Genomic DNA, 57,003 nt, shown 5'->3' on the forward strand with positions numbered 1-57,003 from the left:
TCGTCACGTTCTACGGCGCCTACGGGCGGGCCTTCGAGGGCCCGGTCCCGGTGTCCGCGCTGGTCCGCCTGCTGGGCGCGGCCGGCGTGGACGCGCCGTCGGTCCGCTCTTCGGTGTCCCGGCTGAAGCGGCGCGGCTTCCTGCTGCCCGCGCGCGCCGCGGACGGTTCGGCGGGGTACGAGCTCTCCGCGGAGGCCCGGCAGCTGCTGGACGACGGCGACCGGCGGATCTACGGGGCGCGCGGTGCGCAGCCGACGGGGGAATGGCTGCTCGCGGTGTTCTCCGTACCGGAGCAGGAGCGGCACAAGCGGCACCTGCTGCGCTCGCGCCTCGCCGGCCTCGGCTTCGGCGCGGTGGCGCCCGGGGTGTGGATCGCGCCGGGCCACCTGTACGAGGAGACCGGGCACACCCTGGACCGGCTGCACCTGACGGCGTACGTGGAACTGTTCCGCGGGGGCCACCTCGGCTTCGCCCCGACCGCCGAGGCGGTGGCCCGGTGGTGGGACCTGACCTCGCTGGCCAAGCAGCACGAGGAGTTCCTGGACCTGCACGAGCCGGTGCTGCGCGCCCTGCAGTCCGGCCCGGCCCCCACCGCGGAGGAGGCCTACCGCGGCTACCTCCTGGCCCTGGACACCTGGCGGCGCCTGCCGTACGCCGATCCGGGGCTGCCGCGGGAGCTGCTGCCCGCGGACTGGCCGGGCGACCGGGCGGCGGCGGTCTTCACCGAACTGCACGACAGGCTGCGGGACATCGGGGCGGGATTCGTCGAAGCGTAGCCGCGCGCGGGTGGGGAAACCCGTGTGCGAGGGGGACCGGTCCGGCGTCATCATGAGCCATGACGTGGACGTTCACCCATGACCTGGCGGCCTTCCGGGCCGCTGCGGGCCCGGCCGTGGCCGCCGAACCGGTGACCAACACCACCCTGCTGACCGTGCTCGACGCACTGGAGCGGCGCGGCACGGACGCGTACGGCTCCGCCGAGCCCTTCTTCGGCTGGTGGACCGCCGCCGACGGGGGCGTCGCCGGCGCCCTGCTGTGCACCCCGCCGTACCCGCTGCTGATCGGGGCCCTGTCCGAGCAGGCCGTGCGCGAGCTGGGGACGGCCCTCGCCACCGAGCCGCTGCTCGCCGGGGTGGACGCGCTGAACGTCCGCCGCCGGGACGCCCGGGCGCTGGCCGCGGCCTGGGGCAGGCCGAGCGAGGTCACCGAGGAGAACCGGCTGTACCGGCTCGCCGGACTGCTCGCCCCGGATCCCGCACCGGCCGGCCGGGCCCGCACCGCCGCCGAGGCCGACCTGCCCCTGCTGCTGGACTGGGCGGGGGCCTTCACACGGGAGGCCCGGGTGCCGGGCGGCCCCTCCGAGGCCTCCCTGCGCGACCGGCTCTCGTACGGGGGCATGCTGCTCTGGGAGCGCGCCGGGACGCCGGTGTCCATGGCCGGGTTCTTCCGCCCGATCGGCTCGGCCTCGCGGGTCGGCCCGGTCTACACCCCGCCGGAGCTGCGCGGCCGCGGTTACGCGGCCGGGGTCACGCACGCGGTCAGCGAAGCGGCGCGCGCGGCCGGCGCCTCGGAGGTGCTGCTCTTCACGGATCTGGCGAACCCGACGAGCAACGGCGTCTACCAGCGCCTGGGCTACATCCCGGTGGAGGACCGCGTCGAGGTGGCGGCGCTCTGAGCACCGCCGGGTGATCGCGCCTCAGCCGCGTCCGGTCGGGGGTTTGCGGCTGCCGGCGCGGTACGGGGCGGGCCAGGGGGCGGCCGGGCCCTCGTAGGACTGGTCGGCGGCCGCGTGCAGGGTCCAGTGCGGGTCGTACAGGTGGGGGCGGCCCACGGCGCAGAGGTCGGCGCGGCCCGCCAGCAGCAGGGAGTTCACGTCGTCCCAGGAGGAGATGGCGCCGACGGCGATGACCGGGATCCCCAGTGCGTTGCGGATCCGGTCGGCGTACGGGGTCTGGTACGAGCGCCCGTACTCCGGGCTCTCCTCCGCCACCACCTGGCCGGTCGACACGTCGATGGCGTCGGCGCCGTGCGCGGCGAAGGCGGCCGCGATGTCCACCGCGTCCTGGGCGCAAGTGCCGCCCGGGGCCCAGTCGGTGGCCGAGATGCGGACGGTCATCGGCCGGTCGGCGGGCCAGACGGCGCGGACCGCGTCGAAGACCTCCAGGGGGAAGCGGAGCCGGTTCCCCAGGGTCCCTCCGTAGGCGTCCGTGCGGTGGTTGGTGAGCGGGGACAGGAAGGAGGACAGCAGGTAGCCGTGGGCGCAGTGCAGTTCCAGCAGGTCGAACCCGCAGTCGGCGGCCCGCACGGCGGCGGCCGCGAAATCGGAGCGGACCGAGGCGAGGTCCGCCGCCGTCAGCGCGCGCGGAACGGCCGAGACACCCGGCCGGTAGGGCAGTTCCGAGGCGGCCACGAGCGGCCAGTTGCCCTCCGGCAGGGGGTCGTCCATGCCCTCCCACATCAGGCGCGTCGAGCCCTTGCGCCCCGAGTGGCCGAGCTGGACGCCGAGCGCGGTGCCGGGCGCGGAGGTGTGCACGAAGTCCGCGATCCGGGTCCAGGCCGCCGCCTGCCCGGCCGTGTACAGGCCGGTGCAGCCGGGGGTGATCCGGCCCTCGGCCGAGACGCAGACCATCTCGGTCATCACCAGGCCCGCTCCGCCGAGGGCCCGCGCCCCCAGGTGGACCAGGTGGAAGTCCCCGGGCGTCCCGTCGCCGTCCTGCGCGCTGTACATGTCCATCGGGGAGACCACGACCCGGTTGCGCAGGGTCAGCCCGCGCAGCGTCAGCGGCGTGAACATCGGCGGGGTGTGCTCGTCGGGGCAGCCGAAATCGCGCTCCACGGCCCGGGTGAACCGCTCGTCGCGCAGCCGGAGGTTGTCGTGGGTGACCCGGCGGCTGCGGGTGAGCAGGTTGAAGGCGAACTGCCGGGCGGGCTGGTCCACGTACCCGGCGAGTTCCTCGAACCAGCGCATGCTGGCGGCGGCGGCCCGCTGGGTCGAGGCCACCGCGGGCCGCCGGGCGGCTTCGTACGCGGCGAGGGCGGCGGGCACGTCCGGCTCGGCGCCCGGCCCGGCGGCGGCCACGGCGTCGGCCACGGCCTCGGCCAGCGCGAGCGCGTCCTCCACCGCCAGCTTGGTGCCGGAGCCGATGGAGAAGTGCGCGGTGTGCGCCGCGTCGCCGAGCAGGACGACGTTGCCGTGCGACCACCGCTCGTTGACGACGGTACGGAACTCGGTCCACGCGGAGCGGTTGCCGTGCAGCGGGCGCCCGCGCAGGGCCTCACCGAAGGTCTTGGCGCAGCGTGCGGCGGATTCGGCCTCGTCGCACAGGTCGAAGCCGGCGGCCCGCCACACCTCCTCGTGCATCTCCACGATCACGGTGGAGGCGTCGGCCGAGTACGGGTAGGCGTGCAGCTGCATGACGCCGTGCTCGGTCTCCGCGATCTCGAAGCGGAACGCGTCGAAGGCGAAGTCGGCGGCGAGCCAGATGTACCGGCAGTGCCCGCTCGTCAGTGTCGGGCGGAAGTGCGCGGCGCCGCTCTGCCGGGTCGCGCTGTGCACCCCGTCGGCCGCGACGACCAGGTCGTACGAGGCCGCCAGGACCGCGGCGGGCGGCGCCGGGGTGCGGAAGCGGAGCCGGACCCCCAGTCCGGCGCAGCGCTCGTGGAGGATCTCCAGCAGCCTGCGCCGGCCGAGGGCGGAGAAGCCGTGGCCCCCGGAGGTCAGCAGCCGCCCCCGGTGCACGATGTCGATGTCGTCCCAGCGCACGAACTCGGCGCCGAGGGCCGTGTAGACCACGGTGTCGGCCTGTTCGATGCCGCCGAGGGTCTCGTCGGAGAGCACCACGCCGAAGCCGAAGGTGTCCTCGGGGGCATTGCGCTCCCACACCTCGACCGTGTGGCCCTGGCGGGCCAGCAGCGCGGCGGCGTACAGGCCCCCGGGCCCGCCGCCGACGACGGCGACCCGCAATGCGCTGCCTGCCGGCATGGCGCTACCTGCCCTTCCACTCCGGGGGCCGCTTCGTGGTGAAGGCGGCGTGGAACTCGGCGTAGTCCCGGCCGTGCATCAGCAGGGCCTGGGTGTTGGCGTCGAGCTCGACGGACGCGGCCAGCGGCATGTCGAGCTCGGCGGTCAGCAGTGCCTTGGTCTGCGCGTACGCGAGGGCCGGGCCCGCGGCGAGGTGCGCGGCGAGCTCTGCGGCCCGTACCCCGGCCTTGCCCTCCTCGGTGACCTCGCTGAGCAGGCCGATGCGCTCGGCCTCCGGCGCGCGTACGGGCTCTCCGAGCATCAGCAGCCGGGTGGCGTGGCCGAGGCCGACGACGCGGGGCAGCAGGTACGCGGCGCCCATGTCCCCGCCGGAGAGGCCGACGCGGGTGAAGAGGAACGCGAAGCGGGCGGTGGGGTCGGCGATGCGGAAGTCGGAGGCGAGGGCGAGGACGGCGCCGGCGCCGGCGGCGACCCCGTGCACGGCGGCGATCACCGGGAAGGGGCATTCGCGGATGGCCCGCACCACCTGGCCGGTCATCCGGTTGAAGTCGAGGAGCTGGGCCGTGTCCATGGCGAGGGTGGCGCCGATGATCTCGTCGACGTCGCCGCCGGAGCAGAAGCCGCGCCCCTCGCCTCCGAGGACGAGGGCCCGTACGGATCGCTCGCGGGAGAGCTCGGCGAGCAGGTCGCGCAGGTCGGCGTAGGCGCCGAAGGTGAGGGCGTTGAGTTTCTCGGGGCGGTCGAGGGTGACGGTGGCCACGCCGTCCTGCCGGGTCACCCGCAGGTGGCGCCACCGTTCGGTCGCTGCTGTGGAACCGATGAAGGGGCTCACACGATCGACGGTATCACTGGATCGTGACTGCCGTCACAGAAACGCGACACACGAGTGAGGGGCGCGCCTGTCGGGTGACCGGGAAGGCCGTCCGGTTCCCCTGGCGGCTCCGTCCGCATGACTATGCGGAATGGGAAACAGGCTAGGGGTGTCCGCGAAGTAGCGCCGTGCGCCCGCGGGGCAGGCGGGACTTCGCGGACACCCCCTAGGCGGCGGGCCCGGCGAGGGTGGCGACGAGCACGGCTTTGATGGTGTGCAGCCGGTTCTCGGCCTCGTCGAAGACGACGGAGTGCGCGGATTCGAACACCTCCTCCGTCACCTCCAGCGAGTCCAGCCCGTGCCGCTCGTGGATCTCCCGGCCGACCTTGGTGCCCAGGTCGTGGAAGGCCGGCAGGCAGTGCAGGAACTTCACGTCCGGGTTGCCGGTCGCGCGCAGCACGTCCATGGTGACGGCGTACGGGGCCAGGGCGGCGATCCGCTCGTCCCAGACCTCCTTCGGCTCGCCCATCGAGACCCAGACGTCGGTGGCGACGAAGTCGGCCTGGGCCACGCCCTCGGCGACCTCCTCCGTCAGCATGATCCGGGCCCCGCTGGCGGCCGCGAGCTCGCGCGCCCTGGACACCACCGACTCGGCCGGCCAGTAGGCCTTCGGCGCCACGATCCGTACGTCCATGCCGAGCAGCGCGCCGGTCACCAGGTAGGAGTTGCCCATGTTGAACCGGGCGTCGCCGAGGTAGGCGAAGACGACGCGCTCCAGCGGCTTGGCGCAGTGCTCGGTCATGGTGAGCACGTCGGCCAGCATCTGGGTGGGGTGCCAGTCGTCGGTGAGGCCGTTGAACACCGGCACGCCGGAGTGGGCGGCGAGCGCCTCGACGGCCTCCTGGCTGTCGCCCCGGTACTCGATGCCGTCGAACATCCGGCCCAGCACCCGCGCCGTGTCCTTGACCGACTCCTTGTGGCCGATCTGGGAGCTGGCCGGGTCGAGGTAGGTGGTGTGCGCGCCCTGGTCGGCGGCGGCGACCTCGAACGCGCAGCGGGTGCGCGTCGAGGTCTTCTCGAAGATCAGCGCGATGTTCCTGCCCTGGAGGCGGCGCTGCTCGGTGCCGGCCTTCTTGGCCGCCTTGAGGTCGGCCGCGAGCTCGATCAGACCGCGGAACTCGGCGGCGGAAAAGTCGAGCTCCTTGAGGAAACTGCGGCCGACGAGGTCGGTGGCCATGGGGACACTCCAAGGGTCACGCTGACAGGGGATGCTGGAAGTCTATACGATCCCCCGTATTGATATACAGGGGGTCTCAGGCCGGATCCCGCTCCACCGGGCAGCTCATGCACCGCGGCCCGCCCCGCCCCCGCCCCAGCTCGCTGCCCGGGATTTCGATGACCTCGATGCCCTCCTTGCGCAGGTGCGTGTTGGTCGTCACGTTCCGCTCGTACGCCACCACCACCCCCGGCTCGACCGCCAGCACGTTGCAGCCGTCGTCCCACTGCTCGCGCTCCGCCGCGTGCACGTCCTGCGTCGCGGTCAGCACCCGGATCGAGTCCAGCCCGAGCGCGGCCGCGATCGCCCGGTGCATGTGCTCCGGCGGGTGGTCGGTCACCTTCAGCTCCTGCAGGCCCTCGCCCGGCTCGATCGTGTAGGAGCGCAGCATGCCGAGGCCCGCGTACTGAGTGAACGTATCTCCGTCCACCATCGTCATCACCGTGTCCAGGTGCATGAAGGCCCGCCGCTTCGGCATGTCCAGCGCCACGATGGTGGTCGCCGACCCGGCCGCGAACAGGCCCCGCGCGAGCATCTCCACCGCCTGCGGCGTGGTCCGCTCGCTCATCCCGATCAGCACCGCGCCGTTGCCGATGACGAGCACGTCCCCGCCCTCGATGGTCGAGGGGTAGTCCGCCTGCCCCTGCGACCAGTAGTGGAAGGCGCCCGAGGAGGTGAAGAGCGGGTGGTGCTTGTAGATCGCCTCGAAGTGCACCGTCTCGCGCTGCCGGGCCGGCCAGCGCATGGCGTTGATGGAGACCCCGTCGTAGATCCAGGCGGAAGTGTCCCGGGTGAAGAGGTGGTTGGGCAGCGGCCCCAGCACGAAGTCGTCCAGCTCCATGGCGTGGAAGCGGACCGATACCGGCTCCGCGTGCCGCTCGAGGTACTCGCGCTTGGTCATCCCGCCGACCAGCGCCTCGGTCAGCGCGGTCACCGGCAGCTGGTCGAAGACCGCGCGCAGGTGGTCCGTGGCGAGCGGCCCGTACTCCTTCTCGTCGAACACCCGGTCCAGGACCAGGTGTCTGGCCTCCGGGATGTCCAGCGCCTCGCACAGGAGGTCGCCGAAGAGGTGCACCTCCACGCCGCGGTCGCGCAGGACGTCCGCGAAGCCGTCGTGCTCCTGGCGGGCCCGGCGCACCCACAGCACGTCATCGAAGAGCAGCGCGTCCTTGTTGCTCGGTGTGAGCCGCTTCAGCTCCAGATCGGGCCGGTGGAGGATGACGCGGCGAAGCCGCCCGGTCTCGGAGTCGACATGGAATCCCATGGCGTACACGTTCGCAGACCGGACGGCTTTTTGACCTGGCGTTCGCTCAGGAGACGCGGCACAGCCGGCATCCCCCGCGGTCCCGGCGGCGCCGGCGGGGATCAGCGCAGGCCGAGGAGGGCCGACGGGGTCCCGATCAGCTCGGGGGCGGTCAGGCCCAGCTTGGGGGCGGTCAGGTTCGGGATGCCGTAGTTGCTGCCGTCCGGCATCGTCAGCGGGGCCCCGACGACGGCGCCGGGGGTACGGGCGAGCAGATCGGTGGCCGGGGCCTCCAGCGAGCCCTCGCCGTCGGTCTTCGGGTCGCCGAGCAGGTTCGGCACCGGCGCCCCGACCAGGGTGCGGCCGAGCTCAGTGGTGATCGGCAGCGACGGGAGGATCGGGCTGGGGAGCAGATCGCCGGTGTGGTGTACGGGAACCTCCGGCGCGCCGACGACGGGCACCGGCACCGCGGTGGCCACGCGCGGGGTGTCGACGCCCAGTGTGGTCTTCACGGCGTCCAGGGGGACACCCACCGGCACCGAGTCGGCCACGGCCGGGGTGGCCGCGCCGGCCGCGGCCATACAGGTCATGAGTGCCGCAATGCTTCCGCGCGCGGTCATCTTCATAGGTGACGTTCCGTCCTTCCAGGGTCGCGGACATTCCGCTGCCCTGGATGAACGATCCCGCCGGTGGTTTTCCGGGCGTTCTCCGGGAAAGTTCCCCCATACGACCTAATTCGGGGCCGTACAGGGGCCTCGCCTTTACGGCTGCGCCGACCCGCCCCGGCTCACAACCGGGGGTCGACCGGCTCCGATTCGAGGGCGAGCACGGCGAAGACCGCCTCGTGCACCCGCCACAGCGGCTCCCCGCCCGCCAGCCGGTCCAGGGCCTCCAGCCCGAGCGCGTACTCCCGCAGGGCGAGCGAGCGCTTGTGCCCCAGGAACCGCTGGCGCAGCTTCGCGAGCTGCTCCGGACGCGTGTACTCCGGGCCGTAGATGATCCGCAGGTACTCGCGCCCGCGCACCTTGACCCCGGGCTGGACCAGGCGGCCCCTGCCGTCCCGGGCGTACGCCTGGAGCGGCTTGACGACCATGCCCTCGCCGCCCGCGGCCGTCAGCTCCAGCCACCAGTCGGTGCCCGCCCGTACGGAGTCCTCGTCGGCGGTGTCGACCAGGATCCGGCCGGTGCGGCGCAGCAGCCCGGTGCCGGCCGCCTCGTCGGCGGCGACGAGCCGGTCCAGCCAGAACAGCTGCTCGTCGTGCGGTACGGCGGCCAGCGAGCGCCCGGCCGCCGCCAGCAGCTGGAACGGCGCGAACCGCACTCCGTCCAAGCCGTCGGTGGTCCAGCAGTAGCGCCGGTAGGCGTCGGTGAACCGCTCGGCGTCGGCGGCCCGGTCCCGCTGGCGGGCGAGCAGGTCACCGGTGTCGATGCCCCGCTCGGCGGCCGCCGCCAGGGCGCCGAGGGCGTCCGGGAAGACGGCGCGGGAGGCCGCGCCGACGGCGGCGTACTGGTTGCGCAGCAGGCCGGTGGACTTCAGCGACCAGGGCAGCAGCTCCCCGTCCAGCAGCAGCCAGTCGGTGGCGAGTTCCTCCCACAGGCCCGCGTCGGTGACGGCTCCGCGGAGCCGGGCGAGGACCTCCTCGGTGACCTCGGGGTCCTGGAAGAAGGGCCGTCCGGTGCGGGTGTGGACGGATCCGCTCGGTCCGTCCACGCCGAAGCGTCCCCGGGCCGCCTCGGCGTCCTTGCAGACCAGGACCGTGGCCCGGGAGCCCATGTGCTTCTCCTCGCACACGACCTGGGCGATGCCGTCCTTGCGGTACTGGGCGAAGGCCTCGGCCGGGTGCTCCAGGTAGCCGTCCTCCTGCGAGGTGGCGGTCGGCGCCATGGTCGGCGGCAGGTACGGGACCAGCCGCGGGTCCACCGCGAAGCGGCTCATGACCTCCAGGGCCGCGGCCGCGTTCTCCTCGCGCACGGTGACGTTGCCCAGGTGCCGGGTCTCGACGATCCGGCGCCCGTGGACGTCGCCGAGGTCGAGCGGGCGGCCGTCGTGGCCGCCCGGCGCCTCGGCGGCGAGCGGCTTGACCGGCTCGTACCAGACCTTCTCGGCCGGTACGTCGACCAGTTCGCGCTCGGGCCAGCGCAGGGCGGTCATCCTCCCGCCGAAGACGGCGCCCGTGTCCAGGCAGATGGTGTTGTTGATCCAGGCCGTGTTCGGCACCGGGGTGTGGCCGTAGACCACGACCGCCTTGCCCCGGTAGTCCTCGGCCCACGGGTAGCGCACGGGCAGGCCGAACTCGTCGGTCTCGCCGGTGGTCTCCCCGTACAGGGCGTGCGAGCGGACCCGGCCGGAGGTGCGCCCGTGGTACTTCTCGGGCAGGCCCGCGTGGCAGACCACCAGCTTGCCGCCGTCGAGCACGTAGTGGCTGACGAGGCCGCGGATGAACTCGCGCACCTCCTCGACGAACTCCTGCGGCTCGTGGCCGAGCTGCTCGATCGTCTCGGCGAGCCCGTGGGTCTGCTGGACCTTGGAGCCCTTGAGGTACCGGCCGAGCTTGTTCTCGTGGTTCCCGGGCACGCACAGGGCGTTGCCGGACCCGACCATGCCCATCACGCGGCGCAGGACGCCGGGGCTGTCCGGGCCGCGGTCGACGAGGTCGCCGACGAAGACCGCGGTGCGGCCCTCCGGGTGGACGCCGTCCTGGTACCCGAGCTTGCCGAGCAGGGTCTCCAGCTCGGAGGAACAGCCGTGGATGTCACCGATGATGTCGAAGGGACCGGTGAGGTGGGTGAGGTCGTTGAACCTCTTCTCCAGCGCCACCTCGGCGGTCTCGGCCTCCTCCGGAGTGCGCAGCACGTGCACCTTGCGGAAGCCCTCGCGCTCCAGTCCGCGCAGCGAGCGGCGCAGATCGCGGCGGTGCCGCTGGATGACGGCGCGGGGCAGCCCGGCCCGGTCGGGCCGGGCGGCGTTGCGTTCGGCGCAGACCTCTTCGGGCATGTCCAGGACGATGGCGATGGGCAGGACGTCGTGCTCGCGGGCGAGCTGCACGAGCCGGCGGCGGGCCTCGGCCTGCACGCTGGTGGCGTCGACCACGGTCAGGCGGCCGGCCGCCAGCCGCTTGCCGGCGATGTAGTGGAGCACGTCGAAGGCGTCGCCACTCGCACTCTGGTCGTTCTCGTCGTCGGCGACGAGACCCCGGCAGTAGTCGGAGGAGATGACCTCGGTGGGCTTGAAGTGCTTGCGGGCGAAGGTGGACTTCCCGGATCCGGTGGCCCCGACCAGGACGACGAGGGACAGATCGGTGACGGGAAGTACGCGGTTTCCGGTACTGGTCATGCGGCCTCTCCCTCCTTGTGGGCATCGGTGTCGGTCCGGGTGAAAACGGCCATCTGGGTGGGCGGCCCCACCTCGGGGTCGTCGTCGCCGACGGGTGCGAAGGCGACCTCGTACCCGTGGCGGGCGGCCACGGAGGCGGCCCAGCCGCGGAACTCCCCGCGGTTCCACTCGAAGCGGTGGTCGCCGTGGCGGACGTGCCCGGCGGGCAGGGACTCCCAGCGGACGTTGTATTCGACGTTGGGGGTGGTGACGAGGACCGTACGGGGGCGGGCCGCGCCGAACACCGCGTACTCCAGGGCGGGCAGCCGCGGCAGGTCCAGGTGTTCGATGACCTCGCTGAGCACGGCCGCGTCGTAGCCCGCCAGCCGCTTGTCGGTGTACGCGAGCGAGCCCTGGATGAGCTGGACGCGGCTGCTCTGCTTCTCCCCCATCCGCTCCAGGCGCAGCCGCTTGGCGGCCATGCCGAGGGCCCGCATGGACACGTCGACTCCGACGATCTCGGTGAACGCCGGCTCCTTGAGAAGGGCCTGCACCAGCTGGCCCTGTCCGCAGCCGAGGTCGAGGACCCGGGCTGCGCCGGCGGCGCGCAGCGCGCCGAGGATCGCCTCGCGCCGCTGCACGGCGAGCGGCACGGGCTTCTCCTCGGCCTCACCGACGGCGTTGTCGAACTCCTCGGCCTCGCTGCCGTCGGCCTCGGCCAGCCGGAGCAGCTCCAAGCGGTCCAGGGCCTCGCGGGTCAGCTTTTTGTGCCGGGCGAGATAGCGGGCGCTGATCAGCGCGTTCTCCGGGTGCGCGGCGAGCCAGCCGTCCCCGGCGCGCAGCAGCTTGTCGACCTCGTCGGGCGCGACCCAGTAGTGCTTGGCGTCGTCGAGCACGGGCAGCAGGACGTAGAGCTGGCGCAGGGCGTCGGCGAGCCGGAGCTCGCCCTCCAGGACCAGCCGTACGTACCGGGAGTCCCCCCACTCGGGGAACTGCTCGTCGAGCGGTACGGGTTCGGCCCTTACGAGGTCCCAGCCGAGCGGGTCGAACAGCCGGTGGACGAGCTCCGCCCCGCCGCGGGCGGGCAGCGCCGGTATCTCGATCCGCAGCGGACGGGCCTGCTCCGGCAGCTCGGGGCGGGCGGTGCACCGGCCCCCCAGCGCGCTGCGGAAGACGGAGCCGAGCGCGACGGCGAGCAGCGAGGAGGCCGCGTAGGGGCGGTCGTTGACGTACTGCGCGAGCGCGGCGTCGGGGGCTCCTCCCCGGCCCTTGCCCTGCCCGCGCCGCACGAGCGCGACGGGATCCACCTCGAGCAGCAGCGCCGCCGTGCACCGCTCGTCGGCGGCCTCGGGATAGAACACGTGGGCCACGCCGTGGGAGGTGGAGAACGCCTGTGCCTTCCCGGGGTGCTTGTGCAGCAGAAAACCCAGGTCGGTGGCCGGGCGCTCGGCACTGCCAGTGGTGGAGATCGTCAGGAACATGCAGCTCAGCATGGATGCAGCCGTCGACCGGGGGCCACCGAATTTCCCCCCCTCGGCCGCGCCCCGCCCCACCCGCGGATCCCGCTCCGGCCAAGTACCCGGCGCCCGTGCGGACGGCGCTGTACGGTCCCCGGAACACGTCGTTCCCCGTGTTTCCCACAGCCCCGTCGCCCAGGAGGGCTTCCCCTCGTGTAACCGCCGCAGCCCTACCCGCCCATGCCCGCTCCCGTGCGCCGCTGGTGGCAGCATCCCGCCCTGGTCATCGCCCTGTTGGTCGTGATCCCGCCCGCCGGCATCGCGCTCGCGTGGACGAGCCGGTGGGGGCAGGCGAAGAAGATCGTCGCGACGGTCCTCGCCGGTCTGTGGTTCCTCACGCCCTTCCTCGGCGATCCGCCGAAGAAGGCCGAGGCCGACTCCAAGCCGGCCGCCGCCGCGTCCGCCTCGCCCGGTGCGAGCCCGAGCCGGGCCGAGCCGCCCGCCCTCGTCGGCCGGAGCCTCAAGGAGGCGAAGGCGACGGCGCTCGCCGCCGGATTCGGCGTGCTCTCGCACGACGCCTCCGAAGGGAACGCCGCCCAAGTGGCGGAGGACGACTGGAAGGTGTGCTTCCAGGGCGTCGTGGCCGCCGAGAAGCCCGGTGCGATACCCACGCTCGACCTCGGCGTGGTCCTCACCGATGCCCCGTGCCCCGCGAAGGACGGGGATCCGATCCCCTACCCGAAGATGCCGCGCGTGGTGGGGCTGGCCTTCGCGAACGCGTCCCGGACGCTCGGGCCGATCGGCTTCCGGAAGATCGAGCCGCAGAGCGCGTTCACGGACGTCACCCTGCCGGCCGCCGTGGACGACTGGGTCGTCTGCTTCCAGGAGCCCGAGGAGGGCAAGGAGATCGGCGCGCCGGGGACCACCTCCGCCGCCCTGAAGCTCGCGTCCCCGGGGACCGGCTGCCCCGGCGCGCCGAACACCCGGCTCCACCCCGAGCCGGCGCCGGCTCCGACGCACGAGGACGACGACTCCGGCAGCACGGCGTCGGGCGGGTCCTCGTCCTCCGGCGGATCCGCGTCCGGTGGCTCCTCCTCGGGTGGGAGTTCCTCCGGTGGGACTTCCTCCGGTGGGTCGGACAGCGGCGGCGGGGGCGGGGGCACCATCACGCCCGGAGCGTTCTGCTCCCCGATCGGGGCATCCGGTGTGAGCAGCAAGGGCGTCCGCTACACCTGCACGGGGACGCCCGGTAACGCTCACTGGCGGCGCTGAATCCCCGCGGCCAGTTCGGCGATGCCGGGCGGGCCGATGCGGCAGCAGCCGCCCACCAGGCGGGCACCCGCCGTGCGCCAGGCTTCGACCGGCCAGTGAGCGGGGTGGGGCGGGGCGTGCCAGGTGGCGGTGGGGGCGTCCCAGACGGAGCCGTCGTTGGGGTAGGCCAGGAGCGGCTTCGGCGTGACGGAGGCGGCCGCCTCCAGGGCGGGCAGCACGTCCGCCGGGTCGCAGCAGTTGACGCCGAGCGCGATGATCTCCGGGGCCCCGGCCGCGAGGGCGAAGGCTTCGGGGAGCGGCCGGCCGGCGCGGGTGCGGGGGCCGGCCACCGTGTAGCTCAGCCAGGCGGCCGCCCCCGTCCCGGCGAGGACGCCGAGGAGGGCTTCGGCCTCCTCGGCGTCCGGGATGGTCTCCAGCGCCAGGACATCGGCGCCCGCCGCGAGCAGCGCCTCGATCCGCGGGCGGTGGAAGGCGGCCAGCTCGCGCACGCTCAGCCCGTACCGCCCGCGGTACTCGGAGCCGTCCGCGAGCACCGCCCCGTACGGGCCGACCGAGGCGGCGACCCAGACCTCGTGGTCGGCGGCTTCGGCCGCCCGGGCGGCCAGGGCGACGCTGCGGTGCAGCAGGGCGGTGGTCTCGGCCCGGTCGTGCCCGTGCGCGGCGAAGGCCTCGTACCCGACCTGGTAGCTGGCGGTGATCAGCACCTCGGCGCCGGCCCGCGCGTATGCGGCGTGGGCCGCCTCCACCTGGTCCGGGCGCTCGGCGAGCACCCGGCCCGACCAGAGCCCGCCGGACAGGTCGCAGCCCTGGTCGGCGAGCTGGTTGCTCAGCCCGCCGTCCAGGATCACGACCCTGCGGGCCAGGGCTTCGGCGAGCGGGCCGGACGCACGGGGCACGGTTCCTCCGCCTCCCTCAGCCGAGCTGGGACAGCACCTGGGCCGAGATCAGCTCCAGGTGGTCCAGGTCGTCGAGGTCGAGCAGTTGCAGGTAGACGCGGGAGCTGCCGACGGCCCCGTAGGCGCCGATCTTCTCGACCACCTCGGCCGGGGAGCCGGCCAGGCCGTTGGCCTTGAGCTCGTCCACGTCCCGGCCGATGGCGGCGGCCCGGCGTGCGACCTCGGCGTCGTCCCTGCCGACGCACACCACCAGGGCGTTGGAGTAGACGAGGTCGTCGGCCCCGCGGCCGGCCTCCTCGGCGGCCCGGCGCACCCGGCCGAACTGTCGCTCGCTGTCCGCGATCGACGCGAACGGCATGTTGAACTCGTCCGCGTACCGCGCGGCGAGGCGCGGGGTGCGCTTCGCGCCGTGGCCGCCGATGAGCACGGGCACCTTGGCCTGGGCCGGCTTGGGCAGCGCCGGGGACTTCTCCACCTGGTAGTGGGTGCCCGCGTAGTCGAACGTGCCGCCGGGCTCGGTGGCCCACAGGCCGGTGACGATGGCCAGCTGCTCCTCCAGGCGGGCCATCCGCTCCGCCGGGAAGGGGATGCCGTACGCCTTGTGCTCCTCCTCGAACCAGCCCGCGCCCAGCCCCAGTTCGACCCGGCCGCCGGACATCTGGTCGACCTGGGCCACCTGGATGGCGAGCACGCCGGGCAGCCGGAAGGTCCCGGCCGTCATCAGGGTGCCCAGCCGGATCCGCCGCGTCTCCCTGGCCAGGCCCGCGAGGGTGATCCAGGCGTCCGTGGGCCCCGGCAGGCCGTCCGCCGAGCCCATCTTCAGATAGTGGTCCGACCGGAAGAACGCGTCGAAGCCCAGGTCCTCGGTGGCCTTGGCGACGCTCAGGAGGGTGTCGTAGCTCGCGCCCTGCTGGGGCTCGGTGAAAATACGGAGATCCATGACTCCCATCCTGCCTCGCCCACCCCGGCAGGGTGAATCTGCGTCAACCGGACGGTCCACCCCGGGCCCGGCCAGTGACCAGCCCGGATGGGGATCGTTGGCTCGGACGGAGCCGGACCGCCCGGCCCGCGCGCCGGCGGCCTTCCGCCGATGCGTCCACCGCCCCCTTCCGCCTTGGAAGGGCCAGGGCCGAGGAGGCCGCCATGTCCCAGGAGTCCGTGCCCGAGCACACCGGACAGACCGGACAGGCAGCACACGACCATGCACGTCTCGAGCCCGCGGCGGCCGCCCAGGGCGGCGCGCCGAAGGGCCTGCTCCAGCAGATGGAAGAGCTGATGGCGGCGCTCAACGCCGACCTGTCGCAGCTCGACGCCGACCTCCAGTCCTCCACGGACCGCGCCCCCGGCACGCCGCTGACCCCGGGCAGCCGGATCCCCGGGACCGAGCGCCCGTCCCACCCGTCGTACTGACCGTGCCGGTCGGATGACCGTGCGGGTCCCGTCGCGCGCGGCGGGACCCCCGATTCCGCCCTCACCGCTCTCCCGGCGGGCCGCGCTCTCCCGTCAGGCCACGCCGGAGGCGGACCCCCGTTCACGGACGGTCAGCCGGCGCAGGACGGCCCTGACCCGGTCGCTCGATTCATCGGCCGCGTCTATGGACTCTATGCACTGCCAGTACAGGCCTTCGTCGTCCGTCGCGCAGGCCACCCCGACCAGGGCTATGCCCACTTCGCCGAGCAGCGCCTGCAGTCCGAGCAGAGCCTGGCGGACATCCGCCACCTCGGTCAGCTGCGCGGCTCTCGGCGGATAGTCGGGCGCGCTGCCCTCTCCGCGCAGGGCCGCTCTGTCGAGCACCCCGCACCCTCTGCCCCCGGCTTCCCCCAGTCCCCGTGCCTCCGATCTCAGCTCCGGCGGCCCCGTGACCGCCAGCCAGCTCCCGATCCCCTGCGTGAGCGCCTGGGCCTGCCAGGCCTCGCCCACGATGTCCATCGCCGCCCCGCTCTGCGCCAGCGCGTGCCGGCCGGCCGCGATGAGCCGTACCGCATCCATATGCCGTCCCCCGTCCGCACGACATCCGCCGTTCTCACCACTACCCAGAGTGAGGGCAATGGGCCAGTAAAGCCAGGGGTATTCGGAAATCTATGGACACAAACATGGTTGTGGACAGCGCCATCACTCCGAAGAGTGACAATTCGATGTCGGAGGCCCTGTCACCGGGAAGCGGAGCTCGTTCCTCTCGATCTTCGCGGCGAGCGCATCCAGCACATCCACCCCGAGAACCTCACAGAATTGCAGCAGATACGCCAGCACGTCGGCCACCTCATCGGCCACGCGGTGCGCGGTTTCCGGCTTCTCCATGACCTTCGCCGACTGTTCCGGGGTCAGCCACTGGAAGATCTCGACCAGTTCGGACGCTTCCACGCTCAGCGCCACCGCCAGGTTCTTGGGCGTGTGGTACGGCTCCCAGCCCCGCGCGGCGGCGAACTCGGCCAGCCGCCGCTGGAGTCGGTGGAGCCGCTCCTGCGGAAGTGGCTCCTGCGGCAGCGGCTCCTGCGGACCCGGCCCGCCCCCGCGCTCTACGTCCTGCTCATCGCTCATGGCACCAGGTCTACCACCGTCACCCCCGGAGTCACACGGGCGGCCTCGGCCGCCCCCTCCCCCACCGCCGCGAGCAGCCGGACGTGGCCGCGGCCGCAGGACAGCAGGGCCAGCCGCAGCAGTTCGGCGCTCTGGCGCCGGTCCAGATCGCGGTCGAAGCCGTCGGCGAGGACGGTCAGCGCCTGGCGGGCGGAGAGCAGCTCGGCGGCCGGGTCCATGGCCAGCACCCCCGGGCCGGTCAGCAGGACCAGCGCCAGCGCGAGGAAGCGGAGCTCGCCCGCGCCGAGCCGGCCCAGTTCCGTGGCGGGCCCGGCGCGGCCGCGGTCCAGCACCGCCGTGACCGGCCCGGACCCCGGAGCCCGTACGTCGAGCCCCTCCACCGGGCCCGCGCAGCCGGTCCGCGCCGCCGCGGCGAGCAGCGCGTGGCGGGTGCCGCACTCGTGGCGGGTCCGGCGCAGGACGTCGGCCAGGTTGGCGCAGTCGCCGAGCAGCCGGCCCTCGCCCGGCGGGACGGGTGCGCGCATCCGGTCGGGGCGCGGGTCGCAGGGGAACACGGAGCGCAGCGCGACCACCACCTGCTCGGCGGCCGCCAGGACCCGGCGCTGTCCGGCCGTGGAGCCGGCGACGCGCAGCGGGAGCAGGGCGGTGCCGAGCCGGTCGTCGGGGAGCGGGGCCCGGGTGACGCCGACGGCCCCGCCGGTCAGCCAGGAGGCCTGCACGGAGCGCCGGCCGGGGTCGCGCAGGGCGGTGCCGAGCAGGATCTGCCCGTCCACGGCGAGCCGTTCGCCGACGATCCGGAGCGTGGGCTCGGCCTGGACGGCGAGGTCGAGCCGGACGGGCCCGGCGGGTCCGTCGACGGTGCAGCCGATGCGGAAGCCGCGCCGCCCCTGGCCGTCGGGCAGGGCCCGGTCGGGGACCCGGCCGCGCGGATCGGGGAACGCCTCCTCCAGGGTGGCACCGGCCCCGAGCCCGGCCAGGGCCTCGTAGGCGGCCAGGACCTGGGACTTGCCGCCGCCGCTGGGCCCGGCGAGGAAGGTGACGGGCCCCAGTGCGAAGACGGCTCCGCGATGCGACCCGAACGCGGAGAGCCGCAACTCGGTGACGACGGGCCGATGGTGCACGGCGGCGGGCGGGATCACGGCGTCGGCGACGGCGGTGGGTAACTCGGCGCGGTCGGGGGCCGCGGCCCCCGGCGCGCCCGAGTCCAAGATGGCGTCCATGCGCCGGACGGTACGGGCCGCCGGGCCCCCGGTGGGCACGGCGAACCGTTCCGCCCTGGCGACCTTCCTACGATCGGGGGACGGCGGCGGCCGCGATCCCCTCGACCTCGGTCCCGACGGGTGCCAGCAGGAAGACGTTCCGGTCCACCCGGTGCATCCCGCTGCCGAGCCCGAAGACCACGCCGCTGCTGAAGTCGAGGATCCGCTTGGCCACTTCGCCGTCCGCACCGGTGAGGTCGAGCAGCACCGGGATCTGCGCGATCAGGTACTCGGCCACCTCCCGGGCGTCGGCGAAGACCTGGACCCGGATCACGACGAAGCGCCGCTGTTCCGCCGCCGACGCCCCCGGCGCCGCGGGGATCGTGCGGTGGTCCACCCGGGAGGGCCACTCGTTGCGACTGCGCAGGGGGACCACCTGCGCGAGCCCCTCCCACTGTTCGTCCGTGACGTCGTACCTGCTCACCGGGCCGCCTCGGCCGTGCGCTTCATGTGCATCCCCCCATCCTCTCGCGTTTCACCCGTTCAGCCCAACAACGACACGAGCGACTCGGGGTACTCGCGCAGAAGCGAATAGGTTAGGTTAGGCATACCTAAGTCACTCGCCCAGGACGATGGAGAGATCCCGCATGCGCATGCCCGGTGCTGCCCCCGCCACCCCGGCCGCCGGCCGGCCCACCGACGCCGAGCGGGTCCGGTCGGTCCTGGCCGCCGCCCACTCCATGACCGTGGTCACGGACGGGCTGAGCAGCGAGATCCGCCACCTCGACGGATCGGACCCGATGGGCCGGCTGCACCTGCACCCGTCCGAACCCGGCGGCGAGTGCGAGCACCGGCCCTCGATCCGGCTGGAGTTCACCGACATCGCCCCCACCCCCGTACGGGACCGGGTGCGCGCCCGCGTCACGATCACGGGCCGCCTGCTCACGCCGTACACGGACGAAGGCGCCGACTCCACCTGCATGGAATTCGGCCGGGCGGTCCTGGAGACCGACGAGGGGCGCACCTGCGTCGGCCTCGAAGAGCTCGACGCGGCCTGCCCCGACCCCCTCGCCCCGTACGAGGCCGGCATGCTCACGCACCTCCTCGACGACCACGCCGAGCTCGTCACACTCCTCCTGCGCCTGGTCCACCCGCTGCCCGCCGCCGCGATCGTCCGCGTGCTGCCGCTCGCCATGGACCGGTACGGGGTCACCCTGCGCCTGGAGCTGCACCGCGGCCACCGGGACGTACGGCTGCCGTTCCCCTCCCCGCTGGACGACGTCGAGCAGTCCGGGGTGCAGATCCAGGCCCTGTTCAGCGCGGCCCGGCGGCGCTCGCACCGCAACAGCCTGCCCGCGTGAGCCGTCCGCTCGGGAATAGGCCCCTTCAGGGTCCCGTTGGGGACGATCATGAAGGCAATCACGTACGACGCATACGGAACTTCCCCGAACCTCAAGCTCGTTGACGTAGTGCCGCCCAAGGTCGGCCCCGGCGAGGTGCTGGTCCGCGTCAAGGCGGCCGGCGTCAATCCGGTCGACTGGAAGCTCGCCGCCGGATACCTCGACCCCATCCTCGAAGTCCGCCACCCCGTCATACCCGGCTGGGACGTGGCCGGAGTCGTCGAGGCCGTGGGCCCCGACACCTTCGACCACGCCGTCGGCGACGAGGTGTACGGGTACGTCCGCAAGGAGTGGGTCGAGCTCGGCACCTACGCCGAACTCGTCTCGGCGCCCGTGCGGACACTCGCCCGCAAGCCCGTCGCCCTGACCTTCGAGCAGGCCGCGGGCATCCCGCTGGCCGGCCTCACCGCGTACCAGTCCCTCACCCGCGCGGGCCTCAAGGCCGGCGAGACCGTCGTCATCCACTCCGCGGCGGGCGGCACCGGCTCCTTCGGCGTCCAGATCGCCGTCGCGCTCGGCCTGCGCGTCATCGGCACGGCGGGCGCCCACAACCACGACTACCTGCGCTCGCTCGGCGCCGAGCCCGTCCTGTACGGGGAGGGCCTCGCGGACCGGATCCGCGAACTCGCCCCCGAAGGCATCGACGCCGGGCTGGACTTCTTCGGGGACGGCGCCGTCGAGCTCCTCCAGTCGCTCGTCAAGGAGCGCGGCCGGGTGGTCTCCATCGCCGATTACGAGGCCGCCGCCAAGGGTGCGCACCAGCTGTGGGTGCGCCCGGACACCGCCGACCTGACGTTCCTGGCGGAGCTCGCCGACGCGGGCCGGCTCACGGTCAACGTGGAGCACGCGCTGCCGCTCGCCGAGGCCGCGAAGGCCTGGGAGCTCAGCGCCGCGGGCCGCACCCGCGGCAAGATCGTCCTCACCGTCTGACCACATGCGAACGGCCGCCGGAGTACGGGACTCCGGCGGCCGCGGGCTCAGCGGGCGGGGCCCGTCACGCGGGGGCTTTCGCGTACCGGTTCGCCGGACGCGCGAGGCCGTAGTTCTCGCGCAGGGTCGTACCGGTGTACTCGGTGCGGAAGAGTCCGCGCCGCTGCAGGATCGGCACCACGTGGTCGACGAAGTCGGTGAGCCCGGTCGGCAGCACGGGCGCCATGATGTTGAACCCGTCGGCGGCGCCCTGGGTGAACCACTCCTCCAGCTGGTCGGCGATCTGCTCGGGCGTTCCGGCGAAGACGCGGTGGCCGCGGCCTGCGCCGAGGCGGGCGATCAGGTCGCGCAGGCTGAGGCCGTCGCGGCGGGCCAGTTCGGCGACGAGCGTGAAGCGGCTCTTGTTGCCGTTGATGTCCCGCTCCTCGGGGAGCTCGGGCAGCGGGCCGTCGAGGGGGAGGCCGGTCAGGTCGGTGCCGAGCATGCCGGAGAGCTGGGCGAGCCCGTACTCCGGCACCTGGAGGTCGGTGAGCTGCTGCTCCAGGGCCTTGGCCTCGGCCTCGGTGGAGCCGATGACGGGGGCGATGCCGGGCAGGACGAGCAGGTCGGACTCGGCCCGGCCGTACTTCGCCAGGCGCGACTTGAGGTCCTTGTAGAAGGTCTGCCCGTCGGCGAGGGTCTGCTGGGCGGTGAAGACGGCCTCGGCGTACCGGGCGGCGAACTCCTTGCCGTCCTCGGAGGAGCCGGCCTGCACGAGCAGCGGGTGGCCCTGCGGGGAGCGGGGCACGTTGAGCGGGCCGGCGACGCCGAAGTAGGTGCCGCGGTGGGCGGCCGGGTGGAGCCTGTCGGTGTCGGCGTAGATGCCGCGCTCCTTGTCGAGGACGATCGCGTCGTCCTCCCAGCTGTCCCAGAGCTTGGTGGCGACGTCGAGGAACTCGCGGGCGCGGTCGTAGCGGAGGCTGTGCTCCAAGTGCTCGTCCTGGCCGAAGTTGCGGGCCTCGTCGACCGTGCCGGAGGTGACGATGTTCCAGCCGGCCCGGCCGTTGCTGATGTGGTCGAGGGAGGCGAACTTGCGGGCCAGGTGGAACGGCTCGTTGAAGGTGGTCGAGACGGTGGCGATGAGCCCGATGTGCTCGGTGACGGCGGCGATGGCGGAGAGCAGGGTGAGCGGCTCGAACCCGCCGAGGGCGTTGTAGCGGGCCTTGCCCCAGAGGGCGAGCCCGTCGGCGAAGAAGATCGAGTCGAGCCGTCCCCGCTCGGCGGTCTGCGCCAGCTCCTGGAAGTACCGCAGGTCGGTGACCCGTTCGGGACTGCTGTCGGGATGCCGCCAGGCGGCGTCGTGGTGCCCGGCGTTCATGAGGAAGGCGTTGAGGTGGAGGGTCCGGGGTGCGGTCATGATGGTGTTCCTCGGGGTGGGAGAGACGAGTGTCAGGCGGGGACGCGCCAGAGGCTGAGGCGGCGTTCGACGGTGATGAGGAGCTGGTTGAACGCCACGCCGATGGCCGAGATGGTGACGATGCCCGCGTACATCTCCGGGATGGCGAAGTTGAACTGCGAGGCGTTGATCAGGTAGCCGAGCCCCGCCTTCGCGCCGATCATCTCGGCGGCCACGAGGACCAGGATCGAGACGGCGCCGGCCAGCCGGATACCGGTGAAGACGGCCGGTACGGAGGCGGGCAGGATCACCTTCTGGAACAGCCTCGGCGTGGACAGGTCCATGGAGCGGGCCAGTCTGACCAGGGTCGGATCGGCGTTGCCGACGGCGCTGATGGTGTTCAGCAGGATCGGCCAGACGCAGGCGTAGACGACGATCGAGACCTTCGAGGTCTCCCCGATGCCGAGCAGCAGGACGAACACGGGCAGCAGCGCGAGGGCCGCGGTGTTGCGGAACACCTCCAGCAGCGGGCCGAGCAGTGCCGCGACGGGGCGGTACCAGCCGATCAGCAGGCCGAGCGGGACCGCGACGACGACGGCGATGCCGAATCCGCCGAAGGAGCGGACCAGGCTGGCCTGCGTGTGCTCGGCGAGCTGGCCGTTGCCCGCCAGCTCCCACCAGGCCGCGGCGACCTCGCTGACCGGCGGGAGGAAGGTGGAGTCCACCAGCCCGAGCCGCGGAGCCGTCTCCCAGAGCACGAGCAGGGCGACGATCGCCGCCGAGCGCAGGGCCGCCGCGCGCAGCCACCGGGCGACGGCGCGCAGGGCGGCCGGCGCGGCCGCGGGCGGGGCGGCGGCCGACGGGGCCGACGGGCCCGGCGCCGGTTCCCGTACGGGCGCGGGCTCCCGGGCCGGCGCCGGTTCCGGGGGCGGCGCGGGCGCGTGGGTGGCGTGCACCCCGCTCTCGGGACCGGCCTCGGCCGCGGTGGTCTTCGTATCGGCTGCGGTGCTCATACGGTGGCCTCCTCCTTCTCCAGTTGCTGGGCGCGGGCCACCTCGTCGTGGAGCAGGGTCCAGATCTCGTGGCGGTAGCGGGCGAATTCCGGACTGGAGCGCAGCTCCTCCCCGCCGGCGCCGGTGGCCCGGTCGCCGAAGGAGACGGGGACGGCCTCCTTGATCCGGCCGGGGCGGGAGGTCATCACGGCCACCCGCTGCCCGAGGTACACGGCCTCCTCGATCCCGTGCGTGATGAACACGACGGTCTTGCCGGTGCGCTGCCAGATGCGGCGCAGCTCGTCCTGGAGGGACTCGCGGGTCTGCGCGTCGAGCGCGGCGAACGGCTCGTCCATCAGGAGGACGTCCGGGTCGTAGGCCAGGGACCGGGCGATGGCCACGCGCTGGCGCATCCCGCCGGACAGCTCGTGCGGGTGGCGGTCCTCGAAGCCGGTCAGCCCGACGAGGTCCAGGAACTCCCGGGCCCGCTCCGGGCGTTCACGGCGGGGGACGCCGGTCGCCTCCAGCCCGAACTCGATGTTGCCGAGCGCGGTGCGCCAGGGCAGCAGGGCGTACTGCTGGAAGACGATGCCCCGGTCCAGGCCGGGTCCGGTGACCGGCTCGCCGTCGAGCAGGATCCGGCCGGAGGTGGGCCGGGTCAGGCCCCCCAGCAGGTCCAGGAGGGTGGACTTGCCGCAGCCGCTCGGGCCGACGACCACCACGAACTCCCCGGCCCCGATCTCCAGGTCCACGCCGTCGAGGGCGGTGAAGCTCCCGCCGTCGCCGGGCGCCCCGGCCCTCCTGCCCTTGGCCTGCTTCCTCGGGAAGGTCTTCGTCACGGACTCGAACACGATCTTCGCCATGGTGCTCAGCCCTTCCCCTGGCCGTTGAACTCGTTCGTGTAGAGGTCGGAGGGCTTCAGCTGGCCCTTCTTGATCTCGCCCCGCTCACCGAGCCAGTCGATCCACAGCTGGAACTCCTTGTCGGCGATCCGGCCGCCGGTCTCGGCCACCCCGAACGAGCGCCAGTACTGGAGGGTGGAGGTGTCCTCGTTGCGGCCGCGCTTCTTGACGATCTCGGTCATCCGGGCGATGACCTCCTCGCGCGGGGTCGTGCGGGACCACTCGATGGCCTTGGCGACGCCGGTCGTGAAGGTCCGTACGGTGTCGGGGTTCTCCTTGATGAACCTCCGGGTCATCACGTACGACCCGGCGCTGAAGGCGCCCAGCAGCTCGAAGTCCTTGAACAGCGGGCGTATGCCGCCGGCGGCGAGGGCCTTGTCCCGCAGGACGCCGCTGAGCACCCCGACCTCGATCTGCTTCTGGCGCAGGGCCTGTTCGGTGTTGACGGGCGGGACCACGAGGGACTCGACCTTCGCCGCATCGGCCTTGGAGACGCCGTTGCGCTCCAGGTAGATGTCCAGCAGGGCCTGGGCATGGGCGCCCAGGGTGTTCATGCCGACCTTCTTGCCGATCAGGTCGCGGGGCGAGCGGATCGGGCTGTCCTCCAGCACGTAGTAGCCGAGGTAGGTGTCCTTGTCGGAGCCGTAGTAGGAGATGACCGACTGGATCTGGGCCTTGCTCGCGGCGAGCTTCACGATCGCGCCGTTGAAGGCTCCGCCGAAGTGGGTCTGGCCGGTGGCGGCGGACTGGATGTCCTGGGGGCCGCTGATGGTGTTGCCGACCCAGTCGAGGGTCAGGCCGCCCAGGTAGCCGAGGTCCGCGGCCAGCTCGGGGAGCAGGACGGCGCCGACCGCGCCCTGGTACTTGAGAGACGTGACCTGCTTGGCGGATCCGCCGGTGGCGGTGGCCGTGCCGCAGCTCACCGCGGCCGCCGAGATGCCGAGCAGGGTGAGGAACTGGCGTCGGGTGGTGGAGGTGGAGGCGAGGGCTGCGGGCATGGAAGGGGTCCTTGTTCGGGGAATCGGCGGTTTCGGGGCCGCTACGGGGCGGTGGTGGCGAAGGGGACGGCGGAGGCCTGGGCGTGCAGCGCCTCGGCGAACTCGTCGACGGCCTGGAAGAGGTCCAGCTCGGCCTCGGGCCGCAGCCGGCCGGGGCCGGTCCCGCGCTCCACGGAGGAGTCCAGGACGAACCGGCCGGCGGTGACGTGCCGGGCGCCGAGCGCGGCGAGCACCGGGCGCAGGGCGTAGTCGAGGGTCAGGACGTGGGCGAGGCTGCCGCCGGTGGCGATCGGCAGGACCGTCTTCCCGGCCAGCCCGTCCTGCGGCAGCAGATCGAGGAAGGCCTTCAGCAGGCCGGTGTACGCGGCCTTGTAGACCGGGGTCGCGACGATGATCCCGTCGGCCTGCGCGACGGCTTCGAGGGCCCGGCGGATCTCGGGCTCGCCGCGGCGGGCGGCGAGGAGGTCTGCGGCGGGGAGCTCCCGTACGGCGAGGTGGGCGGTGTCGAACCCGGCGTGGGCGAGCCGGCGCAGCACGTGGTCGGCGACGACGGCGGTACGGGAGTGCGGGGAGGGGCTGCCGGTGAGGGCGAGCAGGGTGGGCACGGTGCCTCCTTGGGTGTCGTACGGGCGGGACGGGTCAGGCGGTGGCGGAGGCGCCCGACGGGATGCCGAAGGACGGGTCGGGGACGGCCTCCGGGCTGATCAGGCGGGACGGGGCCCCGTCCGGGCCGACGGGGACGTCGCCGTCGACCGTCACGCGGCGCAGGGTGCGCTCGTGGTCGTCGGAGTCGTCGACGCCGTAGTGCTGGGTGGCGCGGTTGTCCCAGATCGCGACGTCGCCGGCCCGCCACTGCCAGCGGACGGTGTTCTCGGGGCGCTCGATGTGCGACTGGAAGAGGTCGACCAGCGCCCGGGAGTCCCGACCGGTCAGGCCCTCGATCCGCTGGACGAAGTTGCCGAGGAGCAGGGTGCGTTCGCCGGTCTCGGGGTGGACGCGGACGACGGGGTGCTCGGTGAGGAACTTGGTGGACGTGAACACCTCGCGGTACTGGACCAGGGCCTCCGGGAGCGCGTCGGGCTTCAGGGCGGCGTAGTCGTACTCGTTGGAGTGGACCGCGCGCAGGCTGTCGGCGAGGACCCGGAGCGGCTCGGGGAGGTGGGCGTAGGCGGTGGCGGTGTTGGCCCAGAGGGTGTCGCCGCCGTACGGCGGGATGGTGACGGCGCGGAGGATGGAGAAGGCGGGGTAGGCGGGGACGAAGGTGACGTCGGTGTGCCACTGGTTGGCGCGGGCACCGTGGTGGGAGTCGATGCCGAGGGCGTAACGGCCGTCGGCCGAGGGCACGGTGGGGTGGGCGACGGGCGTGCCGAGCAGCTGGGCGAAGGCCTCGTGGCCGGCCTCGTCGAGGTGGTCCTGGTCGCGGAAGAAGACGACCTTGTGGGCGAGGAGGGCGGCCCGGACCTCGGCGACGACCTCGTCCGGAAGCTCGCCCCCGAGCCGCACACCCCCGATCTCGGCGCCGATCCGGCCGCCGATCCGGGTGACGGTGGGCTGGGTGCGGGTGGCGGTGCTCATGGCAACTCCTTGGGATGGGGTGGCGCGGGCAGGCAGGCGCAGCCGTACGGCCTGCATGCAGGGCGGACCGGCGGTGCACGGGACGGGGGAAGTGCGGGGCGAGCCACCCGGCCCCGGCCGGGTCGGCCTTGGGCCGAGCGGGCTTGGTACGGGAGGGCTTGGTACGGGAGGGCTTGGTACGGGAGGGCGGCCGGAGCGAATCGGAGGGCGGCGGAGCCGACCGGGTTCCGGGAACGGGACCGGGGGCCTGTTCGGCGGGAGGCCGAACGGCTCATCGGGCAGGACCCGGGGCGGCGCTCAGGCGCGGCGCGGGGCCTGACAGCGGCCCGGACACGCACCCGGCGCGGTACAGGAGCCGGGGGTGTGGAACCGCGGGGCGAGAAGCTCGAACGCGGACATGGCTCGGAGCCTGGCAGCGACTCCGGTACGGGTCAAGCCCCGCCAGACAAGCCGAAACAAACCCTTCCCGGATCCCCCACCCACTCCTGCACACCCACCCTGACCTGGCACTTCAACCACGCCTCCAGGAGCCACCCAACACCCGGAACGGCCGAAAACCGTGGCCGGATTTCACGCCCCCGCAACGCGACCGCCACGCAGGGCCGACACGCCGACCGTCACCGCCCTCGCGGCCGAAGTCGACCGCAGGGGTCGGGGGTGGGGTGGGGTGTCGTCCGGAGTGTCAAACGTGATGTGTTGGCGCTCCATCCCGAGCACTTCTCCAACCCGGAAAAGGCGCCATAAATCATGCCCCGCTCCGGACGGCGCCCCACCCCGCCCCGACACCGGCCCCACCACGCTCCACGGCACTCCGCCGCTGCTCACACGCTCTTTCGTGAGCGTCCCCGTCTCACATGAGAGGGGGAGATCACATCCGGTGGTTATAGTCGTTCACAAGCCCACCCCCCTAGCATTCGAGCCATGACGGTCCTGCCTGATGACGGGCTCTCCTTGGCCGCCGAGTTCCCTGACGCGACGCATGAGCAGTGGCAGCGCCTGGTAGAGGGCGTTCTACGCAAGTCCGGCAAGGACGTATCCGGCGAAGCCGCAGAAGACGCGTTGTCCACGAAACTCGAGGACGGGCTCACCACCCGCCCGCTGTACACCGCACTCGAAACGGCCGACGAGACCGGGTTTCCCGGTTTCGCTCCGTTCATACGGGGCGGCAGCCCCGCCGGCGGCGCCGCCGGCGGCTGGGACGTGCGCCAGCGATACGTCGGTAATGACCCCGTACGGGTGAACGAGGCCGTTCTGACCGACCTCGAGAACGGGGTCACCTCCCTCTGGCTGTCCCTGGGCGGCGGCTCCGGCGGGCTCCCCGTCGACGCGCTCCCCCGCGCCCTCGACGGCGTCTACCTCGACCTGGCTCCCGTCTCCCTCGACGCCGGAGCCGAATACGCCGACGCCGCCCGGGCCTTGCTGCGCCTGTACGCCGAGCGGCAGGTGGCCCCCGAGGCCGCCCGCGCGAGCCTCGGCGCCGACCCGCTCGGCCATGAGGCCCGTACGGGTGAGGCCCTGGACCTCGCCGACGCCGTCGGCCTCGCCCGGGAGGCGGCCGCGCACTGGCCCGGCGTCCGCACCCTCCTCGTCGACGCGCTGCCCTACCACGAGGCCGGCGGCTCCGCCGCCGAGGAGCTCGGCCTGTCGCTGGCCACCGGAGTCGCGTACCTCCGCGCCCTGACGGAAGCCGAAACCGAAGCCGACACCGGAGCGGAAACCGAAGCCGCGGGCGCCGTCACCGGCGGCGGCCTCGGCATCGGCGCCGCCCTCGGCCAGCTCGAGTTCCGCTACGCCGCGACCGCCGACCAGTTCCTCACGATCGCGAAGTTCCGCGCCGCACGCCGTCTGTGGGCCCGGATCGCCGAGGCCTGCGGGGCCCCGGACGCCGGCGCCCAGCGCCAGCACGCCGTCACCTCGCCCGTGATGATGACCCGTCGCGACCCGTGGGTGAACATGCTGCGGACCACCGTCGCCTGCATGGCGGCGGGCGTCGGCGGGGCCGACTCGGTCACCGTGCTCCCCTTCGACCACGAGCTGGGCCTGCCGGACGCCTTCGCGCGCCGCATCGCCCGCAACACCTCCACCATCCTCTTGGAGGAGTCGCACCTGGCCCGCGTCATCGACCCGGCCGGCGGCTCGTACTACGTGGAGCAGCTGACCGACGAACTCGCGCACGCCGCCTGGGAGTTCTTCCAGACGATCGAGAAGGCCGGCGGCCTCGCCGCCGCCCTGCGCTCCGGGTCGGTCGCCGACCGGCTCGCCGCCACCTGGGCCGAGCGCTCGAAGAGGATCGCCAAGCGCCGCGAACCCATCACGGGCGTCAGCGAGTTCCCGCTGCTCTCGGAGAAGCCCCTCGACCGCGAGCCCGCCCCGGCGGGCCCCACCGGCGGGCTGCCGCGCGTACGGCGCGACGAGGCGTACGAGGCGCTGCGCGCCCGCAGCGACGCGCACCTGGCCGCGACCGGGAACCGTCCGCGGATCTTCCTGGCCGCACTCGGCCCTGCGGCGGCGCACACCGCGCGCGCCACCTTCGCCGCGAACCTGTTCCAGGCGGGCGGCGTCGAACCGGTCCACGACCCGGTCTCGGTGGACCCGTCGACGGCCGCCGCGGCCTACGCCGCGAGCGGCGCGGACGGCATGGCCGTGCTGTGCTCCAGCGACGCCCTGTACGAGGAGCAGGCCGAGGCGGTGGCCGCGGCCCTGCGCGCGGCCGGTGCGACGACCGTGTTCCTCGCGGGCAAGCCCGGCACGTCGGCCGGCGCCGTGGACGAGTACGTCTTCGCGGGCTGCGACGCGGTCGCCGTGCTGTCCTCCGTACTCGACCGGATGGGAATCGCGTCTTGAGCATCCCCGATTTCTCCGAACTGGCGCTGAACGGCGCGGGCCCGGCCGCCGGGTCCGAGGACCAGTGGCGCGCCGCCGTCAAGGAGTCCACCGGGACCGCCGCCGGCGACCTGCTGTGGGAGACCCCCGAGGGCATCGGCGTGAAGCCGCTCTACACGGGCCGGGACCTGGAGGGGCTGGACTTCCTGCGGACCTACCCGGGCGTGGCCCCGTACCTGCGCGGCCCGTACCCGACGATGTACGTCAACCAGCCCTGGACGATCCGCCAGTACGCGGGGTTCTCCACGGCCGAGGAGTCGAACGCCTTCTACCGGCGCAACCTCGCGGCCGGCCAGAAGGGCCTGTCGATCGCCTTCGACCTGCCCACGCACCGCGGGTACGACAGCGACCACCCGCGCGTCACGGGCGACGTCGGCATGGCGGGCGTGGCGATCGACTCGATCTACGACATGCGCCAGCTCTTCGACGGCATCCCGCTGGACAAGATGACGGTGTCGATGACGATGAACGGCGCGGTGCTGCCGGTCCTCGCCCTCTACATCGTGGCGGCGGAGGAGCAGGGCGTCTCCCCCGACAAGCTCGCCGGGACCATCCAGAACGACATCCTCAAAGAGTTCATGGTCCGCAACACCTACATCTATCCGCCCAAGCCCTCGATGCGGATCATCTCGGACATCTTCGCGTTCACCTCGCAGAACATGCCGCGGTACAACTCCATCTCGATCTCCGGCTACCACATCCAGGAGGCCGGGGCCACGGCCGACCTGGAGCTCGCGTACACCCTCGCCGACGGCGTGGAGTACCTGCGCGCCGGGCAGGCGGTCGGGCTGGACGTGGACGCGTTCGCGCCGCGCCTGTCGTTCTTCTGGGCGATCGGCATGAACTTCTTCATGGAGGTCGCGAAGCTGCGCGCCGCCCGCCTGCTGTGGGCGCGGCTGGTCAAGCAGTTCGACCCGAAGAACGCCAAGTCGCTCTCGCTGCGCACGCATTCGCAGACCTCGGGCTGGTCGCTGACCGCCCAGGACGTCTTCAACAACGTGACGCGCACGTGCATCGAGGCGATGGCCGCGACCCAGGGGCACACCCAGTCGCTGCACACCAACGCCCTCGACGAGGCGCTCGCGCTGCCGACGGACTTCTCGGCGCGCATCGCCCGCAACACCCAGCTGCTGCTGCAGCAGGAGTCGGGGACCTGCCGGTCGATCGACCCGTGGGGCGGCAGTGCGTACGTGGAGAAGCTGACGTACGACCTGGCGCGCCGGGCCTGGCAGCACATCCAGGAGGTCGAGGCGGCCGGCGGCATGGCGCAGGCCATCGACGCGGGCATCCCGAAGCTGCGCGTGGAGGAGGCCGCCGCCCGTACGCAGGCGCGGATCGACTCGGGGCGCCAGCCGGTGATCGGCGTGAACAAGTACCGCGTGGAGAACGACGAGCAGATCGACGTGCTCAAGGTCGACAACTCCTCGGTGCGCACGCAGCAGATCGAGAAGCTGCGCCGGCTGCGCGAGGAGCGCGACGAGGCGGTCACGCAGGACACCCTGCGGGCGCTGACGAACGCGGCCGAGCGCGGCGACGGCAACCTGCTCGCGCTGGCGGTGGACGCGGCGCGCGCCAAGGCCACGGTGGGTGAGATCTCGGACGCACTGGAGAAGGTGTACGGGCGGCACGCGAGCCAGATCCGTACGATCTCGGGTGTGTACCGCACCGAGGCAGGCGAATCCCCGAACGTGGAGCGCACGCGTGCGCTGGTCGACCGGTTCGAGGAGGCTGAGGGCCGCCGTCCGCGTGTCCTGGTCGCCAAGATGGGCCAGGACGGGCACGACCGCGGCCAGAAGGTGATCGCGACCGCCTTCGCCGACCTGGGCTTCGACGTGGACGTCGGCCCGCTGTTCCAGACCCCGGCGGAGGTGGCCCGCCAGGCCGTCGAGGCGGACGTCCACGTGGTGGGCGTGTCGTCGCTGGCGGCCGGCCACCTGACCCTCGTACCGGCGCTGCGCGAGCAGTTGGCGGAGGAGGGGCGCGAGGACATCATGATCGTGGTGGGCGGGGTGATCCCGCCGGCCGACGTGCCGACGCTGCTGGAGATGGGCGCGGCGGCGGTGTTCCCGCCCGGCACGGTCATCCCGGACGCGGCCCACGACCTGGTGACGCGGCTGGCCGCGGACCTGGGCCACGAGCTGTAGGGCGCGGCCGATGCCTCCGAAGATCGAGATCGAGGCCTACGCGAAGGGAGTGCTCGACGGGAAGCGCGCGTTCATCGCGCGCGCCATCACCCTCGTCGAGTCCACCCTGCCCGCCCACCGCGCCCTGGCGCAGCAGCTGCTGACGGAACTGCTCCCCCACACGGGGCGGGCGCGCCGGATCGGGATCAGCGGGGTGCCGGGGGTCGGCAAGTCCACGTTCATCGACGCGTTCGGCACGATGCTGACGGGGCTGGGGCACCGGGTGGCGGTGCTGGCCGTCGACCCCTCCTCCACGCGCACGGGCGGCTCCATCCTGGGCGACAAGACGCGGATGGAACGACTGGCGGTGGACCCGGCGGCGTTCGTCCGGCCGTCCCCGTCGGCCGGCACCCTGGGCGGGGTCGCGAAGGCCACCCGCGAATCCATGATCGTCATGGAGGCGGCTGGCTACGACGTGGTCCTGGTCGAGACGGTGGGCGTGGGCCAGTCGGAGACGACGGTGGCCGGCATGGTGGACTCCTTCCTCCTGCTCTCCCTGGCCCGTACGGGAGATCAGCTGCAGGGCATCAAGAAGGGTGTCCTGGAGCTGGCGGACGTCCTCGCGGTGAACAAGGCGGACGGGCCGCACGAGCGCGACGCGAAGGCGGCGGCGCGGGAGCTGTCGGGCGCGCTGCGCCTGATGCACCCGGCGGACGCGGCCTGGACCCCGCCGGTGCTCACGTGCAGCGCGCGGGAGTCGGCGGGTCTGGACGAGGTCTGGAACCGCCTGGAACAGCACCGCCGGCTGCTGGACGCCGGGGGTCGCCTGGCGGCCAAGCGCGCGGAACAGCAGGTGGAGTGGACCTGGTCGATGGTCCGCGAGGAGCTGCTGGAGCGCCTGCGCGGGAATCCGGCGGTCCGCGACCTGGCCCCCGGCCTGGAGGCGGCGGTCCGAGCGGGCACGGTGACGCCCACCTCGGCGGCGGACCGCATCCTCGCGGCGTTCACGGGCCCCTGACGGGCCCTGCCGGGGCGGCCGCCCCTCCGGGGTCCGGGAGGCGGTCGCCCCCGGCACCCCGGTCGGGGGTCGGGCTCAGGCCGTGACCAGTGCCGGCCCGGCCGAGGACACGCTGCGCTGCAGGACGCGGACCCGGTCCGCCGCGTCGTCTGAGGCCAGCAGGGCCGAGAGCACGGCGATCCGCGCCTGCGGGGCCCTCAGCGTCCCCGTCGGGACCGCTCCCGCCGCCACCAGGTCCACGGCCCCGCCGTGGGTGTAGATCTCCGTCACCGGCCCGGCGGCGACCCGGGTGGTCAGCGCCACCAGCACGCCCCGCGCCACCGCGTCCTTCACCGCTTCCACGATCTCCGGGGTGGCGTTGCCCGCGCCGGTGCCCACCAGCACCAGACCCCGTGCGCCCGCCGCGAGCGCGGCGTTCAGGAGTACCGGGTCGCCGTCCGCGTGGTGCATCATGACGTCCACCCGCGGCGGGACCTCGGGCATCGCCGGCAGCGGCAGCGGCTCCGGGCGCTGCGGGGCCCGCAGCATCGTGACCTTGCCGAAGCCGATCTTCCCGAGCAGTTCCTTCGAGGGGTCGGCGAACGCGTCCAGCGCCACCGCCTGGGTCTTCACCGTGCCGCGGGCCGCGTGCACCCGGCCGCCGAAGGTGATCAGCACGCCGAGCCCGCGCGTACTGGCTGCGGTGAGCAGCGCGTCGTACAGGTTGCCCGGCCCGTCCCCGTCCGCGGTGCCCATCGGCCGCTGCGCGCCCGTGAACACCACGGTGCGCGGGTCGTGGTGGTGCAGGTCGACGAGGAACGCCGACTCCTCCAGGGTGTCGGTGCCGTGCGTGACGACGATGCCGTCCACGTCCGGATCGGCGAGCACCTCGTGCACGGTGCGCAGCAGGGTCAGCTGGTGGGCGGTGGTCAGCCGGGGGCTGTTCACGCTGAACAAATCCACCACCTCGACGGTGATGTCCTCGGGCAGCGGCGCGGTGGCCATGACCTCGCGCCCGTCGGCGTCGGCCGCAAAGCCGGAACCCTGCCAGCGGCTGGCTATCGTGCCGCCGGTGCTGATGACGACGATCCGTCCCATGGCCACCCTCTCTCGCGTACGGGTGATACCTCGTACAGATGTGCTGAGCTGGCAATGATAGTGAGATCTACGCGCAACGCGATTGCCAGTTTCACCCCGCCCGTTCACATACGCCGGGTGATAATTGCTCCATGGATGCCATTGACCGTGAAATCTTGCGCGAGCTCCAGGCCGACGGCCGCCTCAGCAACCAGGAACTGGCCCAGCGCGTCGGCTTGACTCCCTCCCCTTGCATGCGGCGGGTGCGCCAGCTCGAACAGGACGGGGTGATCCAGGGCTACCGCGCGGTGATCGCCCCCGAGGCGGTCGGCCGCGGCTTCGAGGTGCTGGTCTCCGTCGAGGTGCGGCGCGACCGCGCTGCCGTCGAGGCCTTCGAGGCGGCCCTGCAGGACATCCCCGACGTCATCGAGGCGTACCGGCTCTTCGGCAGCCCCGGCTGCCTGCTCCGCATCGCGGTGGAGGACCTCCGCGCCTACGAACGCCTCTGGATCGAGAAGCTGACGGCCCTCTCCGGCGTCACCGAGGTCAACTCGCAGATCATCATGAAGCGCATCAAGGAACCGACGGGCCTGCCGGTCTAGCCCTCGCCGGGGATGTCCGCGGCCAGCGCCCTGGCCGCGGAGCCGGCGGCGTCCCATTTCACGCAGGGCCGAGTTCTGGCGGCGGACCGTCCGCTCCGGCAGTTCTCTGCGGACCTCCCGCAGAACGCGGTCGAGCGCTTCGGCGGGCGTGTCCACCAGGAATTCGACCCTCTCCCCGAAGAATCCCGCCGTACCGACGGCGTGCTCCATATGGGGGCCTTTCCGGTCCTGCTCATTTTGTCGAGCCATTGGGCGCCGGCACCCGCCCCGGCCGCGATCTCGGCCAGGGAGCAGGGGCGGCGGCGCGCCTCCGCAGGGTCCCCGGCGGCCGGGACCCGCTCCCCCCGCAGCAGGCTTTCGACCTGGTGCGCGGCAGTCCCGTCCGGTACGACAGCCCGCCCTCACCGTCGACCCCCAGTACGGCATCGCGCCCGGGACCGGCACCGTCCCGGAGCTCGGCGATCAGCCGCGCCGTGTCGGGATCCGGTTGGATTTTCCGTCAGTTCCCACATAACGTCCCGCAGGTCTCGCGCTTGGCAGAGCTTCTCCCCGCGGGGCAACGACTTTTACCGGTTTCCATAAAAGGGGGGCATGTGCCGGAAATGAGAACACGCGGCTCCAGGGCCGCGATACGCGCAAGACGGACGAGAGGCGAACAGGGCGGCGGGGCAACGGGGCGGGTCCTGCACCGCGTCCTGGCCCTCGGCCTCGTGGCCGGGCTGACCGCCTCCGGGCTGACCGCGGGCATCGGGGCGCACCCCGCGGCCGCCGCGGCCGACCCCGTGGCCGAAGGCTCCAAGAGCGCCGAGGAGTTCGCGCTGGAGCAGGCCAAGGCCACGAACCAGCCGTACGAACTGACGTCCGCGCGCACCGAGTCCACGGACACCTGGGCCCTGCCGGACGGGACGTGGTCCGTCAAGCGCTACGGCACCCCGGTGCGCGTGCTCCGGGCCGGCGCCTGGGTGCCCACCGACGCGAACCTGGCGTTCTCGCCGTCCGGAACCGTCACCCCCAAGGCGTCGACCGTGGACGTGGCGTTCTCCGGCGGCGGCACCGGTCCCCTGCTGACCGGCGTCAAGGACGGCCGCACCCTCTCGCTGACCTGGCCGAAGGCCCTGCCCAAGCCGACCCTCGACGCGAACGTGGCCACGTACGCCGAGGTCCTCCCCGGGGTGGACCTCCAGCTGAAGGCCGAAGTGGAGGGGTTCTCGCAGCTGCTCGTCGTCAAGACCGCGGCCGCCGCCCAGAACCCGGAACTCGCCTCGCTGAAGTACAAGCTCGACACGGTCGGCCTGAACGTCTCCGTCGACGGGACCACGGGCAGCGTCAGCGCCGTGAACCCGGCCGGGCAGACGGTCTTCTCCAGCCCCTCCCCACTGATGTGGGACTCCACCAGCGCGACGGCCCCCGCGGCCAAGAGCCTGCTGAAGTCGGCCCGCTCCGCCCCGCAGGGCGTGTCGGCCCCGCAGGGCCTCTCCGCCGCGGACGCGGGGCACCCCTCCGACGTCTTCGAGCCGGGCCCCGGCGCACGCGACGCGCAGATGCCGACCTCCGTCGCGGGCGGCACCCTGGAGATCAAGCCGGACCAGGCGCTGCTGACCGGTGGGGCCACCACCTACCCCGTGTTCATCGACCCGTCGTGGGCCTGGGGCGAGAAGCAGAACTGGACCCGGGTCTACAAGCAGTACCCGAACACCTCCTTCTGGAACACCAAGGACCCGATCCGGGTCGGCTACGAGGCCGAGACGGGCGGCTCGAACCGCGTCTCCCGGTCCTTCGTCCAGCTCGACACGAGCGACACCCGGTACGCCCAGGTGAAGGACGCGACGTTCCGGATCCGCAACACCTGGTCCTGGTCCTGCCAGGACCGGCCCGTCGAGCTGTGGCACACCGGCGGCATCTCGAAGAACACCACCTGGAACAACCAGCCCGCCAAGAAGTCGAAGCTGGCCACCGTCGACGACTCCAAGGGCTGGAGCAACGACTGCGCGGCCGGCAACCTCGAGTTCAAGGTCACGGACAAGATGCGCGAGGCCGCCGCGCAGGGCTGGGCGAACATCACCCTGGGCCTCTACGCCTCCAACGAGGGCGACACGTACGGCTGGAAGAAGTTCGACGCCAAGACCGCCGTCCTGGAGACGGTCTACAACCACCTGCCGTCGCGTCCGGCCGGCCTGGGCACCGGCCCCCGTACCGCGTGCCAGGCGGGCGGGCTGATCGGCAACACCCGGGTCAGCCTGTACGCCACCTTCGACGACCCGGACGCGGGAAACCTCACGGCCGAGTTCCAGCTGTTCAAGGCGGGAGCCTCCACCCCCTCGGCCACGCAGTCCCTGCCGGCCACCAAGGGCAAGGTCACCACCTGGGCGGTTCCGGACGCCAGTCTGCCGACGGGCGAGTGGACCTGGAAGGTGCGGGCCAAGGACCAGGACGACGCGTACTCTCCGTGGTCCGAGACCTGCAAGTTCACGGTCGACCGCACCCGCCCGAGCAAGCCGCCGGTGATCGCCTCCAGCGGGAACCAGTTCCCGCCCGGTGACAACGGCTGGCCCGCGGTGACCGGCAAGGCCCGCGAGACCGGCACGTTCACGTTCGCGCCGAACGGCGTGGCCGACGTCGACCACTACGTCTGGTGGACCGACTACGACGCGGACACCAACGAGACCCCGCCCGGCGCTCCCGCCTTCGTACGCCCGCCCGGCTACGGCCCGCACCACGTCTACGCGTACAGCGTCGACAAGGCCGGCAACCGCTCCGACGCGAGCAGCTACCTGTACTACGCCGGCCGCTCCCAGCTCCGGGACGGGCCCACCGACCTCAACGGCGACGGCAACAACGACATCTGGAGCATCGACTCCAACGGCACCCTGCTGACGTACGCCGGCCAGGGCAACAGCACCTTCGCCGTGGCCACCAACGGCGGCAACTCCTTCGCGGGCGCCGTCGTGGACTCGCGCGGCGACTGGGGCCAGGACGGCTACAACGACCTCGTCACCCTGAAGTACGACGACGTCGAGAAGAAGAAGCGCCTGTGGACCTACCCCAACAACGGCAGCGGCGCCGTCACCGACCGGTACACCGAACTGACCGTCTCCTGCCCGGTCGTCAACGAGGACCTCGGCTGCGTCGGCGACGAGACCTGGACCGGTGACGACCACTGGTTCAACGCGGAGCAGGTCGTCTCGGCGGGCGACCTCAACGGGGACGGCCAGCCCGACCTCCTGGTCAAGCAGGGCAAGTTCCTGTGGGCCTACTACGGCAACCGCGCCGCGCGCTCCCTCGACGTGCGCGAGCCGGTGCTCGTCGGCGGCGGCGACTGGGACAAGTTCACCGTGATCGCCCCCGGCGACCTCAACGGCGACGGGATCGCCGACCTGTGGCTGCGCGACAACGCCGGCGGCGACATCCTGCGCTCGTACGGCAAGAAGGCCGCCAACGGCTACCTCGACCCGACCACGTGGGGCGACACCGCCGCGCGGGTGAAGATCGGTTCGGGCGTCACGGCCGCCGGCTACCCGGGCATCGGCTCCGTCGGCGACATCACCGGGGACGGCATCGCGGACCTGTGGGCCCGCAAGACCGACAACACGGTGGTCGGCTGGCCGGGCAAGGTTCCGGCGGCGGACAACGTGTCCTTCGCCGCGCCCTTCTCCATCGACGGCATCACGGGCGGCTCCCGCATCCCCTCCGGCACGGTCCTGGCCGCCGGCCAGTCGCTCGGCTCCCGCTCGGCGAAGCTGACGATGCAGGGCGACGGCAACCTCGTCGTCACCTCCCTGGCCAACCAGCCCCTGTGGTCCTCGAAGACGGCGGGCAACGCGGGCGCCAAGGCCGTCATGCGCGGCGACGGCAACCTGGTGGTCTACAAGGCGGACGGCACGACCGTCCTGTGGGAGTCCAAGACCAAGGCCCCGGACGGCTACGCGCTGCTGCAGGACGCGGGCGACCTCGTCGTCTTCGACGCCGGCAGCAGGGCCCAGTGGTCCAGTGGCAGCGGCATCCGCCACGACTACAACGGTGACGGCCGCAGCGACATGGCCGACTGGTACGACTTCTACGACGGCAGCGACGGCATGCACACCTTCGCCACCAACTCGGACGGCAGCTTCCAGACGCCCAAGTCCGCCTACCGGGTGGACGACGGCCACTACTACGCCCCCAACATGAAGCGGGTCACGGGCGACTTCAACGGCGACGGCATCGGCGACGTGGCGTCCGTCTACGGGTACGCGGACGGCGGCGTCGCGCTGCTCACGTGGACCGGCAAGGGCGACGGCACGTTCAACGAGATGTTCAAGTCCTGGTCCGTCGGACCGGGTCAGTGGAGCTTCGACCGGATGACCCCGTACAGCGGCGACTTCAACGGAGACGGCCGCGACGACGTGGCGGTCTGGTACGACGCCTTCGACGGCGACGACACCATCTGGACGTTCACCAGCACCGCGCGCGGAGCCTTCAACTACCCGGTCAGCTACTGGCACGGGTACGACAGCTGGGACCGCTCCCGGGCCAAGACCGTCACCGGTGACTTCAACGGGGACGGCCGCGACGACCTCGCCGCCCTCTACGGGTACGCGGACGGCAGCCAGAAGATCTGGACGTTCACCTCCACCGCGAACCCCGGGTTCACCCCCGTCGCCTCGTGGAGCTCCGGCCCGCGCGACGACTGGTCCCGTACCTCGCTCCACGCGGGCGACTTCAACGGCGACGGCCGCGACGACCTCGCCGCCTGGTACGACTACGCGGACGGCCACGACGGCGTCAACGTCTTCCCGAGCAGCGCCGACGGCACGTTCGCCTCGACCTACGAGGCATGGAGCGTGGCGGCCGGCCACGTCCACCGCCCCAACATGAAGATCGTCACCGGCGACTTCAACGGCGACGGCCGCGACGACCTCGGAGCCTTCTACGGCTACGACGACGGCTCGGTCAAGGCCTACACCTGGACGGCCAAGCCGGACGGGAAGCTGAACGACTCCGTCGGCGGCTGGTCCGCCCCGACCGGCCAGTGGACGCGCGACCGCGTCCAGTTCCTGGACATGCAGAACTAGGACCGCCCCCAAGGCGGTGCCCCGACCCACCGGGCCCGGGGCACCGCCTTTCCCAATGGCCGTGCCGACGTCGGCGCCCTCCCGCCGGCACGGCCGATGGCTCCGCACCGGGTCGGCCGCGAAGCATCACCAAAGCTGTCTGTTTCAGGCCAATGACCAGCGATTTTCCGGAAACCTGCGGGCTCGCTGCAAGGGCTCTTCGGTACTCTCGCCCGTCCGTGTGTCCGTCGCACGGAAGGACGTAGGGGGACGAAGAACGTGAGTACGACCACCGACCCGGCCACCGCATCGCCATCCTCGACGAGGACCCACTGCGCGCCCGGCGCGAGGCGCGCGAACTGCTCGCCGCCCTCGCCGGGGCCGATCCGCGGGCCGCGCTCGACATCCCGCGAACCCGGCCCGAGAGCGAGACCCTCAAGGGCGGCACGATCACCGACCTCGTCGGGCTGGTCTTCAGCGGGGGCTCGCTCGTCGCCGCCGGCATCCAGGTCTGGCTGGCCCGCGTACCCCAGCGGACCATCGTCATCACCCGGGCGGACGGGGCGACGCGCCGTATCACCGGCAAGGAAGCCCGCGCCGACAGCGAACTGATCGACAGGTTCCTCACCGACGGCACGGCCGGGGCACGGGACGGGGACGCCCGCGAGGCGGGTCCGGGCAGGCAGTGAGCGGCAACGACCGGTTCGCCCTGCGAGGACCGTCGGCTCCACGCAGGTCCACTCCGGTTCCACGCCAAAGCAGGAAGGCAACTTCTCCCTACCTGCCGCGGCGGCTGCGCGGAAGTCCTTCACTGCATCCCCAGCCCCGCACAGCACCACCACTGTCAGCTTGGTGATTACGTAGAGCGGGATACCGAGTCGCTCGACCGGACTGACGAACGGCGCGTGCACGGGCTTGGCTACACCCCACAGGGCCGGGACGATCAGGGCGAAACTCAGCAGGCTCAACAGCTTCACCGCCTGCGTGGCTTGCCAGAGTGGAGGCACGTCGAGGTCCTCGGGCTCCAGTCCCAGGCTGTCCGCGAACATCGCGCTCGCCGTCCGTGCTGCCGTGAGAAGTCACAGCACTGCCGCCCCCGCCATACCCAAGTCCGCGCGCCTCCTGCTGTCCGGCGACCACCGCGCAGCAGAACATGGCGAACAGCCAGGTCACGAGGCGGTTCACCAGCGTCGTCGGGCTTCCGACGCCGTCCCCGTCACCACCAGGCCGGCGTCGTGGCAGCCACGCCTCTCCGCGAAACGTGCGCGCGCCAGTTCGGCCGCGTGACCCAACCTCGCCACCGGCGTCCGCGGCCTCGGAACGGGTACGCGCGGGGGCCGGTGGGCAACGGTATGACCCCGCCAGACGGTCAGCTGTCCCCTGTCCCGATCCATCAGCTCGCAGCGGCGCGCATACATCTCCAGACCGGTCGCCCGTGCCAGCCGCTCCACGCACCAGGCGGCTGCCCGCGCGGTGCGCCTGTTTCGGGCTCCGAAGAATCGCACATCGACGAAGTACAGGCGTGCTGAAGCATCTACCCGGAGGATGCCCGTGGATGCACAGTCGCTCTGCCCGCCTCGCATGACGGCGCGGCCCGCACGCCGCCGCACCGATTCCGGACCTCGACATTCGGCCAACTAGACAGGCGGCCCGCCGACGCGCAGGAGTGGTGGGCTCAACACCCACGCACTCCCTCTGCGGTAAAGAGCTGCCGGACGGCCTGTCGAGGCCGCCCTCTGTTCACCCGTGGGCTCCACGAAACCTGCGGTTCTCAGTACCTTGCGCCGAAAGTTGCTTGGGTCCAATGGCTGCCCCCAGACCACTTCATAGACCGTTCGCAACTCGCTGAGGGTGAACTCGGAGGCGCAGAAGGCCGTGGCGACAGGGGTGTATTCGAGTTTACGGCGGACCTCTTCCAAAGCCTCGGCGAGGATCTCGGAATGGTCGAACGCCAGCCTCGTCCCGTTCCGGTCAAGGTCATCCACGGATGCCCAGTAGGCGTGTTCCGCATCGGTGCCGCCCACAGGTACGGGCAGGTCTGGACCCAGGGCCAGGTACGCGACAGTGACCACTCGACCTCTCGGGTCTCTTCCAGGATCACCGTAGGCACCCAGCTGTTCCAGGTGCAACAGCCCACCGTCGATGCCGGCTTCCTCCCACAACTCGCGCAGAGCCCCCTCCCGTAGGGTCTCGCTCTTCTGGACATACCCGCCGGGGAGCGCAGGCCGACCGAGGAAGGGCTCCAGCCCCCGGTCGATGAGGAGCACCATCAGGCGGGCGCCCCGCAGCGTGAAGATCGCCAGGTCGACCGTCACCCACGAGGCCTCGACCTCATCGGAGTTTTTCAGCCAGTCATCCACGAGAACCCCTAAAGGTCACATTGACTTGAACATGCTCGCCACTTATGGTCACACAGACCTTAACCCTAGGAGGCGAGGGCAGGGCATGGCCACTCCCCCCGTACCACCAGCAAAGGATTCCGGCGCCGAACCCACCGCCGCGACACGCCACTTATGCGCAGGCACTTACGTGGACGAGCACTTCCGCGACCTCGTGATCGACAAGGTCTGCACGTCGCCGCACCGCAGGGTCGCCCCGTCCTACGGCTTCGACATCGTCCCGGTCATGCGCCACGCCTGGCGGGCCGCCACCCTTACGGCCGTCCTGCGCGCCACCCTGCTGGGATCCGTGATCGCGCCGGCATGTGCGGGCGCCTTACCCGCGAGCGCTCTCATGACATGCGGCCTCGCCCTCCTGTGGCTGCTCCGCCTGGCCCTGCTCATACACCAGGGTGACCGCGAGCCCCGGACCGACCCAAAGCCCGGACGCCGCAACAAGGAACGCCAGTACCGTCATAGGCGCCGCATCCAACGGATGCTCCCGCGAAGGAAATCGGAGAAGTCACAGGCGCTACGACGCGTCGGGGGCATCGCGCTCGGCCTGGCGACGACCGGCCTCACGATCGGACTCATCCATCCCCATCACGTCACCACGGCCCTTCGCCTGGGAGCGAGCGTCGTACTCGTGTGCCTCGCCATCGGAGCGGTGCGCCAGCTGCAGCTCAACCGGATCCTTCGGGCACCGACCCTGCGCCCCGACCGTCTGTCTTCCCGGCAGCGAGTGGCCGACGTTCAGCAGAGGGACGTGCACACCGTGTATCGCCGCCCCCGCCACAGCCAGGACAAAGGAGCGGCTAACGATGACCTGACCGTGTTCACCCTCTTCGGGAAGGAGTCGCCGTTCATAGGTGCCGGAGAGATCGTCTACCAGTGGAACCCGCCCATGAGCGTCCAACTCCTGCGCCCCGTCGAGGACGATGACGTCCCCCTGCACGAACGGGAGCACCTGGTACCCCCGTTCCAGGCCCACGAACTCGTCGAGCACCTGCGCGACGCGGTCCGCCTGCTGAACACCGACAGCCACGATGTCCGCTTGCCCGCCCACGTCACGGACCGCGTCTACGTGTCCGAGACCGACGTGGCGACCGACCGGTCCCTACTCCCCCGGAAGCTCACCGACCTGGACCTGCGGGAGATCATCAACACGCCAGGATCGAGGGGGCATCACTTCCTCGAGGTCACGACACCGCTGGAAGGCGCGGAATACGTCGCGACCGTCCTGCTCCACGTCAGCGTACGGGGACGGACCCTGATAATTTCCACGGCGGCCTGCGTGCTCGCACACACGCCGAGATCCTTCCAGCGGACGGCCGAGTTCGGCCAGCACGGCCTCATCGCGGTCATATGGGCCGCTTTCCGTGAGATGTCGGACCTCCCCCGGCAAATCCAGCATTCGTGGCGGATCGTCCGGTATCTCCGCGCAGTGATCAAGGCTGCCGCCCTTCCCTCGGACCTCACCTCCACGCCGATACGCAACGTCCTCATCGGCAGTCGCGTGAGCATCCGGGAGCAATCGGCCCAGGCGTGGTCCAAGGTGCAGCTGGAGAAAACCGACATCCTCGGCCGGATGAAGACGATCGAACAGCGTCTACTTCGGGCGGCAGGCGACTTCCTGCTGACCAAGGACGTGGACGCGTCAGAGTTCAACAGTCGCGCTCTCAAGATCATCAATAGCGGGATCTTCAACTTCGGCGACAACAACACCATCAGTAACAACGCCGTAGGCGATGCGGCTCAAGTCGGCGCCGCGGCACACCCTGCTACGGGGACCGACAACCCCAGCGACGGAGGAGCTCCGTGAAAACCGATCGAGGCATCAGCTCGTACGGAAATGACAACACCATCAGTAACAACGCCGTGGGCAACCACGCCCGAGTCACCGTGACGCCACCCTCAGAACGAACCAGCGCACACATGGCAGGCTCCGCAGTGCCAACGGATCGGGGCACGTGGGACATCGGGATCGTCACCATCCTCAGCGAGGAACTGCGCGCGGTGTGCGACGAGTTGAAGCTCGAACGACACAAGGAGCCAGGGGGCCTCTACTTCTATCGCGGAAAACACGCCACCCCGGACTCGACCGTCCGTATCGTCGCCACTCAGACTCAGAGCCAGGGCCAACGCTCGACCATGGCCGCCTTGGAGAATCTGCGACGCCACTACACGCCCCGCCTCTGGGCTCTCGTCGGCGTGGGCGGAGGGATTCACGACGAGCACGCACGCATCGGCAACGTCATCGTCTCGACCGACATCGTCTACTACGAGAACCGCAAGATCAATCCGCACGGTGACGTCCGCAGGCGTGGCGAACACCGGCAGGCCCCGGCCCAGGTGGTGCACGCCGTGAACGCATTCTTCACCGAGCATGGCACCCCGGCCCGTATCCATGGCCAGCTCGCCTCGCAATCCTCACAGCAGTACGAGGTGTACCCGGGGTTGATCGGCTCCGGTGAAGCCGTCGTCGCCGACCGTGACAGCGACATCCGCCGATACCTCGCGCACTACAACGAGAAGGTGCTGGCGGTGGACATGGAAGCAGGCGGCTTGAGCCAGTACTGGCAGGAGAACTCCGTCCACGACGAGACGAACCCCGGCTGGATCGTCGTCCGAGGCGTTTCCGACAACGCCGACGAAGAGAAGGGACACGCACACCACGAACTCGCGGCCCGAAACGCCGCCCACGTGCTGCGACTCCTGCTGCCCTTCCTCTGCTGACGCGATCGATGGCCCGCCGCATGGCACCCCACACCGGAAGAGGGCTCCACATGACCGATTTTCTGTTGGGCATCCTCGGCTCACTGGCAGCCAGCGCGATCCTGCTCGTCCTCGGCCTGCTGCGCGGCGCCCGTCCCCTGCGGTGGCTGGTCGCCGCCTGCTCCCGGTACACGGGGACCGGGCTCGGACGCGTCTACCGCCACCAGTCCTCCGCCGAACAGGACCTCGCTCGCGACCTGCGTCGAGCCAGCTGGGTCAAGGTCCTGACAGGTCGAGGCAACGTGCTCACCCGTGAGGTCTTCTCGCCCCTCTGGTCGGCGGAGCCGACCCCGCGGTCCGTCCAGATCCTGTTGCCAGACCCCGATCCCCGGGAGGATTCGTGGCTCGATCGACGCTCTCAGGAGGTGTCCCGGTTCGATCCAGGCTTCACGCGGGGGCTGCTCAGAAGCCAGGTGCGAACGAACATCGACTACGTGGCCCGGGCGGCGCGGGCGAGGGACGGGATAGAGCTGCGGACCTTCAACCTGCCGAACAACTGTCGCGTGATCGCAACGGACCGTGCCGCCTACCTCACGTTCTACAGTGCTTCGGCCCACGGCAGAAACTCTCCCTGCCTGTACGCCCGAGCCCCTGGCATCCTGTACACCGCCGCCCTGCGCCAGTTCGACGCAGCCTGGGCACACTCCACGCCGGCTCTCCCCACCCGCCTCCCCTGACAAAGAGGGGAGGCGAAAGACGGCGGACGCCGCGGACCTGCAGGTCAGGCGTCTTCGCGGATGGGCTCCAGGATCGCCACGCACTCCATGTGGTGCGTCATCGGGAAGAGGTCGAAGACGCGGAGGGTGCGGGGCTTGTAGCCGGCCTCGCGGAAGTAGCCGAGGTCGCGGGCCAGGGCCGCCGGGTCGCAGGCCACGTACGCGATGCGGCGGGCGTTCAGGCCCGCGATGTGGCGGACCGTCTGCTTGCCCGCGCCCGCGCGCGGCGGGTCCAGGACGACCAGGTCGCACTCGGTGATCCCGGTCTTCGGGAGGACCGACTCCACCTTGCCCTGCTCGATGCGGACGCGGGGGAAGTCCGCCAGGTTGTGCCGGGCGTCCTCGACCGCGCGCTTCGTGGACTCGATGCCGAGCACCGCGCCCGTCTCGCCCAGGCGTTCGGCGAGGGCGCCCGCGAAGATGCCGACGCCGCAGTAGAGGTCGAGGGCCATCTCGCCCTTGCGCGGCATCAGGCCCTGCATGACGGCCTTGATCAGGGTGTCCGCGGCCTGCGGGTGGACCTGCCAGAAGCCGCCCATGCCGACGCGGTACGTACGGCCGTCCGCGCGCTCGCGGACGAAGGGGCGGCCGTGGACCCGGTGCACCCCGCCGTCCTTCTCCTCGACCCGCAGGACCGAGACCGGCTTGTCGAGCTCGACCAGCGGGAGGCGGCCGCCCGGGCGCGGGGTCAGGACGACCTGGCGGTCCTGGGAGCCGGTCGCGGCGATCGCCTCGACCGTGGCCATCTGAGGCCAGTCCTGCTTCTCGATGCCCAGCTCGCTGACGCCCGGCGCCGCGATCATGCAGTGGTCGACCGGCTCGATGTCGTGCGAGCGGTGCTTGCGCAGGCCCGCGTTGCCGTCCTCGTCGATCGCGTACTGGACGCGGGTGCGCCACTGCGGGACCTGCCCGGCCGGCAGCTTGTCGCCCTCAGCCGGCATGACCGTGCCGTCCCAGCCGGCCTCCTCCGGGGTCAGCCCGGCGAGCCGCAGCAGCTGTTCGGCGACGACCTCGCCCTTGAGCCGGCGCTGGGCGCCCGGCTTGGCGTGCTGCCAGTCGCAGCCGCCGCACTTGCCGGGGCCGGCGTACGGGCACGGGGCCTCGACCCGGTCCTTGGACGCCTCGACGACCGTGATCGCGTCGGCGCGCAGGAAGCGGGAGTCCGACTCGCCCTCGGTGACCTTGGCGATCACCTTCTCCCCCGGGAGGGTGTGGCGGACGAAGAGGACGCGGCCGTCGGCGGTACGGGCGATGCAGTGGCCGCCGTGCGCGACGGGACCGACCTCGACCTCGTACTCCTCCCCGACCAAGGACTGCTTCTCGTTCTGCTCGGTCATGGTGGGGAGACTCCAAAACATAAATGGGAACGGCCGGACGACCGACCCACCAGTTTACGTGGATCTCGTCCGGCCGTTCGCCACACCGACAACGGCGCTACTTGCCCGCGCGGTCCTTCGGGCGCGGGGTGTCCACCGGTCCGCGGCGCACCGCGCCCGGGGCGTTCCAGTCCTGCCGCTTCTTCGCCCGCTTCTTCGCGAGCTCCGAGGACTCCAGCTGGTACGGCACCGAGGTGACCATCACGCCGGGGGTGAACAGCAGGCGGCCCTTGAGCCGCAGCGCGCTCTGGTTGTGCAGCAGGTGTTCGTACCAGCGGCCGACGACGTACTCGGGGATGTAGACGCTGACGGCGTCGCGCGGGTTCTCGCTGCGCAGGCCCTTGACGTACTCGACCACCGGGCGGGTGATCTCGCGGTACGGGGAGTCGAGGATCTTCAGCGGTACGTTGATCCCGCGCCGCTCCCACTCCTCCTTCAGCGCCTTCGTCTCGGCCGCGTCCACGCTGATGCTGAGCGCTTCCAGGGTGTCCGAGCGGGTCAGCTTGGCGAAGGCCAGGGCGCGCAGCGTGGGCTTGTGCACCTTGGAGACCAGGACGATCGAGTGGACCCGCGAGGGCCGCACGCTGTCGTCGCTGGGGCCCTCGGCGGCGGCGATTTCGGTGGCGACCCGGTCGTAGTGCTTCCGGATCGCGGTCATCGTGCCGTAGAAGATCACCATGCCCAGCAGGGCGACCCAGGCGCCGTGCGTGAACTTGGTGGCCAGGACCACGACCAGCACCAGGCCCGTGAAGATCGCGCCGAAGGTGTTGATGGCCCGGGAGCGGTGCATCCGGCGCCGGGCGGACTGGTCCTTCTCGGTCCGCAGGTGGCGGTTCCAGTGCCGGACCATGCCGATCTGGCTCAGCGTGAAGGAGACGAACACGCCGACGATGTAGAGCTGGATCAGCTTGGTGGAGTCGGCGTCGTAGATCCACACGAGCAGGATCGCCGCGCCCGCGAGCAGCACGATGCCGTTCGAGAAGGCGAGCCGGTCACCGCGGGTGTGCAGCTGGCGGGGCAGGTAGCGGTCCTGGGCGAGGATCGAGCCGAGCAGCGGGAAGCCGTTGTAGGCGGTGTTCGCGGCCAGGAACAGCACGAGCGCGGTGGCGGTCGCCAGCACGATGAACAGGAAGCTGCCGTTGCCGAAGACGGCCTCGGCCACCTGGGAGATCACCGGGTGCTGGACGAACTCGGGGCCGACGGGGACGCCGTTGTCCAGCAGGTTGGTGGCGGGTGCCTCGGCCATCTTCACGTCGGTGGCCATGGCCAGGCCGATGATCCCGCAGAACATGGTGACCGCCAGGGCGCCCATGAGGGCGAGGGTGGAGGCGGCGTTCTTGCTCTTGGGCTTGCGGAAGGCGGGGACGCCGTTGCTGATCGCCTCGACGCCGGTCAGGGCGGCACATCCGGAGGAGAAGGCCCGCAGCAGCAGGAAGACCAGCGCGAAGCCGGCCAGCCCCTGGTGCTCGGCCTTGATCTCCAGGTGGGCCGTCGGGGCCTGCATGGTGTCGCCGGCGACCAGACCGCGCCAGGCGCCCCAGGCGATCATCACGAAGACGGCTCCGACGAACACGTACGTCGGAATGGCGAAGAGCTTCCCGGATTCCTTCACGCCGCGCAGATTCATCAGCGTGAGCAGCAGAATCATGATCACCGCGGAGAGCACCTTGTGCTCGATGACGAAATCCACGGCGGAGCCGAGATTCTCGACTCCGGAGGAGATCGACACGGCGACGGTCAGGACGTAGTCGACGAGCAGGGCGCTCGCGACGGTGAGTCCGGCCTTCGGCCCGAGATTGGTGTTGGCGACCTCGTAGTCGCCGCCGCCGCTGGGGTACGCGTGGACGTTCTGGCGGTACGAGGCGACCACGGTGAACATCAGCACGACGACCGCGAGGGCGATCCAGGGGCTGAAGTGGTACGCCGACACGCCCGCGATCGACAGGACCAGCAGGACCTCGCCAGGGGCATATGCCACCGAGGAGAGGGGGTCGGAAGCGAACACAGGAAGGGCGATCCGCTTGGGGAGGAGCGTTTCCCCGAGGCGGTCGCTGCGTAGCGCCCGGCCGATCAGGATCCGTTTGGGCACGTCGGTCAGTTTGGACACGCAGAGGATCGTAAGCGTTCGAAATCGGCCTGACGAACCCCCCGCCCGCATTACAGGGCAATGACACCCGCATTGAGACCCCGTGTGCGCTGCAAAGGTCACATGGTGGACCGCCCGTGTGTAGCTTGGGCCATGGTCTGAGACCCTGTGAAGCCAGAGCATGCAATGAGGCTGGGAACCAGCGAGCGCTGACAGCCGGAAGGACGGCCGTGCACATCGTCATTATGGGCTGCGGAAGAGTGGGCTCCGCCCTCGCGCAGACCTTGGAACAGCAGGGGCATACGGTCGCTGTCGTCGACCAGGACCCCACCGCATTCCGCCGGCTGGGAGCCGGATTCGGCGGGCGCCGCGTCACCGGGGTCGGCTTCGACCAGGACACGCTGCGCGAGGCCGGGATCGAGGAAGCGGGCGCCTTCGCAGCGGTCAGCAGTGGTGACAATTCCAACATCATCGCCGCCCGCGTGGCACGCGAGATGTTCGGTGTCGAGAACGTCGCCGCCCGTATCTACGACCCCAAGCGCGCCGAGGTCTACCAGCGCCTGGGCATCCCCACCGTCGCCACCGTGCGGTGGACCGCCGACCAGATGCTGCGCCGGCTGCTGCCGTCCGGGGCCGAGCCGCTGTGGCGCGACCCGAGCGGCGGGGTCCAGCTCGCCGAGGTGCACACCTCCGCCGCCTGGATCGGGCACAAGGTCAGCAAGCTGCAGGAGGAGACCGGCGTCCGCGTGGCGTTCCTCACCCGACTGGGCGAGGCCATGCTGCCGACGTCCCAGACGGTGCTGCAGGAGGGCGACCTCGTCCACGTGATGATGCGTACGGACGAGATCGACAAGGTCGAGGCGTCCTTCGCCGAGGGCCCCGAGGAGGCACACGCATGAGGGTCGCGATCGCCGGAGCCGGCGCGGTGGGCCGTTCCATCGCGGGCGAGCTGCTGGAGAACGGGCACGAGGTGCTCCTCGTCGACAAGGCTCCGACCGCCATCTCCGTGGAGCGCGTGCCGCAGGCCGAGTGGCTGCTGGCCGACGCCTGCGAGATCACCTCGCTCGACGAGGCCGCGCTGCAGCGCTGCAACGTCGTCATCGCGGCCACCGGCGACGACAAGGTCAACCTGGTCGTCTCCCTGCTGGCCAAGACCGAGTACGGGGTCCCCCGGGTCGTGGCGCGGGTCAACAACCCGAAGAACGAGTGGCTCTTCAACGAGTCCTGGGGCGTCGACGTCGCCGTCTCCACGCCGCGTCTGATGTCGGCCCTGGTCGAGGAGGCCGTCAGCGTCGGCGACCTGGTGCGGCTGCTCCGCTTCAGCCACGGCGACGCCAACCTCGTCGAGCTGACCCTGCCCGCCGACTCCTCGGTCGCCGGCACGCAGATCAGCGAGATCACCTGGCCCGAGGACACCTCGCTGGTCACGATCATCCGCGGCAACCGGGTCCTCACCCCGCACGCGGAGGAGACCCTGGAGCCGGGCGACGAACTGCTCTTCGTGGCCGCCCAGGCCCGCGAGGAGCAGCTGGAGGACCTCCTCCAGGCCCGTCACTGACGGACCTCACGCATGAGGGAGGGGGCGGGCGGCCGATCGGCCGCCCGCCCCCTCCCTCATGTCCGTACGCGCATGTCCGTACGCGCTACTTCGTCCCGGCCTTGCGGGCCTTCTCCGCGGCCTCCTCGGCCTCCCACTCCGCGATCACGTCGATCGGCGGCGGCGCCTTGGCCAGGAAGACCCACGTGAAGTACACCGCGAGCACCATCGGCGGCAGCTTGAGCGCGATCAGCACCCAGCCCAGCTGCGTCGCGTCCCCCCACCAGTACAGCGGGAAGAGGATCGCGTACTTCGCCAGGAAGATGAGCCCCCAGGCCAGACTGGCCTTGGTGTAGGCCTTCTTCCGCCCGGGGTTGCGCGTCCGCCAGGACAGGTTCTCCTTGAACACCGGCCCCAGGATCACGCCCAGCAGCGGGAATCCGACCAGCGCGGACAGCGTGAAGGCCACGCCCAGTCCGGCGCCGTAGATCATGCCGGGCAGGTAGAAGCCCTTGGCGGTGCCGGTGAACAGGGCGAAGGCCACGCCGACGCCCACGCCGAAGACCCCGCTGAACGCGTGCTTGACGGTGTCCTTGCGCAGCAGCCGCACGATCACGAGCAGGACGGCGACCGCGCCCGCCGCGAAGGCGGACATCTTCACGTCCTTGTTGACCGTGTAGATCATCACGAAGAGCAGCCCGGGGAGCATCGTCTCCACGGTGCCCCGCACGCCTCCGAACGCGTCGAAGAGCGCCGCCTGCGTCACGGCCTTCTGGTCCGCGGACGGTTCGCCCGCGGGTTCCGGGGTGATCGGTTTGTCGAATGACGTCACCGGCTACTGCTCCTGTCCGAGCGGTCGGAGTTCGTACTTCGGGTTGAAGAGGACCCGGCGGCCGTGGCTCATCGCGATCCGCCCGGAGGCGATCATGCGCCGGCCCGGTTCGATTCCCACGATCGAGCGACGCCCGAGCCAGACCACGTCCAGTGCCGCCGAGCCGTCGAAGAGCTCCGCCTCCAGGGCGGGTACCCCGGCGCGCGGCCGGAGGGTGACGGTACGCAGGGTTCCCGTCACCTTGACTATCTGGCGGTCGTGGGAGTCGCAGATCCGCGTGCACCCCGCGGCTTCTGCGTCCTCCTGCAGTTCCGCCGAATGCAGCTCCTCCTGCGAGGTGGACAGCCGCTCTATCATCCGCCGGAACCGGCCCGCCGGCCTGACCGGCTTGACGGACTTCTCGGGACGCGGTTCAGCACTCATACAGGAAGCGTACCGGCGCCCGCACTACCTCTCGAAGCGGTATCCCATGCCCGGTTCCGTGATGAAGTGCCGCGGATGCGAGGGGTCCGCCTCCAGCTTGCGCCGCAGCTGGGCCATGTAGACCCGCAGGTAGTTGGTCTCGGTGCCGTACGAGGGCCCCCACACTTCCTGGAGGAGCTGCTTCTGGCTGACCAGCTTGCCCCCGTTGCGGACCAGCACCTCCAGCAGGTGCCACTCGGTGGGCGTGAGCCGTACGTCGCGCCCCTCGCGCACGGCCTTCTTGGCGGCCAGGTCCACCGTGAAGCCGTCGGTCTCCACGATCACCTCGTCCTCGCCCGAGCCCGTGCCCGGCTCGGCCCGGCGGACGGCGGCGCGCAGCCGCGCGAGCAGCTCGTCCATGCCGAAGGGCTTGGTGACGTAGTCGTCGGCCCCGGCGTCCAGGGCCTCGACCTTCTCGTCGGAGCTGTGCCGGGCCGAGAGGACCAGGATCGGCACGCGGGTCCAGCCGCGCAGGCCCTTGATGACCTCGACGCCGTCCATGTCGGGCAGGCCCAGGTCGAGGACGACCACGTCGGGGTGGCGGGCCGCCGCGAGCTCCAGGGCCTGGGCCCCGTCCGCCGCGGCGTCGACCTCGTACTTGCGCGCCTTCAGGTTGATCACGAGGGCTCGGACGATCTGCGGCTCGTCGTCCACCACGAGCACCCGGGTCATTGAGGTCCTGCTTTCTGTCGTATGGGGTCGAGATCGATGGGTTCGGCGGCGTCACTGCCGTCGGCGGCGCCGAGGCCGCCGTGCACCGCCGGGCGTTCCGGTCCACTGTCGCGCGGCGCGGCGCGCAGCGTCAGCACCATGGTGAGTCCGCCGCCGGGGGTGTCCTCGGCCGCCAGGGTGCCGTCCATGGCCTCGGTGAAGCCCCGGGCCACCGCGAGGCCGAGGCCCACCCCGGTGCCGCGCGGGGCGTCTCCGTGCCGCTGGAAGGGGGCGAAGATCCGGTCCTTGGCCTCGTCGGGCACGCCGGGCCCGCGGTCCACGACGCGTACCTCGACCCGGTCGCCCAGGTGGCTCGCCCGGACCAGCACCCGCTCGTCGGCCGGGCTGTACTTGACGGCGTTCTCCACCACGTTGGCCACGGTCCGCTCCAGCAGCCCGGGGTCCACCGCCACCATCGGCAGCGTCTCCGGGACGTCCAGCACCACGCTGTCCTCCGGTACGCCGCCCAGCGCCATCGGGACCACCTCGTCGAGGTCGATCTCCCGGATCAGCGGGGTCACGGTCCCGGTCTGCAGCCGGGACATGTCGAGCAGGTTGCCCACGAGGTGGTCGAGCCGGTCCGCCCCGTCCTCGATGCCTTCGAGGAGCTCGGCCCGGTCCTCCTCGGACCAGTCCACGTCGTCGGAGCGCAGGGAGGAGACGGAGGCCTTGATGGAGGCGAGCGGCGTACGGAGGTCATGGCTGACGGCGGCGAGCAGCGCGGTCCGGATCCGGTTGCCCTCGGCCAGCCGGCGGGCCTCCTCGGCCTCCCCGACCAGCCGCTGGCGGTCCAGGACCACGGCGGCCTGCGCGGCGAAGGCGCCGAGCACCCGGCGGTCCTCGGCGGGCAGCACCCGGCCGGACAGGGCCAGCGCCATGTGGTCCCCGATGGGCATGTCCACATCGGCTTCCTCGGGGCGGTCGACCGGGCGCGGGCCGACGCTGGCGGCCCGCTTCCAGGGCTCGACGTCGCTGGTGCGCTCCAGCAGGGCCACGGACTCCATGGCGAAGGTCTCGCGGACCCGCTCCAGCAGCGCGTCCAGTGTGGTCTCGCCGCGCAGCACGCTGCCGGCCAGGAAGGAGAGGATCTCGGACTCGGCGCGCAGCCGGGCGGCCTGGTGGGTGCGCCGGGCGGCCAGGTCCACGACGGAGGCCACGGAGACCGCCACCCCGAAGAAGACGGCGATCGCCACGATGTTCTTCGGGTCGGAGACGGTGAACCGGTGGACGGGCGGGGCGAAGAAGTAGTTCAGCAGCAGCGAGCCGAAGGCGGCCGAGGCCAGCGCCGGCCAGAGCCCGCCCAGCAGGGCGGCGGCCACGGTCAGCGAGAGGAACAGCAGCATCTCGTTGGCGAGGCCCGGATCGGCGTTCACGTGCGTGAGCAGGACGGCCAGCAGGGCCGGCAAGACGATCCCGACGATCCAGCCGGCGATGATCCGGGGCCGGCCGAGCCGGGCCGCCGAGCGGACCACGGGCAGGCCCCGGCCCCGGGCGACCTCCTCGTGCGTGACGATGTGCACGTCGAGGTCGGGCCCCGAGTCGCGGGCCACGGTGGCGCCGACGCCGGGGCCGAACACGTACTGCCAGGCCTTGCGGCGGCTGGAGCCGAGCACGATCTGGGTGGCGTTGACCCCGCGGGCGAATGCGAGCAGTGCCTCGGGGATGTTGTCGCCGATCACATGGTGAAACGTTCCGCCAAGGTCTTCGACCAGCGTCCGCTGGACCGCGAGCTCCTTCGGCGAGGCCGCGGTCAGCCCGTCGCTGCGGGCGATGTAGACGGCGAGGATCTCGCTGCCCGAACCCTTCGCGGCCATCCGGGAGGCGCGGCGGATGAGGGTGCGGCCCTCCGGTCCGCCCGTGAGCCCGACGACGATCCGCTCGCGCGCCTGCCAGGTGGAGCGGATGTCGTGCTCGCCCCGGTACTGCTGGAGGTACTCGTCCACCCGGTCGGCCACCCACAGCAGCGCCAGCTCGCGCAGCGCGGTGAGGTTTCCGGGCCGGAAGTAGTTCGACAGGGCCGCATCCACCTTGTCGGACTGGTAGATGTTCCCGTGCGCCATCCGCCGGCGCAGCGCCTGCGGGGACATGTCGACGAGCTCGATCTGGTCCGCGCGCCGCACCACCTCGTCCGGCACGGTCTCGCGCTGGCGCACCCCGGTGATCGACTCCACCACGTCGCCCAGCGACTCCAGGTGCTGGATGTTCACGGTGGACACGACATCGATGCCCGCCCGCAGCAGCTCCTCCACGTCCTGCCAGCGCTTGCCGTTGCGCGAGCCGGGGACGTTGGTGTGCGCGAGCTCGTCCACGAGCGCGACCGCCGGCCGGCGCGCCAGTACGGCGTCCACGTCCATCTCGGTGAAGTCGGCGCCCCGGTACGAGAGCCCCTTGCGCGGGACCTGTTCCAGCCCGTGCAGCATCACCTCGGTCCGCGGCCTCCCGTGGTGCTCGACGAAGCCGACGACGCAGTCGGCTCCGCGCTCCACCCGGCGGTGGGCCTCGGACAGCATCGCGTACGTCTTGCCCACACCGGGTGCCGCGCCGAGGTAGATCCGTAGCTTGCCGCGTCCCATGCGCCCATTCTCGGGGACGTTTGCGCCGATCACGCACTTTCGGGGCCCGTCCGCCCAACCCTGACGGATCCCTGACACCCAGGGCCCGTACGCCGCGGGTACGACAGCGGGCCGTACCCCCGAAGGAGTACGGCCCGCGGCCGGAAACGGTGGGTCGCGATCGGTCAGCGGACCTCGGTGATCGTCGGACCCTGCTCCAGCTGGCCCATGCCGCCGGAGAAGCGGGAGCCCTCCTGGTCCTCGGTCTGCACGCCGTCCGGCACCATCTGGGCGTCGTTCGGCAGCTTCAGCACGATCGGGTCGCGCGGAGCCATCGGGCCGTCACCGCGCACGATGACGGTCTCGCGGAAGATCTGCTCCAGCACGCCCGCCGACTCGGGACGCACCGCGCCCTGGCCGGAGATGACGCCGCGCAGGAACCAGCGCGGGCCGTCGACGCCGACGAAGCGGACCAGCTGGGCGCCGGTCTGGCCGTCGGGCATCGGTACGGGCACCTGGGCGCGCAGCTCCCAGCCCAGCGGACCCTCGACCTCGTCGATGATGCCGCCCTGCTGGGTGATGCCCGTGGCGATCTCGTCGCGGACCTCGCCCCAGATGCCTTCCTTCTTGGGCGCCGCGAAGGCCTGCAGCTGCACGGCGCTGTCGCCGAGGACGACCGTCGCGGCGACGATCGCGTCACCGGCGACCTCGACGCGCAGCTCCATGCCCTCGACACCCGGTACGAGAATGCCGCCCAGGTCGACGCGACCCTCCTCGGGTGCACCCGGCACCTCGGAGACGTCCCAGGGGCCGTCGGGCCGCGGGGCCGGCGGCAGATTCACCCTGCGGGGCGCGGAGTCGGTGCCGAGCTCCTCGCCGCCGTCCTGCTCATCGGCAGCCACGCCGTCCACGACCTGCTCGGCCGCGCCGCCGTCCTTGGCGGAGTCGTTCTTCTTGCGACGTCCGAACACGTCACTGTCCTTCCCGGTCGGATACGACCGAAGCGTAGCCATTCCCACCCTGCTGACCAGCGCCGGATCCGGCCACGGCCGCATGACCGCCGGTGGAGCCGAAACCCCCCTCGGCCCGCGCCGAGCCGGGAAGTTCCGCGACCTCGTGGAAGCGCACCTTCTCGACCCTCTGGACAACCAGCTGGGCAATGCGGTCGAAGCGCTCGAACCGGACGCTCTCGCGCGGGTCGAGATTGACCACGATCACCTTGATCTCCCCACGGTACCCGGCATCCACCGTCCCCGGGGCATTCACGAGCGCGAGCCCGCAGCGGGCGGCCAGGCCCGAGCGCGGATGCACGAACGCCGCGTACCCGTCGGGCAGGGCGATGGACACCCCCGTGGGCAGTACGGTGCGCTCGCCGGGCTCCAGCACGGCCGCCTCGGTGGTCACCAGATCGCAGCCGGCGTCGCCGGGGTGGCCGTACGCGGGCAAGGGCACCTCGGGGTCGACGCGCTTGATGAGCACGTCGACCGGGGCATGGGTGTTCTCAGACATCAGGGGTTCACCTCGAAGGCGCGCGTGCGCCTGACCTGGTCCGGGTCGGACATCGCCGCCCGGATCTCCTCGGGCCGACCGTTGTCGATGAAGTGGTCGACCTTCACCTCGATGAAGAGCGCGTCTGCGCGCACGGCGACCGGGCCCTCGGGCCCGCCTATCCGGCCGACCGCGGTGGAGTAGATCTTGCGCCCGGCGACGGCGGTCACCTCGGCCTCCAGGTACAGCACGGTGCCCACGGGCACGGGCCGCACGAAGTCGGTCTCCAGCCGTCCCGTCACCGCGATGACGCGCAGCAGCCAGTTCAGGGAGCCCAGCGTCTCGTCGAGCGCGGTGGCGAGCACGCCTCCGTGGGCGAGACCGGGGGCACCCTGGTGCGCGGGCTTGACGGTGAACTCGGCGCTGACGCGGACGCCCTCCCCGGCACGGGCCTCCAGGTGGAGTCCGTGGGGCTGGCCCTCGCCGCAGCCGAAGCAGTGCCCGTAGTGCGCGCCGAGCAGCTCGCCGGGCGCGGGGGCGTCGGGGTGCCGGACCGGTGCGGCGGCATCCGCCGGGGGCGTCAACGCTGTGTTTCGTCCACTCACAGGCGCAGACCTTACCCGCGCCGCTACCCGCCGGTCGCCTCGTGGCAGGCTTGGCGCTATGCAGCTCTCCCCCGCGCACCACGACGAACGTCTGACCGCCCCCCGCTCCTGGTGGGCCATCGCCGTGCTCATCGGCCTCGCGTGCGCGCTGATGCTGCTGCCGCTGGGCACGCTGCCGCTGCTGGCCGGGCTGGTCGGGGGCACCGTGCTGGCGGGGATGCTGGTGAGTTCGTACGGCTCCGCGCGCGTGCGCGTGGTGGGCGGTGCGCTGGCGGCCGGCGAGGCGCGGATCCCGGTGGCGGCACTGGGCGAGCCCGAGGTGCTGGACGCGGAGGAGGCGCGCGCCTGGCGCACGTACAAGGCGGACACGCGCGCCTTCATGCTGCTGCGCAGCTACGTCCCGACGGCGGTGCGGATCCCGATCACCGACCCGCAGGACCCGACTCCGTACGCGTACATCTCCACCCGCGAGCCGCAGGCACTGGTCTCGGCGATCCGGGCGGCCAAGGGCTGATCATCCGCCCCCGGCGGGGGTCAGGCCGGGGGCCAGTCTCCGGTCGGGCCTTCGAGGGCCTCCCTGATGGCCTCGGGAAGGGGCTCGGAGGGCTGCTCAA

49 protein-coding genes (2 of these 49 only partly in view) are annotated in these 57,003 nt (G+C 71.8%); 18 read left to right on the forward strand and 31 right to left on the reverse strand.

From position 1 onward, the window contains the following. Together ACFYZS_RS18175 and ACFYZS_RS18180 are read left to right on the forward strand one after the other, a co-directional pair. On the forward strand, positions 1 to 776 hold the 3' portion of the coding sequence (locus tag ACFYZS_RS18175; RefSeq protein WP_389013043.1) for a PaaX family transcriptional regulator C-terminal domain-containing protein. It extends 31 nt beyond the left edge of the window; only the last 776 of its 807 coding nucleotides appear in the window; the start codon falls outside the window, past its left edge; the stop codon is at positions 774 to 776. A gap of 59 nt (positions 777 to 835) precedes the next feature. Further along, positions 836 to 1,675, forward strand: coding sequence for a GNAT family N-acetyltransferase (locus ACFYZS_RS18180; RefSeq protein ID WP_389013046.1), 840 nt, complete (start codon positions 836 to 838; stop codon positions 1,673 to 1,675). Between the two features lie 21 nt (positions 1,676 to 1,696). Here the strand turns inward: ACFYZS_RS18180 and ACFYZS_RS18185 are convergent, their stop codons facing one another. The 7 genes from ACFYZS_RS18185 to ACFYZS_RS18215 form a co-directional block, all read right to left on the reverse strand. Continuing rightward, positions 1,697 to 3,982 (reverse strand): bifunctional salicylyl-CoA 5-hydroxylase/oxidoreductase, encoded by a 2,286-nt coding sequence (locus ACFYZS_RS18185; protein ID WP_389013049.1) that lies wholly within the window; start codon positions 3,980 to 3,982, stop codon positions 1,697 to 1,699. A gap of 4 nt (positions 3,983 to 3,986) precedes the next feature. Further along, positions 3,987 to 4,814 (reverse strand): enoyl-CoA hydratase family protein, encoded by an 828-nt coding sequence (locus ACFYZS_RS18190; protein WP_389013052.1) that lies wholly within the window; start codon positions 4,812 to 4,814, stop codon positions 3,987 to 3,989. 205 nt (positions 4,815 to 5,019) lie between these two features. After that, positions 5,020 to 6,030: an ornithine carbamoyltransferase gene (gene argF, locus ACFYZS_RS18195; RefSeq protein WP_389013055.1), complete on the reverse strand. Its 1,011-nt coding sequence runs from the start codon at positions 6,028 to 6,030 to the stop codon at positions 5,020 to 5,022. A 76-nt stretch (positions 6,031 to 6,106) separates the two neighbouring features. Beyond that, the gene (locus ACFYZS_RS18200) at positions 6,107 to 7,333 is read right to left on the reverse strand and encodes an arginine deiminase (protein ID WP_389013058.1); all 1,227 of its coding nucleotides are present in this window, start codon (positions 7,331 to 7,333) and stop codon (positions 6,107 to 6,109) included. Between the two features lie 101 nt (positions 7,334 to 7,434). Continuing rightward, positions 7,435 to 7,902, reverse strand: a complete 468-nt coding sequence (locus ACFYZS_RS18205) for a hypothetical protein (protein ID WP_389013060.1) — start codon at positions 7,900 to 7,902, stop codon at positions 7,435 to 7,437. 197 nt (positions 7,903 to 8,099) lie between these two features. Further along, positions 8,100 to 10,646 (reverse strand): polynucleotide kinase-phosphatase, encoded by a 2,547-nt coding sequence (locus ACFYZS_RS18210; RefSeq protein ID WP_389013063.1) that lies wholly within the window; start codon positions 10,644 to 10,646, stop codon positions 8,100 to 8,102. Further along, on the reverse strand, positions 10,643 to 12,106 hold the full coding sequence (locus ACFYZS_RS18215) for a 3' terminal RNA ribose 2'-O-methyltransferase Hen1 (RefSeq protein ID WP_389013066.1): 1,464 nt from the start codon (positions 12,104 to 12,106) through the stop codon (positions 10,643 to 10,645). Before ACFYZS_RS18215 ends, ACFYZS_RS18210 begins: the two co-directional genes overlap by 4 nt. A 216-nt stretch (positions 12,107 to 12,322) precedes the next feature. Between ACFYZS_RS18215 and ACFYZS_RS18220 the strand changes: the two genes are divergently transcribed. Then, positions 12,323 to 13,354 carry a hypothetical protein gene (locus ACFYZS_RS18220; RefSeq protein WP_389013069.1) on the forward strand — a complete coding sequence of 344 codons (1,032 nt, stop codon included), beginning with the start codon at positions 12,323 to 12,325 and terminating at the stop codon, positions 13,352 to 13,354. On the opposite strand, the gene mmuM is transcribed toward ACFYZS_RS18220, so the two are convergent. Both mmuM and ACFYZS_RS18230 read right to left on the reverse strand, forming a co-directional pair. Continuing rightward, positions 13,339 to 14,250, reverse strand: coding sequence for a homocysteine S-methyltransferase (gene mmuM, locus ACFYZS_RS18225; RefSeq protein WP_389013071.1), 912 nt, complete (start codon positions 14,248 to 14,250; stop codon positions 13,339 to 13,341). The genes ACFYZS_RS18220 and mmuM overlap by 16 nt on opposite strands. A gap of 16 nt (positions 14,251 to 14,266) precedes the next feature. After that, positions 14,267 to 15,190, reverse strand: coding sequence for an LLM class F420-dependent oxidoreductase (locus tag ACFYZS_RS18230; RefSeq protein WP_389013074.1), 924 nt, complete (start codon positions 15,188 to 15,190; stop codon positions 14,267 to 14,269). 203 nt (positions 15,191 to 15,393) lie between these two features. On the opposite strand from ACFYZS_RS18230, the gene ACFYZS_RS18235 reads away from it, so the two are divergent. Beyond that, a complete protein-coding gene (locus ACFYZS_RS18235) occupies positions 15,394 to 15,660 on the forward strand; it encodes a hypothetical protein (protein ID WP_389013076.1) in 267 nt (88 codons plus the stop codon). 93 nt (positions 15,661 to 15,753) lie between these two features. On the opposite strand, the gene ACFYZS_RS18240 is transcribed toward ACFYZS_RS18235, so the two are convergent. The 4 genes from ACFYZS_RS18240 to ACFYZS_RS18255 all read right to left on the reverse strand — a co-directional run bounded on the left by ACFYZS_RS18240 (position 15,754) and on the right by ACFYZS_RS18255 (position 18,471). Then, positions 15,754 to 16,239 carry a DUF6099 family protein gene (locus tag ACFYZS_RS18240; RefSeq protein WP_389013078.1) on the reverse strand — a complete coding sequence of 162 codons (486 nt, stop codon included), beginning with the start codon at positions 16,237 to 16,239 and terminating at the stop codon, positions 15,754 to 15,756. A 123-nt stretch (positions 16,240 to 16,362) separates the two neighbouring features. Then, complete coding sequence (locus ACFYZS_RS18245) at positions 16,363 to 16,788, reverse strand: nucleotide pyrophosphohydrolase (protein WP_389013081.1); 426 nt, start codon at positions 16,786 to 16,788, stop codon at positions 16,363 to 16,365. Continuing rightward, entirely contained in the window at positions 16,785 to 18,008 is a 1,224-nt protein-coding gene (locus tag ACFYZS_RS18250) for an ATP-binding protein (RefSeq protein WP_389013084.1), read from the reverse strand. Before ACFYZS_RS18250 ends, ACFYZS_RS18245 begins: the two co-directional genes overlap by 4 nt. Before the next feature lie 67 nt (positions 18,009 to 18,075). Further along, complete coding sequence (locus ACFYZS_RS18255) at positions 18,076 to 18,471, reverse strand: cell division protein SepF (protein WP_389013087.1); 396 nt, start codon at positions 18,469 to 18,471, stop codon at positions 18,076 to 18,078. A 163-nt stretch (positions 18,472 to 18,634) separates the two neighbouring features. On the opposite strand from ACFYZS_RS18255, the gene ACFYZS_RS18260 reads away from it, so the two are divergent. After that, positions 18,635 to 19,348, forward strand: a complete 714-nt coding sequence (locus tag ACFYZS_RS18260; protein WP_389013089.1) for a DUF2470 domain-containing protein — start codon at positions 18,635 to 18,637, stop codon at positions 19,346 to 19,348. 48 nt (positions 19,349 to 19,396) lie between these two features. Next, complete coding sequence (locus ACFYZS_RS18265) at positions 19,397 to 20,317, forward strand: NADP-dependent oxidoreductase (protein ID WP_389013092.1); 921 nt, start codon at positions 19,397 to 19,399, stop codon at positions 20,315 to 20,317. Positions 20,318 to 20,381: 64 nt separating this feature from the next. Here the strand turns inward: ACFYZS_RS18265 and ACFYZS_RS18270 are convergent, their stop codons facing one another. From ACFYZS_RS18270 to ACFYZS_RS18295, 6 genes are read right to left on the reverse strand one after another with little or no spacing between them, the layout of a single operon-like run. After that, positions 20,382 to 21,713: an LLM class flavin-dependent oxidoreductase gene (locus ACFYZS_RS18270; protein WP_389013095.1), complete on the reverse strand. Its 1,332-nt coding sequence runs from the start codon at positions 21,711 to 21,713 to the stop codon at positions 20,382 to 20,384. A gap of 32 nt (positions 21,714 to 21,745) precedes the next feature. Beyond that, positions 21,746 to 22,705, reverse strand: coding sequence for an ABC transporter permease (locus tag ACFYZS_RS18275; protein WP_389013098.1), 960 nt, complete (start codon positions 22,703 to 22,705; stop codon positions 21,746 to 21,748). Further along, on the reverse strand, positions 22,702 to 23,547 hold the full coding sequence (locus tag ACFYZS_RS18280) for an ABC transporter ATP-binding protein (protein ID WP_389013101.1): 846 nt from the start codon (positions 23,545 to 23,547) through the stop codon (positions 22,702 to 22,704). The genes ACFYZS_RS18275 and ACFYZS_RS18280 overlap by 4 nt, the downstream gene beginning before the upstream one ends. 5 nt (positions 23,548 to 23,552) lie before the next feature. Continuing rightward, positions 23,553 to 24,584: an ABC transporter substrate-binding protein gene (locus ACFYZS_RS18285; RefSeq protein WP_389013104.1), complete on the reverse strand. Its 1,032-nt coding sequence runs from the start codon at positions 24,582 to 24,584 to the stop codon at positions 23,553 to 23,555. 41 nt (positions 24,585 to 24,625) lie between these two features. Continuing rightward, positions 24,626 to 25,189, reverse strand: a complete 564-nt coding sequence (gene ssuE, locus ACFYZS_RS18290) for an NADPH-dependent FMN reductase (protein ID WP_389013107.1) — start codon at positions 25,187 to 25,189, stop codon at positions 24,626 to 24,628. A 34-nt stretch (positions 25,190 to 25,223) separates the two neighbouring features. Next, complete coding sequence (locus tag ACFYZS_RS18295; protein WP_389013110.1) at positions 25,224 to 26,159, reverse strand: TauD/TfdA dioxygenase family protein; 936 nt, start codon at positions 26,157 to 26,159, stop codon at positions 25,224 to 25,226. Positions 26,160 to 27,080: 921 nt separating this feature from the next. Here ACFYZS_RS18295 and ACFYZS_RS18300 point away from each other — a divergent pair. The 3 genes from ACFYZS_RS18300 to meaB are packed head-to-tail and all read left to right on the forward strand — an operon-like array spanning position 27,081 to position 32,183. Further along, positions 27,081 to 29,003, forward strand: a complete 1,923-nt coding sequence (locus tag ACFYZS_RS18300; RefSeq protein WP_389013113.1) for a methylmalonyl-CoA mutase family protein — start codon at positions 27,081 to 27,083, stop codon at positions 29,001 to 29,003. Beyond that, the gene (gene scpA / locus ACFYZS_RS18305; protein ID WP_389013116.1) at positions 29,000 to 31,186 is read left to right on the forward strand and encodes a methylmalonyl-CoA mutase; all 2,187 of its coding nucleotides are present in this window, start codon (positions 29,000 to 29,002) and stop codon (positions 31,184 to 31,186) included. The genes ACFYZS_RS18300 and scpA overlap by 4 nt, the downstream gene beginning before the upstream one ends. Positions 31,187 to 31,196: 10 nt before the next feature. Then, positions 31,197 to 32,183: a methylmalonyl Co-A mutase-associated GTPase MeaB gene (gene meaB / locus ACFYZS_RS18310; protein WP_389013119.1), complete on the forward strand. Its 987-nt coding sequence runs from the start codon at positions 31,197 to 31,199 to the stop codon at positions 32,181 to 32,183. A 75-nt stretch (positions 32,184 to 32,258) separates the two neighbouring features. On the opposite strand, the gene ACFYZS_RS18315 is transcribed toward meaB, so the two are convergent. Further along, on the reverse strand, positions 32,259 to 33,260 hold the full coding sequence (locus tag ACFYZS_RS18315; protein ID WP_389013122.1) for an asparaginase: 1,002 nt from the start codon (positions 33,258 to 33,260) through the stop codon (positions 32,259 to 32,261). Positions 33,261 to 33,391: 131 nt separating this feature from the next. On the opposite strand from ACFYZS_RS18315, the gene ACFYZS_RS18320 reads away from it, so the two are divergent. The 3 genes from ACFYZS_RS18320 (at position 33,392) to ACFYZS_RS18330 (ending at position 39,560) form a co-directional block, all read left to right on the forward strand. Next, positions 33,392 to 33,841: an Lrp/AsnC family transcriptional regulator gene (locus ACFYZS_RS18320; protein ID WP_030868896.1), complete on the forward strand. Its 450-nt coding sequence runs from the start codon at positions 33,392 to 33,394 to the stop codon at positions 33,839 to 33,841. A gap of 710 nt (positions 33,842 to 34,551) precedes the next feature. Continuing rightward, positions 34,552 to 38,892 (forward strand): FG-GAP-like repeat-containing protein, encoded by a 4,341-nt coding sequence (locus ACFYZS_RS18325; RefSeq protein ID WP_389013126.1) that lies wholly within the window; start codon positions 34,552 to 34,554, stop codon positions 38,890 to 38,892. Between the two features lie 311 nt (positions 38,893 to 39,203). Continuing rightward, a complete protein-coding gene (locus ACFYZS_RS18330) occupies positions 39,204 to 39,560 on the forward strand; it encodes a hypothetical protein (RefSeq protein WP_389013464.1) in 357 nt (118 codons plus the stop codon). A gap of 948 nt (positions 39,561 to 40,508) precedes the next feature. On the opposite strand, the gene ACFYZS_RS18335 is transcribed toward ACFYZS_RS18330, so the two are convergent. Continuing rightward, positions 40,509 to 41,231 (reverse strand): NUDIX domain-containing protein, encoded by a 723-nt coding sequence (locus tag ACFYZS_RS18335; RefSeq protein ID WP_389013129.1) that lies wholly within the window; start codon positions 41,229 to 41,231, stop codon positions 40,509 to 40,511. 169 nt (positions 41,232 to 41,400) lie between these two features. On the opposite strand from ACFYZS_RS18335, the gene ACFYZS_RS18340 reads away from it, so the two are divergent. From ACFYZS_RS18340 to ACFYZS_RS18350, 3 genes are read left to right on the forward strand one after another with little or no spacing between them, the layout of a single operon-like run. Continuing rightward, complete coding sequence (locus ACFYZS_RS18340; protein ID WP_389013132.1) at positions 41,401 to 43,071, forward strand: hypothetical protein; 1,671 nt, start codon at positions 41,401 to 41,403, stop codon at positions 43,069 to 43,071. Continuing rightward, complete coding sequence (locus ACFYZS_RS18345; protein WP_389013134.1) at positions 43,068 to 43,985, forward strand: hypothetical protein; 918 nt, start codon at positions 43,068 to 43,070, stop codon at positions 43,983 to 43,985. The genes ACFYZS_RS18340 and ACFYZS_RS18345 overlap by 4 nt, the downstream gene beginning before the upstream one ends. A gap of 50 nt (positions 43,986 to 44,035) precedes the next feature. Next, the gene (locus ACFYZS_RS18350; protein WP_389013137.1) at positions 44,036 to 44,701 is read left to right on the forward strand and encodes a hypothetical protein; all 666 of its coding nucleotides are present in this window, start codon (positions 44,036 to 44,038) and stop codon (positions 44,699 to 44,701) included. A 44-nt stretch (positions 44,702 to 44,745) separates the two neighbouring features. Here ACFYZS_RS18350 and ACFYZS_RS18355 read toward each other — a convergent pair whose 3' ends face one another. Together ACFYZS_RS18355 and ACFYZS_RS18360 are read right to left on the reverse strand one after the other, a co-directional pair. Next, entirely contained in the window at positions 44,746 to 46,077 is a 1,332-nt protein-coding gene (locus ACFYZS_RS18355) for a class I SAM-dependent RNA methyltransferase (RefSeq protein WP_389013140.1), read from the reverse strand. 97 nt (positions 46,078 to 46,174) lie between these two features. Then, positions 46,175 to 48,223 (reverse strand): APC family permease, encoded by a 2,049-nt coding sequence (locus tag ACFYZS_RS18360; RefSeq protein WP_389013143.1) that lies wholly within the window; start codon positions 48,221 to 48,223, stop codon positions 46,175 to 46,177. Positions 48,224 to 48,432: 209 nt separating this feature from the next. Here ACFYZS_RS18360 and ACFYZS_RS18365 point away from each other — a divergent pair, with 209 nt between their 5' ends. After that, positions 48,433 to 49,101 (forward strand): TrkA family potassium uptake protein, encoded by a 669-nt coding sequence (locus tag ACFYZS_RS18365; RefSeq protein WP_030154367.1) that lies wholly within the window; start codon positions 48,433 to 48,435, stop codon positions 49,099 to 49,101. Next, entirely contained in the window at positions 49,098 to 49,760 is a 663-nt protein-coding gene (locus ACFYZS_RS18370; protein WP_053691455.1) for a TrkA family potassium uptake protein, read from the forward strand. The genes ACFYZS_RS18365 and ACFYZS_RS18370 overlap by 4 nt, the downstream gene beginning before the upstream one ends. A gap of 85 nt (positions 49,761 to 49,845) precedes the next feature. On the opposite strand, the gene ACFYZS_RS18375 is transcribed toward ACFYZS_RS18370, so the two are convergent. The 7 genes from ACFYZS_RS18375 to ACFYZS_RS18405 form a co-directional block, all read right to left on the reverse strand. Then, on the reverse strand, positions 49,846 to 50,571 hold the full coding sequence (locus tag ACFYZS_RS18375) for a DUF3159 domain-containing protein (RefSeq protein ID WP_389013148.1): 726 nt from the start codon (positions 50,569 to 50,571) through the stop codon (positions 49,846 to 49,848). A gap of 3 nt (positions 50,572 to 50,574) precedes the next feature. Continuing rightward, positions 50,575 to 50,994 carry an OB-fold nucleic acid binding domain-containing protein gene (locus ACFYZS_RS18380; RefSeq protein WP_078860160.1) on the reverse strand — a complete coding sequence of 140 codons (420 nt, stop codon included), beginning with the start codon at positions 50,992 to 50,994 and terminating at the stop codon, positions 50,575 to 50,577. A gap of 24 nt (positions 50,995 to 51,018) precedes the next feature. Continuing rightward, positions 51,019 to 51,705, reverse strand: coding sequence for a response regulator (locus tag ACFYZS_RS18385; RefSeq protein WP_376018152.1), 687 nt, complete (start codon positions 51,703 to 51,705; stop codon positions 51,019 to 51,021). Continuing rightward, a complete protein-coding gene (locus ACFYZS_RS18390) occupies positions 51,702 to 54,317 on the reverse strand; it encodes a DUF4118 domain-containing protein (protein WP_389013152.1) in 2,616 nt (871 codons plus the stop codon). Before ACFYZS_RS18390 ends, ACFYZS_RS18385 begins: the two co-directional genes overlap by 4 nt. 164 nt (positions 54,318 to 54,481) lie before the next feature. Continuing rightward, a complete protein-coding gene (locus ACFYZS_RS18395; RefSeq protein ID WP_389013154.1) occupies positions 54,482 to 55,267 on the reverse strand; it encodes a DUF3710 domain-containing protein in 786 nt (261 codons plus the stop codon). A gap of 1 nt (position 55,268) precedes the next feature. Further along, on the reverse strand, positions 55,269 to 55,805 hold the full coding sequence (dut, locus tag ACFYZS_RS18400) for a dUTP diphosphatase (protein WP_389013157.1): 537 nt from the start codon (positions 55,803 to 55,805) through the stop codon (positions 55,269 to 55,271). Continuing rightward, the gene (locus ACFYZS_RS18405; RefSeq protein WP_030154350.1) at positions 55,805 to 56,389 is read right to left on the reverse strand and encodes a PaaI family thioesterase; all 585 of its coding nucleotides are present in this window, start codon (positions 56,387 to 56,389) and stop codon (positions 55,805 to 55,807) included. The genes dut and ACFYZS_RS18405 overlap by 1 nt, the downstream gene beginning before the upstream one ends. A gap of 58 nt (positions 56,390 to 56,447) precedes the next feature. Here ACFYZS_RS18405 and ACFYZS_RS18410 point away from each other — a divergent pair, with 58 nt between their 5' ends. Continuing rightward, the gene (locus ACFYZS_RS18410) at positions 56,448 to 56,903 is read left to right on the forward strand and encodes a DUF3093 domain-containing protein (protein ID WP_389013161.1); all 456 of its coding nucleotides are present in this window, start codon (positions 56,448 to 56,450) and stop codon (positions 56,901 to 56,903) included. A gap of 20 nt (positions 56,904 to 56,923) precedes the next feature. On the opposite strand, the gene ACFYZS_RS18415 is transcribed toward ACFYZS_RS18410, so the two are convergent. Beyond that, on the reverse strand, positions 56,924 to 57,003 hold the 3' end of the coding sequence (locus tag ACFYZS_RS18415; protein WP_389013164.1) for a hypothetical protein. Its footprint extends 841 nt past the window's final position; only the last 80 of its 921 coding nucleotides appear in the window; its start codon lies off the right edge, out of view — the gene reads right to left on this strand; it ends in the stop codon at positions 56,924 to 56,926.

This window comes from Streptomyces sp. NPDC001903, assembly GCF_042891345.1.
GTDB lineage: Bacteria > Actinomycetota > Actinomycetes > Streptomycetales > Streptomycetaceae > Streptomyces.

Bases quoted from the DNA above. Each gene is read 5' to 3' on its own strand.
- ACFYZS_RS18350 (WP_389013137.1), top strand. From the start codon at position 44,036: ATGACCGATTTTCTGTTGGGCATCCTCGGCTCACTGGCAGCCAGCGCG.
- ACFYZS_RS18245 (WP_389013081.1), bottom strand. From the start codon at position 16,788: ATGAGCGATGAGCAGGACGTAGAGCGCGGGGGCGGGCCGGGTCCGCAG.
- ACFYZS_RS18390 (WP_389013152.1), bottom strand. From the start codon at position 54,317: ATGGGACGCGGCAAGCTACGGATCTACCTCGGCGCGGCACCCGGTGTG.
- ACFYZS_RS18185 (WP_389013049.1), bottom strand. From the start codon at position 3,982: ATGCCGGCAGGCAGCGCATTGCGGGTCGCCGTCGTCGGCGGCGGGCCC.
- ACFYZS_RS18215 (WP_389013066.1), bottom strand. From the start codon at position 12,106: ATGTTCCTGACGATCTCCACCACTGGCAGTGCCGAGCGCCCGGCCACC.
- ACFYZS_RS18210 (WP_389013063.1), bottom strand. From the start codon at position 10,646: ATGACCAGTACCGGAAACCGCGTACTTCCCGTCACCGATCTGTCCCTC.
- ACFYZS_RS18370 (WP_053691455.1), top strand. From the start codon at position 49,098: ATGAGGGTCGCGATCGCCGGAGCCGGCGCGGTGGGCCGTTCCATCGCG.
- ACFYZS_RS18250 (WP_389013084.1), bottom strand. From the start codon at position 18,008: ATGGACGCCATCTTGGACTCGGGCGCGCCGGGGGCCGCGGCCCCCGAC.
- ACFYZS_RS18380 (WP_078860160.1), bottom strand. From the start codon at position 50,994: ATGAGTGCTGAACCGCGTCCCGAGAAGTCCGTCAAGCCGGTCAGGCCG.
- argF (WP_389013055.1), bottom strand. From the start codon at position 6,030: ATGGCCACCGACCTCGTCGGCCGCAGTTTCCTCAAGGAGCTCGACTTT.
- ACFYZS_RS18200 (WP_389013058.1), bottom strand. From the start codon at position 7,333: ATGGGATTCCATGTCGACTCCGAGACCGGGCGGCTTCGCCGCGTCATC.
- ACFYZS_RS18220 (WP_389013069.1), top strand. From the start codon at position 12,323: ATGCCCGCTCCCGTGCGCCGCTGGTGGCAGCATCCCGCCCTGGTCATC.
- ACFYZS_RS18240 (WP_389013078.1), bottom strand. From the start codon at position 16,239: ATGGATGCGGTACGGCTCATCGCGGCCGGCCGGCACGCGCTGGCGCAG.
- ACFYZS_RS18300 (WP_389013113.1), top strand. From the start codon at position 27,081: ATGACGGTCCTGCCTGATGACGGGCTCTCCTTGGCCGCCGAGTTCCCT.
- ACFYZS_RS18230 (WP_389013074.1), bottom strand. From the start codon at position 15,190: ATGGATCTCCGTATTTTCACCGAGCCCCAGCAGGGCGCGAGCTACGAC.
- ACFYZS_RS18275 (WP_389013098.1), bottom strand. From the start codon at position 22,705: ATGAGCACCGCAGCCGATACGAAGACCACCGCGGCCGAGGCCGGTCCC.
- ACFYZS_RS18205 (WP_389013060.1), bottom strand. From the start codon at position 7,902: ATGACCTGTATGGCCGCGGCCGGCGCGGCCACCCCGGCCGTGGCCGAC.
- ACFYZS_RS18235 (WP_389013076.1), top strand. From the start codon at position 15,394: ATGTCCCAGGAGTCCGTGCCCGAGCACACCGGACAGACCGGACAGGCA.
- meaB (WP_389013119.1), top strand. From the start codon at position 31,197: ATGCCTCCGAAGATCGAGATCGAGGCCTACGCGAAGGGAGTGCTCGAC.
- ACFYZS_RS18280 (WP_389013101.1), bottom strand. From the start codon at position 23,547: ATGGCGAAGATCGTGTTCGAGTCCGTGACGAAGACCTTCCCGAGGAAG.
- ACFYZS_RS18265 (WP_389013092.1), top strand. From the start codon at position 19,397: ATGAAGGCAATCACGTACGACGCATACGGAACTTCCCCGAACCTCAAG.
- ACFYZS_RS18410 (WP_389013161.1), top strand. From the start codon at position 56,448: ATGCAGCTCTCCCCCGCGCACCACGACGAACGTCTGACCGCCCCCCGC.
- ACFYZS_RS18355 (WP_389013140.1), bottom strand. From the start codon at position 46,077: ATGACCGAGCAGAACGAGAAGCAGTCCTTGGTCGGGGAGGAGTACGAG.
- ACFYZS_RS18285 (WP_389013104.1), bottom strand. From the start codon at position 24,584: ATGCCCGCAGCCCTCGCCTCCACCTCCACCACCCGACGCCAGTTCCTC.
- dut (WP_389013157.1), bottom strand. From the start codon at position 55,805: ATGTCTGAGAACACCCATGCCCCGGTCGACGTGCTCATCAAGCGCGTC.
- ACFYZS_RS18260 (WP_389013089.1), top strand. From the start codon at position 18,635: ATGCGCATGCCCGGTGCTGCCCCCGCCACCCCGGCCGCCGGCCGGCCC.
- ACFYZS_RS18295 (WP_389013110.1), bottom strand. From the start codon at position 26,159: ATGAGCACCGCCACCCGCACCCAGCCCACCGTCACCCGGATCGGCGGC.
- ACFYZS_RS18320 (WP_030868896.1), top strand. From the start codon at position 33,392: ATGGATGCCATTGACCGTGAAATCTTGCGCGAGCTCCAGGCCGACGGC.
- ACFYZS_RS18385 (WP_376018152.1), bottom strand. From the start codon at position 51,705: ATGACCCGGGTGCTCGTGGTGGACGACGAGCCGCAGATCGTCCGAGCC.
- ACFYZS_RS18180 (WP_389013046.1), top strand. From the start codon at position 836: ATGACGTGGACGTTCACCCATGACCTGGCGGCCTTCCGGGCCGCTGCG.
- ACFYZS_RS18270 (WP_389013095.1), bottom strand. From the start codon at position 21,713: ATGACCGCACCCCGGACCCTCCACCTCAACGCCTTCCTCATGAACGCC.
- ACFYZS_RS18315 (WP_389013122.1), bottom strand. From the start codon at position 33,260: ATGGGACGGATCGTCGTCATCAGCACCGGCGGCACGATAGCCAGCCGC.